This is a genomic window from Stenotrophomonas sp. INTA L402-1 (assembly GCF_059295135.1).
On the sequence record NZ_JCAFWP010000012.1, the window covers coordinates 56,477 to 101,544 of the forward strand.

Below are 45,068 nucleotides of genomic sequence, written 5' to 3' on the forward strand. Positions count from 1 at the left end.
TGCGGAGGTGGTTGGCCTGGGCTTGGGTTAAGTTCGGCTTGAGTGGTTTGGCTGATCGCCCCCTCGCACGATTACCGGTCACACCCATGGCTCACCCCTTACGGCAAGCGCAGGGCGCGAAATTCTCGCCCACCGAGTGACCTCACCAGCGATCCCGTAGACCTCCCATTGCTCGTCGCTGCCAGTCCAGAAGGTGCCTATGCCGAACCCCTGCCAGCCTTCCTCCGACCCAACTCTCTTCGCGTGCGCGCTTCCAGCTGCCATTACTACGTGCACGACCACCGTCTCTTCGTCGTCGGGTAGGCCATCCGCAACTTCGACCCAATCCAAGCCGTCCATCAGGCCACCTCCCGGCGTTCTTCTAGCGTTTCAGCCCAGCCTGGGAAGAAGCTCAGCCCGCGTGCCTCTCGGATCCCTTCGTCGCAGTCCCAGCCGTCATAGCTGCCAAACGTCTCCGTGTAGGGCCGGCGCTTGAACCAACACCAGCGGCCATCGCTGTCCATCGCCCGGTAGTTGTAGCCGTTCGGGGCCTCGGCCCAACTGGGCGCCGGTGGGTTCGGGACATTGGTGCCGATGCCGTGCGCGCGCTCTGCCGCACGGATCGCCCAGGTGCCGTAGACCTCCGGCGTCCAGCCATCCTGCATGATCGGCAGCAGATCGGTCACGGTGGTAGCCGGCAGCGGCGCGCGCTGCAGTACAGCGATGGTCTGGGCCGCCCGTTCGAGCAGCTCGGCGCTGATCCGGTCGGTGGTCGTGCCACCAGGCAGGCGGAGTGTGGCAGCGGCGGACCGCAGTTCAGTGATCAGCTGCAGCGTCATTACGCACCTCCTTCGCGTGGCTGGCGTACTCGATCCAGAGCAGGGCGTCGGCCAGTTCTTCGATGCTCGAGGCAAACGACTCGCCAGGCATTGCGAGCCGGACATCATCCGGCCAAGTCTGGCCGTTGCCATCGCAAGCGCTCTCCGCCTCTTTGGCCTTCTGGACTTGCACCAGCGCGTGGAGTCCGAACGTGATCGCCCGGCGAATACAGCGCACACCCTTGGCGTCAATCAGGAAGTCTGGCTCCTGCTCCGCGTGAGTCATATCCAGTAGATCATCGAACATGCTCATGCTTCGGCTCCAGCGGCCCGATACAGGCCGGTCACAATGTCGAGTAGGAAATCCATCGTCACGACGGTGTCGTAGCCGAAGGAAACGTCCTTCCCATCGGCCTGCCGCATGCCCTGCCAGAGCAGTTCCTGCACGTGGTCGGTGAGCAGCCTTGCCTTGCTCAATGCCAGGTCGAGGTCACAGCCAGCGGCCACTACGAGCGGCGAGTTTGGAATTGCCACATCAGTAGTCTTCGGTGCTTCCACCGCGCCGCTCATCGGGCACCTCCCGCGTATCGCAGTGCTTTGTGCATTTCGAGGAGGTCAGCGAGAACGAACATGTCGTCGTCAGTGATCCTGTCGCTTTCCAGGTTGCTCAGTTGGCGCTGGACGTAGTCGAAGTAGATGCTGGCCTTCAGCTCGGAGTGAGCGGTGTCGATCCCGGCGCAGACCTTGAACAGCGGTGCATTGTTTTGCACCGGAATCACGCTGAACGCTTCTTCCTTGGTCACGGTCGTCTCAGACACGGCCGGCCTCCTTCTTCAGGGGGTGGACGCACACGCCTTTTTGGTTCTCCCGGACGTAGTCGAGCAAGGCTTCGGTTTCGTCCAGCAGGCTCTCAATTGCCAGCATCAGCCCATCCACGATGTGTTCACTCAGCTTGTCGTGAAGAACCGGCTCGTCCTCCGGGCAGGTGTCCCGGGCATCCTGACTTGCCGTGAAGTCGCGGCGCAGGACCGACAGGATTGCGACAGATGCCTTGGTGTTACGGTCGACCCTCACGAGCCTATTGGTCAGGAAATCGGAGAGCGGGTTGTCGCGCCACATGGAGGTGAGGTAGTGCTCACCGTCTGCGAGGCGTGGGGCTTCGGCAGGCGCTGCCGGGGGTACACTGTTCTTCGCCATGTTTGCTTCCTTGATCTGGTCGATTGCGGGGCGGCGTGGCTGACGGCTCGGGCGTTGACGCGCTCGGGCCGTCACTGTTTTGGTGCGGTGATTTCCAGATGGCGAGGCGCCTGGATGCCGATACGGGTTTTCCCGTCGCGCGCTGCGAGAACCACAAGGTGGATGCTGTCGCCGATGTGGATTTCACCTTCCTCGTATTGCTTGATCACGCGGCAACCCGGGATAGGGCGATCGCTGCTATGAATCTCTGTCAGGGATTTCCTACTCACTTTTCAGGTTTCCTTGGTTCTGGTTGACGTGAGAAACTGCAAAAGTCGGGCGAGATGCGTCACTCGCTGCAGTGACACAAAAAATGGCGTTGGGATGGTTCGCTGCGACAATCTCTGCGATTCGCAGGGGTACGACGATCAAGGCAGTGAGGGCGACAATCACCCAACCGACCCGGATCAGCGTAGAGCGATTCCGGTTCGATCCGTGGCCGTAACTGGCGTGAATGCAGCGGCAGTTGGACTTCATGCCGGCACCCTCGAGCCCGTTCCAAGGCGATAGCCGAATCCACCTCGCAAGCACCGGAGACGATGCTCAACCGGGAGTTGCAGGGGATCGATTTCAGGGAATGCGACCAGGACAGTCGCCTGGTCGGCATGATCTAGAAGGCTGAAACCTCGGTTCGGAAGGCGGCTCTCATAGCGCTTCCGAAGGGTGTTCAGTTGGCGCACCAGCCTGTGCTTATGGCGCCAGGCGTCCCTTGTTGCGTGCATCTCTGTGGCTCCCATCAACCGCGGGTTGCGGCGACAGGGCTAGATTAGGCATTGCTAATCGTGGATGCAATAGGGGTTGCTAATTTACTTTGACTAATTTTCTAACTGCGTTCAGGAATCCACATTAGGCGATCTGACGCGCGCTGTACTGGACCACCGCCTTGCCAGCGATGAACAAGTCATCTGGCGCCACGTAGGGCGGGAAGAGCGGGTTGGCGCTAACGATGTAAACGCCGTCGGACCGGCGCTGCAGCCCCTTGATCTGAGTCTCGCCGCCGATGTTGATCACGTAGATGGCATCGCCGTCGAAGTAGTCGACGGCGGTGTCGACCATTACCACGTCGCCGTTGTTGATGATCGGCGCCATCGACGGGCCTCGGCCAGTGATGAGCTTGAGCCGGCCTGGCTTCGGCAGATAGCCCAGGCGTTGCCGGATATCCCACTCGGCGTAATCCATGCTCCGAATCACTTCCGGGAATTCCTCATTCACGACTCCTGCGCCCATGCCTGCTGCTCCATCAAGTAGCTCGAGGCGAAGGTATCCGGGTGGTGTCTCACGGACGGAGAGCGGCGGCGCATCGGGAGCGTCGTCGATAGACCCTTCGCCCGTGGCAAGCCACAGGGCTGGAACCCCAAGGACGCGCGCAGCCTTCACCAAGGCATCCCCCCTGATCGACTGCGATTTCCCGCTCAGCCAGCCGCTCACACTTGGGGCGGAAACCCCAACGGCCTTAGCCAGTTCAAGTTGAGAGACGCCTGCGCGCGCCAGCGCGGTGCGAAGCCGGGTTGAGAGATCCATGGTTAGGTTCTGTGAATAGGATTAGGCAATGTTACGCACGAAGTCGTTGTAAAGTAAATTAGGAACTGCTAATTTCTTGGCCCATGACTACGACTTCCACCGTTTCTGCGATCAACGACCCCGTTCAGGCGTCGATGCTGATCGATTCCCTTGGGGGCACGAAGCGAGTCGCTGCCCTCTGCTCCGTGCGCGCCCCTTCCATTAGCCAGTGGCGCCGCCGAGGCATTCCCCGGCCGTGGGCGCTGTACTTCCAGGCGAGGTATCCGGACAGGTTCGACGCTGATGGCAATGTCATTTGCCGAGCCGAACTGCCGAAGGCCGACTAGAGCCACCCTGCTGAGGTCGAAGGAACGGCCCGGGCGCAGTGAAGGAAAGCGTTCATCCCAAGCGCGGTAGTGGCCGCTCGGGTGTCTGGCGCGAGAACCCAACGTCCAGATACGACGAAGCCCCCGCTGTCGGGCAGACAGTTGCGGAGGCTTCGTTCAGAGCGAGGCCACTATGCCACACGACACTGATCGGGGAAACCCGAACTCCGGCCCGCGCCACATCAGCGCGGTCATGAACGATGCCCTCAAGATGATCAAGGAGCGCCAGGCAAGGCCATTGGTCCGCCTGCAGGAGCGCCTCCCCGATGGACGCATCGCAGTCGAGATCTACGACCGCAGCCGGCCGGGCGACGAGCCTACCTACGATTTCTACTGCTCCGGCCCGCAGCAGGCGCTGGAGTGGATCCAGCAAATGTCCAGCAAGCGATGGATCACCGCTGAGCACCTCGGCGCTTTCGCGACGCTGATGCTCACGGCGTTCCCTGAAGTTTCCGGGGCGTCGGCATGAGCTTCGAGGCGATGGCCTGGGCAGTGAAATGGAAGCTGCCCGCTCAGCAGAAGCTGGTGCTGATTATGCTCGCGAATCGAACGAACGCGGATACAGGTCGCTGCGATCCGGCACACAAGAAGCTGGCCACCGACTGCGGCATGAGTGCGGACAGCATCAAGCGGGCTATCTCGGCACTAGAAGCCGCAGGCTTGCTCGGTGTAGTTCGGCGCACGCACGAGGGAGTGAATCTTCCAAACCAGTACGACCTGTATTTGGAGCGAGTGGGAATTGGAAAGGCTGGAGAGTGGGTGCCGGAAGTGCGGGGGGTGGGGGCTGACTGCTTCGAGGGGTCGGGGCACACAGCACCGAGGGTGGGGGCTGACAGCACTACAAACCAGGAATCAAACCAGGAAGGGGAAACAGGTTCGTCACCTGCCGGTGACGAAGACGCCATTGATGAAGCGGATGAGCAGGCAGATCTGCTAGGCGGCAAGGCCGCTGTTGGCTGCCCCCATGAAGCAATCATTGCGGCTTACCACAAGGAGTTGCCGAACTGTCCTGTCGTCCATGGCTGGAGTGACGCTCGCCAGAAGCATCTGCGCGCGCGCTGGAAGGCTGACCCGTCGCGCCAGACGCTCGAGTGGTGGCGTGGTCTGTTCAAGTGGATGCGGGACAGCGACTACCTCATGGGCAAGGTGAACAGCTTCCAGGTGTCATTGCCGTGGTTGATAAAGTCCGAGGAGAACCTGCTGAAGGTCGTCGAAGGCACTTACCACAACAACCGCAATGGGGGGCAAGGCTGATGCGCTTTGACCCCAATCTGCCGCCGCATAGCGTTGAGGCGGAGCAGGCTGTCCTGGGAGGCTTGATGCTGGCGCCGGAAGCCTGGCCGCTCGTGTCGGACACACTTTCCGCCGAGGACTTCTACCGTCACGATCACCAGCTGATCTTCGAGTCGATCCGCACGCTGGCGGAGAAGCAGCGCCCGTTCGACGCGGTCACCATCGGCGAGTGGTTTGAATCGCGCGGGAAGCTAGAGCTGGTGGGCGATGGCACGTACATAACGGAGCTGGCCAGCACGACGCCGTCGGCTGCAAACGTGGCTGCGTACGCCGAAATTGTGGTGCAGTACGCCGGGCGCCGCCGGTTGGCTGACGTCGGTCGCAAGGCGGTGGAGTCTGCTTGGCAGCAGGATGGCCGCGAATTCCCCGAGCTCCTGGCGGAGCTGACGCAGGACATTGCCGGCCTGCAGCCGGCCCAGCGCGGAGGGCTTCGGCTTGCAGGGGAGACCATGTACGGGTGGTACAAGCGTTGGGAGGACCGATATCACTCCGGTGGTGGCCTGACCGGGCTGGAAACCCCGTGGGCCGAATTCAACCGCGTAACGCACGGCCTTCAGCCGTCCACCGCCTACCTAGTCGCTGGCCGGCCGAGTATGGGCAAGAGCATCGCGGCGCTGAACGTAGCCGTCTACTGCGCGCTCAATGGGATAACTGTCGGGTTGTTCAGCCTCGAGATGAGCATCGACGACTGCCATGATCGAAACGTCGCGTCGGTTGGCCACATTCCTCACGAGTGGGTTGCCAGGCCAAGGCATTCCGGCGAGGACAGCGAGATCTACCAAAGCCGCATGACGCCGACCATCCGCGACCTTAAATCCGCGCCTTTGTACATCGATGACACCGCCTCCCTGAACGTGCGGCAGTTCGAGGCCCGCGCCCGGCGCATGCACCAGCGCAAGCCGCTGCAGCTACTGGTGATTGACCACATTCACGACTTCGACGTGGATCCGCGCATGGCCCGCTTCGAGTACGGGCGCATCCTACAGAAGGGCAAGGACCTAGCGAAGGAGTGGAAGATTCCGCTGGTGGCATTGGCTCAGCTGAATCGGAGCGTCACTGGGCGCACTGACAGACGCCCGACCCTTTCCGACCTGCGCGAGTCTGGAGAGCTCGAGCAAAAGGCCGACGTTGTCGTGCTGCTGCATCGCGAGGACTACTACGACACGCCCGAGCAGAAGACCCATCTGCAGGGCGTAGTGGAGATGCACTTTGCGAAGGGGCGCAATATCCGCGCCGGCGAGAGGATCAGCCTACAGAATCGCTTCGACCAGATGCGCATCGACAACTGGGACGGGCCGCTGCCGCGAAAGCCGGAGGCTGCAAACGATGACCAGCCGTCGCGCCGGACGAGCTATGGCCCGGGCCGCAGATCCTACGGGGGGATTGGTCGATGACCTTCATCCCGACAGGTTCCCAGGCGCTCAAGCATTTCGCCGACACCCTCGACCAGCAGGCGGAGAGATTGGACCGCCTCCTTTGGCGCGATCGCGGTCAGCGCTCAACCACTGCCGAGGCATACCGAACGTCGGCATCGCTTGCCCGGCAGCAGGCATCGCGGCTGGAGCAGATAGAGGCGCTGGCAGCTGCGCGTGCTGGGGGGCGGAAATGACCCTCTCGCTGAAGGAGCAGTTGAAGCACTGGGGCCATTACCAAGAGCATCGGTTCTGCGCTCCGCTTGCCCCGGAGGAGGCGTCAAGCAGGGACGAACACCCGCTTGCGCGCGCTCAGCAGTTCGCCCAGGGCACGAAGCGAGAGCGTCCGCCGTTGCTGCGTGACGGCCACGCCCGCCGAATGTTGCTGGGGGCCGGAGCTGGACGGGTTAATCGCAACGGGGCCGTGCTGCCCGTCGCGCCATGGGCGGTTGATCCGATCCCATGCGCTGAGACCCGCACCATGGTCTCCCGATCAGTCACCGCCGCCGTGATGGTCGGTTCGCCGGATGAGTACCGGTGGATCGACCGCGCGCTGTCCGACCTGTACCGGCAGAACATGGTGCGCGCGCTGGTGGTGCTGGAGGAGTTCACCGGGCGGGGTAGCCAGGCGCAGCGAGCGTCCGCCGTCGCCAAGAAGCTCGGGGCCGCGTTCACGAAGTGGCAGTACCGAAAGGAGCTGGACAAGGGCATGGCGTTCATGGAGGCGCGGCGCGCATGAGAAATCTGACATTGGCACAGGCCGCTCGCGATGCGGTGTATCTGTGCGTAGCCTGCGGCGCCGACGGGATCGTTCGAATTAGCGTCACCCGAAACCCCGAGGGCAGCATCCGCCGCCGGCCCAACCTGGTTGCGGCCCAATGGGGTTGGGTGGGTAGCGAATCGAGAGCAAATCTGCTCGTGCGCCGGCTCCGCCGCCAGTGGAGTGAACGCTACGTTCTCGGAGAGGGCTACCGCTTCGACTACGCCTTCGAGGGTTCTGCGTTCCGGGACGGGCTCAACCAAGCATTCCTCGACGTGGCTCGCGGTCCCGCCCGATGGGAGAAGCTCGGGCCGGTCGCGCTTCGGGTACTGCGGGCAACCGCTGCTGCTCGCTGACCCGCTCCAGTCGTAGAATGGCGCCCGCACCGCCAGGAGGGCGCCAGTGACCAACGACCAGCAGCTCGAGCAGATGAGGCGCCTTACCGGGGGAAATGGGTGGCGAACCGTCGTCGCCCGTGCACTGAAGGATAGGGCGCCTCAGTTCGACAAGGCGGCATTCGACACCTACTGGATAGAAGGTGGCCACCGGATACGAGAGCAGGTTGGGGATGATCACCAGCTGGCCGCGTTCCTCTGGCTGAGCCTGCCGCGCTACAAGGCAGAGGCAGGCGCTCGGTTGGAACTGTACAGGGGCGAGAATACCGATCGGCTCCGGCTCGGCCAGCTCGGGTTCGCATGGACGCCGGATAGGGAAACTGCAGAGATGTTTGCCAGCGGGTTGAATGCCTGCGGCAGCGGTGGGGTACTGCTACGCGCGGTGGTTGGGGCGGAAGTGATTGCCGGGCCTGGGGCGCACAGCATGTACCTGGGCGAGCACCAGTACACCGTGGACCCAACCGCGGGGTTTCCGCTTGAGCGGGTCGCGGAGTTCCCGCCGTTCGTGTGACGATTGAATTTCAGACCAACAGGAGTTCGACATGCCTGCCTCACCCCGCCCAATCGAAGACCACTGCGAGCAGTTGCCGGAGTCATGTCGGCAGCGCTGGGCTGAGTTGCTTGCGGAGCGCAGGACGGCTAGGCGCGAGGACGACAGGGAAGAAGCGGTGCGCCTCATGGGATTCGGCCTCGGTTTCGTGAAGGCGCTTTACCTGACCGGACAGATCAGCATCACCGCGCGGGACGATCTACAAGCGGCCCTGATATCGGCATAGCCATAGGGTAGGTTTGCTTCCATCACCTCTTGACCGTTGCCAACGAACTGGTACAGTTCTCGGCAAGGTGGGGAGAGTCCCATCCACGCGGCTCGCCAATCGGCGGGCCGTTCGCGTATCTGGCCCTTTATTTCGGTGATTCCCGGAGTTGAGAGGCGGACATACCGCCGTCAGCAACGCCAATTCCGAAACAAACAGGGCGACGCCCCGATGCCTGCAAGCACCGGAGCGCCGCCGCCGTACACGCGTTTCAGCCGCGTGCCATTGGCTCAAGCCCTGCCGCTCTCCGGAGAGCCAGTGAAGCTTGCTTAACTAATGTCGCAAGAGCTGAGATTTGAAAACCAAGACGCTGTTCCCATGGCCGGGCGGTAAGACACGCCTAGCAAAGCACCTACTGCCGCTGATCAATGAGCGGCCCCACACCTGCTACGTCGAAGCCTTCGCCGGAAGCGCGGCAATGCTGTTTGAGCGTGCGCCCGCCAAGGTTGAAGTACTCAACGACATGCACGGCGAGCTGGTCAGGCTCTACCGGGTGGTCGCGAATCACCTGGACGAGTTCGTGAGGCATTTCCGGTGGTCACTGACCAGCCGAGAAATGTATCGCTGGGCGCAGCTGCAGCACGTCGACACGCTGACCGATATCCAGCGCGCCGCGCGGTTCTACTACCTGCAGAAGCTCAGCTTCGGCGGCAAGGTAGAAGGCCAGACGCTGGGGGTTGGCCCGACGTCGACCAAGCGCATCAACCTGCTGCGACTGGAACAGGATCTGAGTGATGCCCACCTTCGGCTGCAGGGAGTGGTGATCGAGCAATTGGCTTGGCAGCGCTGCATCGAGAAGTACGATCGGCCGGAAACGCTGTTCCTCCTGGATCCTCCCTATTGGGAGACCACGGGCTATGGAAGCGAGTTCGGCATGGATCAATACGACCAGCTCGCCGAGGTCATGGCCCAGCTCAAAGGCCGGGCAATCCTGACCATCAACGACCATCCCGCCATGCGCGCGCTGTTCGATCGCTTCGACCGGGTCTCCGTCCCCATCCGCTACACGGTCGGCGGCGGCGCGGGCGTTGCGCGGAGCGAGCTGATCTACACAACCTAGCCGGCATTGGCTCCGGCTGGGATTACGCGCCCCGTCATATGCGGCGGGGTTGAATCTCTGCAGGAACCGAAATGACGCAGATCACACCCCAACAGGCTGGCGGCGTGAACGTCGCGGCCTTCCTCGACATGCTGGCCTGGTCCGAAGGTACGGACAACGGCAAGCAGGCCACCAAGGACCGCGGCTATGACGTGATCGTCGGCGGGCAGTTGTTCAAGAGCTACGCCGACCATCCGCGCGTGCTGGTGGATCTGCCGAAGCTGAAGATTCAGTCCACGGCAGCCGGCCGATACCAGCTGCTGCGCCGCTACTACGACGCGTACAAGAAGACGCTGGGCCTGAAGGACTTCGCGCCCTTGAGCCAGGACTTGATCGCGCTGCAGCAGATCCGGGAGCGCCGCGCGCTGCCGCTGATCCAGGCGGGCAAGATCCCGGAGGCCATCAAGGCGGTCAGAAACATCTGGGCGAGCCTGCCGGGTGCTGGTTACGGCCAACACGAACATGCGCTTGCCGACCTGTTGGCCGTGTACCGCCAGGCCGGCGGGACGGTGGCGCCATGATCGGGGTGGATGTGGATTGGCAAGCGATCGGCACGGCAATCGGCGGCCTGATGGTCGGCGCCGGCGGCGTTGCGCTCTGGTGGCGCAAGCAGTTCGTAGAGACAGCCAGGGAAGGGGCCGAGGTCAACGTGATCCAGTTGATGCGCGAGGAAGTGACCCGGCTGGGTGAGCGGGTTGGCCGCATGGAGGCCAGGGAGTTGCGGCTCATCCGCCACATTTACCGGCTTGAAGGGTTGATGCGCGCGGCCGGCCTCGAACCGCCGCCATTCGATCCGGACAGCGACACGATCAGGGCAGGAGGATCGGAGTGAACCGCTTAGTCATCGCAGGCGCCGCCTTCGTCCTGTGGTCCGGTGCCATGGTCGGAGTTGGCTGGGCCTGGCGCGATGATCGCGCTGAGGGCGCCGAAGCTCGTCAGCAGGCCAGTACCAGCTCCGCTCAGGTGCAGCAGGTCAACCAGACCCGTGCCACCGAGCAGGCCCAGGCTGAGACATTGGCCACCATTGGAGCAAAGCATGAAGAAGACCGAACTGCGGCCGCGACCGTCCCTGCTGCTGTTGTGGCTGACCTGCGCTCTGGGCGTCTCCAGCTGCGCGACGACCTCGCCACCTGCAGCACCAGCCTCCTGTCCCAAGCCGTCGCCGGCGCCGTCGAACGTGATGCGCACGCCGAACTACGAGCAGAGGTTGCGGGAGCTGCTGTTCAAATCGGCCGGGACGCCGACGACCACGTCCGCGCCAGCCAAGAAGTGATCGTGGCTGACCGGCAACCGGTGACGCCATGAACCGCCGGATGCTGGCCCTGGGCCGGTTGAAGGCCGGCGAGATGAACAAGACTGAGGCTGCGTATGCAGAGCGGCTGCGCGCGCTGCAGGCAGCTGGTGAGATCCAGTGGCACCGGTTCGAGGGCCTGAAGCTGCGCCTGGCAGACAACACGTTCTACACCCCGGACTTTGCCGTCATGGCCGCCGATGGCGTCATGGAGTGCCACGAGGTAAAGGGTCACTGGCAGGACGATGCCAGGGCCAAGATCAAGATCGCTGCGGCCATGTACCCGTTCCGCTTCATCGCGGTGAAGGTGAGGCCCAAGCGGGACGGCGGCGGCTGGGCAGTGGAGGGGTTCTGATGGCTGCGACAGTGCGCGCGGCAGTACGTATGCGGTGGTGGCTTCGTTGCTACCTCGCCGTAGTGATGTGGTTCACCCGGGCAACCGGGATCGAGCCGGACTGGGACCGGGTGGACCGTTGGATACGCCGAGGCCTGGTGCTGCAAACAACGAGGGTTACTGATGGACGTTGCACGGATTGAAGCGCTGGCCACTGAGCTGGCCACCGAGCAGGCTGCGCGCGTTGCTGCTGATGCCGCCTTGGTAGCGCGCATTGACGGTAGCGCTGACGCTCGCATCGATCGCCTGGTCGGGATCATTGAGCAGCAGGGCAAGCAGATCGCCGAGCTGGCAACGCACGTGGGGTTGCTGGTGCAGGCCGTGGCACAGCTGCTGGGTGAGGAAGCTGGCGCACCGGTGCAAGACGAAGGTCCCGGGCCTGAACGAGTCGACTTGGACGGGAAGCCCTACTGATGAGCGCTCGTGGGCTGGCAGGCAACCGGCAGGCCAAGCGCGCCATGCCGACGAACAGCCGAGCTTGGCGCGCGCTGCGGGAGACCATTCTGGTTCGGGACCTGTATCGATGCCAGGAGCAAGGCTGCGGTGTTCTCTGCAGCGGGCGAGGCCAAGCCCACGTCGACCACGTGGACGGTGACCCCAACAACAACGCCCCGGAGAACCTGCGGACGATGTGCATCAGCTGCCATAGCCGGAAGACGGCGCGCGAGGACGGCGGCTTTGGGAACGCCCAGCACGTGGTTGTGGGGTGCGACGCCGACGGGTGGCCGATCAAGTAGGCCAACAGCCACGGCGCGGAGTTATCCACAGAAAGCTGAATGAAAAGGGGAGGGGGGCTCAAAAGTTTGGGCCGATCGCCCGGCGATACGTGCGCCCCCCTTTCTTCGCGCATCCACAGTTGGAAAGACGACCCCCCGACCGGGGCAGAAAATGGCAAATCCAAGGACACCAGCCGCAAAAGCGGCAGTTTCTGGCGCAGCGGCCAAGAACCCAAAACGGCACAAAGACCGCAAGACGCCGAAAAAGGCCAAGGCGGTCGGGCCTCCCTACAAGGGGATGACCAAACCGCAGATCGCGGTATGGCGTGAGCAGGTCGAAAACATGCCGTGGCTGCATGCCGGCCACCGGTTGTTGCTGCGCCAGGTCTGCATCTTGGCGGCTCGGATGGAGACCGACCCCGAGATGGGGGTTTCGGCCCTTCAGGCGCTGGGATCCCTGCTTTCCAAGCTCGGCGCAACGCCGGTTGACGAGACAAAAGTGAATCATGGCGGCGAAGAGGACGAAGACCCGGACGACAAGCACTTCTAACTGCCGGACCGGCGAGTACCCGCTGGCGGTGGTTGAAGGGCGAATTGTGGCGGGCCCCCACGTGCGCAATGCCTGCCGGCGACACCTGAAAGACCTGGAGGACGGCCACGAGCGCGGCTTGTACTTCGACCGGGAAGCCGCCGACAAGAAGATCGCCTTCTTCGAAGAAGTGTTGCGTCTGAGCGAGGGCCAGTTCGAGGGCAAACCTTTCAAGCTGCACCCCAGCCAGGCATTCAAGATCGGCAGTCTGTTCGGCTGGAAGCAGGCGGACGGCACCCGGCGCTTCCGCCGCGCATACATCGAGGAGGGCAAGGGAAACGGCAAGTCGCCGATGGCTGGCGGAATCGCGCTCATCGGGCTCTGTGCCGATCAGGAGGCTGGCGCCCAGGTGTACGCGGTGGCCTCGCACAAGGATCAGGCCGGCATTCTGTTCCGGGACGCCGTCAAGATGGTGAAGGCGTCACCGGCGCTGAAGAAGCGGCTGGAGTTCTCGGGCGGTGAGGGCAAGGAATACAACATCGCCCACCACAAGTCGCAGAGCTACTTCCGGCCGGCGTCTCGTGACGTTGGCAAGACTGGATCGGGCTACCGGCCGCACTTCGTCCTGGCCGACGAAGTGCACGAGATGGCGGACGGCAAGATCATCGAAATGATGGAGAACGGCTTCAAGTTCCGCCGTTCCCCATTGCTGTTCATGATCACCAACTCGGGCAGCGACCGTAACAGCGTTGCCTGGGCAGAGCATGAGCATGCGGTCAAGGTGGCTGCTGGCCACCACGAGGCCGTGAACGATCCGACCTTCGTCGGAGACGTCATTGATGACCGTACGTTCTCGTTCGTGTGCGGGCTTGATGAGGGCGACGAGCCGCTCGAGGATCCGGCCTGCTGGGTGAAAGCAAACCCGATGCTGGGTATCACCATCACGGATGAATACCTGCAGGGCCGGGTCGACCTGGCCAAACAGATCCCGAGCAAACTCAACGAGATCCTGCGACTCAACTTCTGCATGTGGACCGACGCCGACCAGGCGTGGATGAGTCGCGAAATTGTCGAGCCTGCGATGCAGTCGTTCGACAGGGCGCAGCACCATGGCAAGCGCCTCCATCTCGGGCTGGACCTGTCGCAGAACCGCGACATTACGGCTCTTGGTGCGGTAGTGGAGACCGGATCGAAGGAGGTCCTGGTAGAGGTTGAGGGCAAGAAAACCCTGGTCAACAAGCCAACGTTTGATGCGTGGGTTGAGGCGTGGACGCCGGGAGATACGGTCAAGGCTCGCGAACTGCGCGACAAGCTTCCCTACAGCACGTGGATTGCAAAGGGTCACTTGCACGCCCCGAAGGGGCAGACGATCAGCTACCGGCACGTCGCGCAGACGGTGGCCGAGTACGACCGGGACTTCGAAGTTGTCCAAGTGGCTTACGACCGGTACGCGTTCCGACAGTTCGAAGAGGAAGTGAAAGAGCTGGGGCTTTCCGTCTCGTTCGTTGAGCACCCGCAGGGTGGCCTGAAGAAGGGCAAGCCCACGGAGGCTGCAGTAAAGGCAGCTGCCGCAGCCGGCAAGCCGCCGCCGGAAGGCCTCTGGATGCCCGGATCGCTCCGGTTGTTCGAAGAAGCCCTTCTGGAAGGACGCGTCCGCTTGCTCGGAAACCCTGTGCTGGTGTCCGCAATCATGTCGGCCGTCATCGAGAGCGACAAATGGGAGAACCGCTGGCTGTCCAAGGCGCGTTCAGTCAACAAGATCGACGCCGCGGTGGCGGTAGTGATGGCCTTCGGCTCCGCACATTCATCGGTCGCGCCCGCCTCTGTCTATGAGCAGCGGGGCATCCGATTCTTATAGGAAACGCAATGTCCAGGTTCAACGAAGAAGACCTTAAGTCGCTGGACCGGCTCTGGAATCCACCGCCGGCGGCGCCACCAAGTGCACGCGCTGAGGCCGGCCAGTTCGCGGGAATGAATGATCCGGCACTGCTGGAGTTCATTCGATCACAGGGCGGCCACGGTGGCGGTGGCTACCAGTTGCGCAACATGGCAGTGCTCCGCTGCCTGTCTCTGATCTGCGGGACCATCGGCATGCTGCCGCTGAACCTGGTTGAGTCGGGTGGGAAGAAGCGGATAGCCACCGAGCATCCCGCGCACCGCCTGCTGAAGATCAAGCCGAATCCATGGCAGACGCCGCTGGAGTTCAAGCGGCAGATGGAGCTGGCCCGGCAGCGGCACGGGGATGCCTACGCGCGGATCGTGTGGTCAGCAGGCCGGCCAATCCACCTTATCCCGTTGGATTCCCCAGCGGTGCGGGCGGAGCTGGGCGACGACTGGCGCATGCTCTACCGGTTCAACAGCAAGAAGCGTGGCGAGGTCATCCTCAAGCAGGAGGAAGTGCTGCACATCCGCGACCTATCCGTGGACGGCGTGACGAGCCTGTCCAGGATGAAGCTGGCAGATCGGGCTATTCGCCTGGCGCTGGATGCGGAACAGGCAGCAAGCCGGATCTTTGAGACCGGCAACATGGCCGGCGGCGCCATTGAGGTGCCAAATGCGCTCAGCGAAAAGGCCTACGAGCGCATGCGCACGTCTCTCGACACCGAGTATGCCGGCGCCGCCGCGGCACAGCGCTGGATGTTGCTGGAGGAGAACGCCAAGGCGAACAAGTTCGGCAGCACCGCCCAAGAGGCCCAGCACGTCGAGAACCGCAGCGCACAGGTGGAGGAGGTGGCCAGGCTTTACGGCGTCCCCCGACCGCTCCTGTTCCTAAGCGACACCAGCTGGGGCACTGGCATCGAGCAGCTGGGGATCTTCTTCCTGCAGTACACGATGTTGGAGCACTTCACCAACTGGGAGCAGGCGGTCGCGCGATCGCTGATCGACGAGCGGGACCTGGAGCGCTACCAGCCCAAGTTCAACGTGCGGGCGCTGATGCGCGGCACGCTCAAGGATCAGGCCGACTTCTTCAAGGCCGCCCTCGGTTCCGGCGGTACGGCGCCGTTCCACACGCAGAACGAGGTCCGCGACCTGCTGGATTATCCGGAATCGGACCAGCCCGGGGCCAATGACCTGATCAACCCCATGACACAGAAGGGAAAGAGCAATGAGCCTCCGGCAGCTGCCTGAAATCCGTGCCGAGCGACGGCTCGGCGCCGCCCAGTTCGACATGCGCCCCGACGCGCTCGAACGCTGGGAGCCCGAAGTACGCGCCGCCGGGAACGACGCGAACAGCATCTCGATCTATGACTCGATCGGCGAAAACTGGGAGGGCACTGGCGTCACCGCCAAACGGATCAGCGCCGCCCTACGCGCCATCGGCGAGAAAGACGTGGTGGTGAACATCAACTCGCCCGGCGGTGACTTCTTCGAAGGTGTCGCGATTTACAACCTGCTGCGCGAGCATCAGGGCAGGGTGACTGTCCAGGTCATGGGCCTGGCCGCGTCGGCGGCGTCGGTGATCGCGATGGCCGGCGACGAGATCCTGATGGGCGACGGATCGTTCCTGATGATCCACAACGCTTGGGCGGTGGCCATCGGCAATCGGCACGATATGGCCGACGCGGCAAGGCTGCTGGAGCCCTTCGACACGGCCATGGCCAAGGTCTACGCGGCCCGCTCGGGCGTCACCGAGGCCGAGGCGGCTCGGATGATGGACGAGGAGACCTGGATCGGCGCCGCCCAGGCGGTGGAAGACGGCTTTGCCGATGGTCTGCTCGATGGAGCTGCCGCCACCAAGGATGCCAAGCAGGCATCGGGTGGGCGCAAGGCTCTGGCTTTGGTCGAAGCGGCGATGGCCAAGGCCGGCCACTCTCGATCCATGCGACGCGACACCCTGAAATCGCTGTTCAACGGCAAGCCGAGCGCTGCCGGGTCCGCTACGCCGAGCGCTGGCGGCAACGAAACCTCGGCCCTGCTGCAGGGCCTTCTCGACAACATCAAAGCCTAAGAGGCCAACACATGACCAAGATGACCCACGGCCGCGTCCCGCGCGGCCTCGTTTCCGTGCACGCCGATGGCGGCAGCCAGCCTGACGTGAAGGCGCTGGTGGAGTCGCTGAACAAGGCATTCGCCGAGTTCAAGGCCGAGCACACCAAGCAGCTCGAAGAGATCAAGAAGGGCAGCGCCGACGCACTGCAGGCCCTGAAGGTCGACAACATCAACGCCGATATCACCCGGTTGCAAGCCGCGGTCGACCAGGCCAACACCCAGATGGCCGCGTTCCAGATGGGTGGCGGCAGCGCCGGCAGCGGCGTCGCCGATGCTGAGTACACCGATTCCTTCCGTGCCCACTTCCGAAAGGGTGAAGTGCAGGCGGCCCTGAACAAGGGCGCGGCCGATGAAGGTGGATACCTGGCCCCGGTCGAATGGGATCGTTCGATCACCGACCGACTGGTCATCGTGTCGGATATGCGGCAGTTGGCCAACGTGCAGCCCTGCTCCGGTGCGGGCCTGACCAAGCTCTACAACACCGGCGGCACTTCGTCGGGCTGGGTGGGCGAAGAAGATGCCCGCCCGGAGACCGCAACGGCGAAGCTGCGTCCGCTCAGCTTCGGCTGGGGCGAGATCTACGCCAATCCGGCGGCGACCCAGCAGCTGCTGGACGATGCCGAGATTGACCTGGAGGCATGGCTGGCCGGCGAGGTCGAGCTGGAGTTCGCCAAGCAGGAGGGCGATGCGTTCTTCTCCGGCAATGGCGTCAACAAGCCGTTCGGCATCCTGACCTACGTGGACGGTGGCGCCAACGCGGCCAAGCACCCGTTTGGTGCGATCAAGGTGGTGAACAGCGGCGTGGCGGCCGGCATCAACGGTGACAGCATCCTGGACCTGGTCTATGACCTGCCGTCGGCATTCACCGCGGGCGCCAAGTTCGCGCTGAACCGAAAGACCCAGGGTGTGGTGCGCAAGCTGAAGGATGCGCAGGGCAACTACCTGTGGCAGCCGTCGCTGGTGGCCGGCCAGCCGTCGACACTGGCCGGCTTTGCGGTGCAGGACGTGGCCGCGATCCCGGATGTGGCAGCAAACGCCATCGCCGCGCTGTTCGGCGACTTCAAGCAGACCTACACCGTGTACGACCGCAAGGGCGTGCGCGTGCTGCGCGACCCGTACACCAACAAGCCCTACGTGATGTTCTACACCACCAAGCGCGTGGGCGGCGGCGTGCACAACCCGGAGCCGATGCGCGCCCTCAAGATCGCGGCTTCGGCCTGATCACCCACCCGTCGGGCGGCCTCGCGCCGCCCGGCATCCACCCTGTGATCGAGGAGCCGTAATGGCAAAGTTCATCAAGCCCTTCCGTGGAGTGCCGGAAGGCGAGATCTATCCCGTCCAGTTCGTTGCCGGCGATGACTGCCCGCCCGAGCTGGAGGCCGGCGCACTCTCCGTCGGTGCGCTCAGCCTGATGGCAGACACACCGCCCCCGTTCCTTTTGGGACCCAGTGTTCAGAATGTTCATCCGACGAGCTTCGAGCTTCCTGATGGCTCTGTGCTGACGTTGAGTGACGTGATCGGCAAGGCGCACGAGGCCTCGGGGCTGTCGGTGGAGGACTGGAACGCGCTCGATAGCAACGCACGCGAGGCGCTGATCGCCGATACCGTCGACAAGCTGTCCAGCGAGGACGACAAGGGCCAAGTCGCTGCCGCAGACAAGCCAGCCTTGATTGCGCAGCTGGAAGCCGCAGCTATCCCGTTCGACAAGCGATGGGGCGCGGAGAAGCTGGCCGCTGCTCTGGCTGAAGGGAAGAAGGACTGATATGCCCATCGTCTCACTCGCACAAGCCCGCTCGCATGTGCGAGTTGAGGCCGATTATCCCGAGGAACAGTTGCAGGCCGCCATTGCCGGCGCGCAGGATGCAGCGCAGGCATACCTCAATCGGCGGATCTACAAGGACGCCGATGCCTTGGCTTTGGCAAGGAGCAGCTATCCAGCCGCAATGAAGGCCGCTGCACTTGCAAAAATCCAGGCGCAGGCAGACGCGATGTTCATTGAGGATGGGGACGAGCGCACTGCCGCGATACGGCTGGCAGATGTTGCCCATCGCGAGGCGACGGCAGAGGCGGAGGTCTGCATCCACGGCGTTGTTGCGAATCCCAGCATCTTCTCTGCCATCCTGCTGACGCTCGGTCACCTCTATGCGAACCGCACGGACGTGATTGTGGGCGCTCAGGCGGTAGAGCTTCCCAACGGCGCCAAGAGTCTTCTGCGTCCATACCGAAGGGTGATGATGCCATGACGCTTCTAGATGGCGACCTGCAGCACCGTATCCGCTTCGAGCGCAAGACAGACGCACGCGACCCACTGGGTGGCCCGGGTAAGCCGGTGTGGGTCGAGGTTGTGAGCGTGTGGGCCAAGACCACCAACAATCTAGCGGCAACGACGGAAGCGGTCGCCGCCGGTGCCGAACGCTACCGGGAGCAGGTTCGGTTCGATATCCGCCCCCGTGATGTTGATCCTCAGTGGCGGATCGTGTTCCGTGGCCGCACCTTCGATATCAAAAGCATCGCACCCAGCAACGACCGTAGCGAGATCGCGATCATTGCCGTAGCGGGGTTGATCAATGTCTGAGCAACTGTCAATTCAAAGGCTGGATGGCCTGCTGCGCTCGCTGCGGGAGGCCCCGAAGGCCATCCAAGGGAGGGCGGTCCAGGCCGGCATGCGCAAGGGCGGCAATGTCATCCGGGACGACGCCAGGCGCCGCGCACCGAAAGCATCGGGGTTCATGGCCTCGCAGATCGTCACGCGCCGGGCCAACGCAAAGGGCCGACAGCGCGCAGGTGTAGGCCAAGGCGGCGAGTACTTCACTGTAGGCGTCAAGAGCGGCCGTCGGCGCAAGTACGCCAACACCAAGCGCAATCAACAGCGTGGGAGGACCGGTAAGACCTACGTCGATCGAGGCTGGGCGTACTACTGGCGGTTCCTGGAGTTCGGCACCAAGAAGATGCGGGCCTCTCCATTCCTCACACCCGCCGGTGAGGCCAAGGGCCCAGAAGCGGCTCAGGTGGTCATCGATGAGACCTGGGCGGCGCTCGACAAGCAGCTGAAGAAGGATGGCTGGAGATGATGGTTCCCCTGATCCAATCCCTGCTGGAAGACGATGCGACCGTCCGGCAGGCCCTTGGCGACCCCGCCCGCCTTTTCCTGGGTAGCGCGCCCCAGGACACGCCGCTCCCCTACGCGACGTGGGAGGTGGTCAACGGCTTGCCAACCGCAATGCTGTCCGATCCGCCACCGGCCGATGGCTGGCGGGTCCGCATGACCGTATGGGGCGAGGTCCTCAGCCAAGCCAACGGCGTTGCCGTCGCCATCCGCGATGTGGTGGAGCGCGTGGGCAGCATCGAGTCGTACAACCCGACGCCCGACAGCGACGGCACGGATGCGATAGGCATTTCATTCGACGTGCGGCTCCTGCAGCTGCGCTGATCCACACAACGGCAGCCCACCGGCCCCGCAAGGGGCCTTTTTCATGCCCGGCGACGGGCACAACGCAAGGAAACCCCTATGGGACAGGTAATCAAGTCGAAGCACTCCCAGTTGTTCGTCGCCACCGGTGCGGCTGAGGTCACCAAGGTGACCCGACTCCGCTCGGTTGGCTTCCCCGATGGCCAGGCGTCGGAGATCGATATCTCCGACTACGACGACGACTGGGACCAGTTCGTCGCCGGGCGCAAGCAGACCGGCAGCACCAGCATCGAGATCATCTACGACAGCGAAGATCACGAGAAGCTGGAAGATCTCCACAAGACCGGCGCTGTCGTGAACTGGCTGGTGACCGCGCCGAAGTCGGAAACTGAAGGAGCGGCAAAGCCGGTCGCGGTCGCCGGGAAGATCACCCCGCCCACTGACGTGCTGTCCAAGCAGTTCGACGGCTTCGTCCAGAACTTCGCGGTGACCAGCCAGGACAACGACGTCTGGAAGGCCACGATCACCATCCGCGGCTCCGGCGCCGTGACCACGCACCGCCCGACGCCGTAAGGCTGCGGCAACGGCGCACACCCAGGCCCGCTCCGGCGGGCCATCTCTCTGACAGGGCGCGCGGATCCTCCGCGTGTTAGCCGTGCGCGGCCCGCGCGCCCTGTCGCCATTCAAGGAAACGGCCAATGAGCAAGACCAACGAAACCACCGATACCCAGCCGCAGCAGCCCGTGAGCCTCCTGCAGTCATTCACCGACCTGGGCATGTTCGCCTCCAAGGACGTGCACGCTGACGCGATCACCCTGCCGAACGGCGACAAGGCACAGTTCCACGTGCGCGAGCTGCCGGATGCGGAGTTCCGCAAGCTGTGGGGCGAGGGTGACCGCGCCAAGCTGATCGCGGCAACCATCTGCGATGAGGATGGCAAGCCGGTCATGAACGCGGCGCAGGCCGCCCAGCTCAAGCCGCTGGTGGCTGCGGAGCTGCAGCGCGTGGCCATGAAGCACTCCGGTTTCGGCGACGACGCCGCCCAGGCGCAGGCCGACGCGGGAAACGGCTAAGGCAGCGTGGCGAGGACTGGTTCTGGAAGGTCCTCGCCGGTCACCTGCACCGGCCGGTTTCGGAGTTGCGGGCCACCATGTCACGGCGCGAGTTCCTGGAATGGTGGGAGTTCCACAAGCGGAACCCCATCGACCCCGTGAGCCTGCACATCAAGCCCGCTGCCTTCGCCGCGTACATCACCGCCTCGCACAGCCAGGGCGGGACCAAGCGCTCCTTTCAGCACTACCTCGACGCCCTCGTGCCACGGTCCGATGAGGACGAGGCGCAGGACTGGTTCGACGGACTGGGATGACCATGACCGACACATTCGGGCGGTTCGCCGCCACGCCCATTGGCCCGGTACTCGCTGCGCGAGATGGCGGGCTCACCCTGGCCACCACCGGCGCCACCACGCTGGCCAGTCACGCGCGTTCCGACTTCAGCCTTGATGCCGGGACGGTGGGCGTGGAGTTTGCTGTATGGGGTGATGACGCCGTTGCAGCACTCGTAGGATTCGCCACCGGCCCGGCAGCGCTGAACAAGGCGCTGGGTGCAGACCTCGCCAGTATCGGCTGGGACCTCGCCGCCGGGCGGCTGCTGCAGGCAGGCGGTGCGATCGCAACGGGCCTTCCGACAGTGGCCCATGGCGACATTGTCGGGCTGCAGGTGGTGTTCTCGACCCCTCGCCAGCTGCGGCTCTATCTCAACGGCGCGCAGATCCTGGTGCGCGAGCTGCAATTGTCCGGTCCGCTGTTCTTCGCCGCTTCGCTGGGCGCTTCGAAGGCTGGCGGGCTCTGCCTGGCTGTCAATGCCGGGCAGTGGGGGCCGCGAAGCGAGGCGGCGGCCGCTGGCTGGCGGTTGCCCACTGCGTCCGTCAGTCCGACCCGGCTGGCCGACGTGGACTGGCTGTCCGCGCCCGGCGACAGCCCGGCCAATGCCCGTTACGAGGGGTTGGTGGCCGAGGGCGTCAGCCTGATTCAGGAGCTTGCGTTCTGGCCGTGGGGCGGTGATCCGGTGTCCCAGGCAGCGGCCGCCGAGTGCGTCGTGGTGGACGCGGAAGGCTTGCTGGACGGGATGGCGGGCACTGGTGCCTCTGGCAGTTCGGTGCAGATCCTGCTGGCACCCGAGAGCGGCATGCGGGCCGACGCGGTCCCAGCCTTCCGTTGCGCGATCGAGCAGATCGAGATCAACGACGATGGCACCAAGACGCTGCACCTGCGCGATGCGCACGACTACCTGGACGAGACGATCAACCGGGGCGTGTTCCTGCCGAATGTCGCGTCACTGGCGTGGAAGCCCCAGCCGGTGGTGATTGGCGCGGTGGCCAGCATCCCGGCCATGGGCGCCAATTCGGACGCAACATCGATGTTCGTCGCTGACAGCCGCGTCTACGTCAATGCGGTGATGGACCGCGGCGACCTGATGGAGATCAACACCTACAACGAGGCGCCGGACGGGCAACAGCTGCTGCTGAAGTCGCCACCGGTGACGCCGGTGGTGGTAGACGCCTCCAGCATCGGTGCGGGCATGATGCCGGCGCGGCTGGAGCAGGCGGTGGGTGATGTGATGGCCCGGTTGGGCCGAGCGGCGTGGTCGGCCAGCGACTGCGCGGTGATCGACCAAGCCACGGGCTACATGGGGATCGGCTACTACGCGGGCACAGCCATCACCGGCCGCGCGGCGCTGAATTCCCTCCTGCCCAGCTACGGCGCCGGCTGCTATCAGGATCCTGCTGGCGTGTTGCGCTTTGTCCGCGTGACCGCGCCCGAGACACATGCCGGTGCGTTCGCCTTCGACCTGTCGGAGGATGATCTGGCGGCTGATCTGATCATGGTGCCCGACGATGCGCCAAACCTGACCCGACGCATGGCCTACCGGCCCAACGGCCAGGCGCTGGGCGCATCGGACCTGGTCACCGACGTTGTCGACGTGCCCCAGTCCCGACGCGATGAACTGACCGGCCTCTACCGGGGGCAGGTGTATGGTGCGGGTCCGCTGCATGCCCACTACCAGCGGGCAGAGGCTGCCGACCCGGTCATCTCGTTGTTCTGGCACGCGGCCGATGCGCAGCAGGAGATTGAGCGCGTCCTGGCCATGTACCAGGTGCAGCGCCACTTCTACCAGCTCGCGGTCCGTGGTGATCAGGATCTGGCGCCACTGCCCGGGCAGATCGGCCGGCTTACCTACGGTCGATACGGCCTTGAGGACGGCAAGCCGGTGCTGGTGCGTCGGGTAGAACGCAACCCTGCCACGGGGGACGTGGTGCTGACGGTGTGGGGCTAAGCTCCCTCCCTGATCATGTCCTCCAGCTGGCTTGCCAGATAGGCAATGTCGACCGATGGGTTGTATAGCCCACTGGCCCACTGGGACGGTGGTGCGTTCGTCCGCAGCGAGAAGTTGGCGGATGCCTTCCTAACCGCTGGTTCGTAGAACGCGTCTTCCAGCCTGGTGAGCCGACGCTTGGAGCCATCGATCGTCCCTGTGGATGCGCGTTGCTTGAGGTGGGCTTTCAGCTCAATCAGGGGCTGCCGGTACTGATCGAGTTCATCCGCACTCAATGCTCGGTGGCGATCGCCTGCGTCAGCCAGTTCCTCAAACTCTGCATGCACTCGCTGCAGCTCGGCCAGCAAGCGCTGCGCCTCTTGGAGATTAAAAGTGTCCATTCAATTCGATCCTGAAAGCGGCCTCGTCCGTGTTGAAATCAGTGTGCGCGGAGGGGAGGCCGACGATCTCAACCGGCACTTGGCCTCCGGCGCGCTGCACACGCTGGAGTCTATTGCCGGATTGGATCAGGGACCTGTGAGACGACGGCTGATCGACTGCTTGGTGCGGCAGGTTCGGTCGCTGAAGCGAAACGAGGATGAAGTTCGCGCAGCGAAGAAGGCAGGGGCCCCGTGCTGATCGGATACGGCATGCCGGCCGTTGCGACGGTCACCCTCACGGGAGCCACGTGGCTCAGCGCGGATCAGGGCTCGGCACTCTTCGACGGCAAGCCCGGCAGGGCCTCGCGGATCCGGCGAACAAGCTCGCTGGCGATCACGATTACCCTGGCCGACGCTGTCGTCCCGGGGATCATCGCGGTTCTCGGCCTGAACATTCCGCCGGGCGTGCAGGTCAGCGCTGCCGGCGCGACCGGCACCACGGTGCGTCTGCCGGACGGCAGCGTCTGCGCCTGGTTGTTCCCGCAGGCCAGCACCCTGGTCTCGGTGGTGTCCGTGGAGATCGCCACCACCGCCACCAACGTGGACGTGGGCGAGATTGCGATCTTCCGGGCGGTGGACGTTGGTATCAGGGACGGCTGGGCCGTGGCCACTATCGACTCCAGCGTTCATGCCCGGACCAAGGGGGGCCAGGTCAACACGGTTCCCGGGGCGCTGTACCGCCGCCTGACCTGCACGCTGTCGGGCCGCTCCACGACGGTTGTGCGCGGCAACGGTCTCAGCGGCATGGATTGGGAGACGATCGGGGCCGCGCTCTCGGGCCGGCGGCGCTCCTGTGTCGTGCCCCAGTACCGGGATATGGTCACGAAGGCGTTTGATCCAGCACTGGCGGTGCGATCCGCGCTCTATGGCTTCCCGACCCAGCTGCCCAGTGCCGAGAACATCAGCCGACAGTACTTCTCTGGATACATGGAGTTTGAGGAAATCCCTGCGTAGCTGGCATGATCCCGACAAAATTCGGGAGGTTCTATGAAACATGCAATCAGGTTCGCGTTGGCACTGCTGCTATCGACGGTGGTGGGCTGCACGACCGCAAAGGACGACGGTGCGAAACAGGCCCTGCTGAACTGCATGAGTGCGATCCAGGCTGCATCAGCGGACCCGAGAAGCGCCAAGGTCCCCTTTGTGAAAGACATGGGATCGGCGGGCGAGCACTACTTCGCCTGGCCATTAGGATCGGGCCTGCTTCTCCCTACAACCGATGGTTCCGCGAAGCCTGCTTCTGCGTCCTGCATCACCAACGCAATGGGGATCGTGACAGCTTTGACCATCAACGGATCGGAGATCCCGATCCGCTGAAACTCCCCTCCATAAGCCTCAAAGCCCGCCATGTGCGGGCTTTTTTTTTGGAAGCGCGATGAGCCTTTACACCCTTACCGTTGACCTGCTGCTGAAGTCGGGCTCGTTCGAGCGCGACAGCGGAAAGGCCGCGCGCGTTGTTCAGCGCGATATGGCAGCTATTCAATCGTCCATGTCGGACGCGGCCAGGCGCGGAGCCGATGAGGTTGCGGCAGGATTCCGTCGCGTTGCGTTCGAAGCTGTGGGCCTTACCTCTGCCCTGGTGGCCGTCAAAGCCGCAGTTGGCAAGGCCGACGAATGGACGAACCTCAACAACCGGTTGCGCCTGGTCACTCAGGGGCAGGCGCAGTTTGCCGCGGCGCAGGCTGACGTGATCCGGATAGCCGGTGCTGCGCGACAGCCTCTGGGCGCCACCGCGGAGCTGTACCAGCGCATCGCCATGAATCAGGAGGCGCTCGGTCTGTCTGGTCGTGATCTGGCACGCGTTGTCGAGACGATCAGCAAGACGATGGTGATCAGCGGCACGTCCGCCGCTGGCGCAGATGCTGCGCTTGTGCAGCTGGGGCAGGCGTTTGCCTCGGGCACCCTTCGTGGTGAAGAGCTGAACTCGGTACTTGAGCAAGCGCCGGCCCTGGCCCAGGCCATCGCCAAGGGTCTGAACGTTCCAATCGGGAAGCTGCGTGAACTGGGTGCCGCGGGCAAGCTGTCGTCGGAACAAGTGATCAACGCCCTGCAGAGCCAGGCGGGGGCGGTGGACGACGCATTCGGCAAGATGGATTCTACCGTTGGGCAGGCAATGACGCTGTTCAACAACAACCTTCAGGTCATGATCGGCCGTGCCGACGAGGCGACCGGCGCATCCAAGTTGCTTGCAGCTGGCATCGGCGCCCTCGGCAGCAACCTGGAGGCGGTGGCGGTCGCTGGAGCTGCAGTCGCTTCCGGTCCTCTGCTGAAAGCCCTCCTGGCGAGGGTCGCTGCTGCCAACGCAGGAGTGGCGGCTGATCGGGCTGCAGCGGCGCAGAATTTGGCTGCTGCACAGCAGCTCGAGCTACGGACTCGCGCCGCGATGCTCGATGCTGAAGCGGAGGTACGCCGCTCGGCTGCAATCGGAGGTAGCGTATCGGTGAGCAGCAAGGCCGCCGCAGCGACTCTGGAGCACCGCCAGGCGACACTGCTGCTGGCTCAGGCGCAAACGCAGGCTGCAGCTGCCAATGCCGGATGGCTGGCGCGTGCTGGGTCCTCGACTCTCGCCATGCTGGGCGGTCCGGCAGGCATTGTCACGATGCTGGCTACCGCTGCAGCCGGCTGGTTGATCTTCCGGGACAACACCAAGGTCGCATCAGCTGCCCTGGTCGACTTCGGTGGTGCAGCTGACACCGCCATCGAGAAGTTCAAGACCCTCAACGCCCAGATGCAGGCCGGTGAAATTCTGCGCCTGCAGAAGGAGATCGATGAGAACTATCGGACCATCACAGGTTCGATCACTGAGATGGTGGCGGCGGCGACGAACTTCGCTACAGCGAGCCAGGCATCCGAGTTCATTCAAGAAACCCAACGGCTCGATGCTGCCTTCAAGGCTGGAAAGATTGGCGCCGATGAATTCTCCAGCGGATTGGAGGCAGCATGGCGGGCGATGATTGCTGGCTCGCCCGCTGCCGCTACGGTGGCCAAGAGCCTCACGGAAGAGACCGCCGCCGCTGCGACTGCTGGTCGAGAGGTCGATCGCAAGCGGGCGATCTTGGATGCGTTCACTGGCAGCAGCACTCAGGCGAAGGGTGCCACCGACGCGCTGTCGGGCTCGTTCAATGTCCTGGGCGACTCGGCCGGCGCTGCTGGGAAGCGGATCGCGTCGGCGATGCAGTCGCTGCCTGGCCAGCTGGCGCGCGTCGGCAAGAGCGCGGCAGAGGTGGCAAAGCTGGACGTGGGCGACTGGTTCAAGGAGGCCCAAGCCAGCGGCGTCGACTTCTCCAAGCGCGACGACCCGAAGGTCAAGCAGTACCTTGAACAGGGCGCCCAGTACATCCGGCTGCAGACCGAGCTGGCCGCGGCGCAGAAGAACTTCACCGAATCGCGCAAGGCTTCGTCGGCCGCAGAGCGTGCGGGAGCGAAGGACCGCAAAGCCGACGCGGAGGCAATCAAGCGCTACGGCGAGCAGGCGGCGATGGCTGCCGCGACCATGGCTGGCCCGCTGGCTGAGGCCACCGAGCGCCAGAAGCAGCTCGAGGACAAGCTGAAGGAAGCGCTCAAGGAAGGGCGCATCGAGCGTGCCGCGTACAACACGCTCGTGCTGGAGTCGCAGAAGGCGTTGGAGCAGTCCAGCGCTGAGATCAAGAAGGCCCTGGCCAGTCCAGAATCGCTGCTGGCGACTATGGACGCCGAGGTGGCCATGCTCGGCAAGGTCGGGCGTGCGCGAGAGCTGTCGCGCCGGCAGATGATGAACGAGCGCGACATGCGGCAGGAGCTGCAGAGGGCCGTGGAGGCGGCAGGCAGCAAGGAGGAGCTGGCCAGGAGGAAGGGCGTTGCCTCCTATGAGGCGTATGAGCAGTCCATGCTTGCTGCGGCTCGCGCCTCGGCCGATCTGTCGCTGCGGGTGGAAGAGGCTGCAGCGAACGTAGAAGCATGGGCCAACGTGCTGGTGTACGGCGTTGGCGATGCCGCCGATGCTATGGCCGACTTCGTTGCTGGCGGCATGCGCGACTTCGACAACCTGTGGGACGACCTGAAGGACGCCGCCAAGCGCGGCCTGCGCGATCTCGCTCGCGAGTTCCTGCAGCAGAAGCTGGTGATCCCGATTCAGACGCAGATCCTCAACGGGATGAGCGGTCAGGGCGGTGGGCTGAACCTGCAGAGCTTGATGGGGTTGTTCGGCGGCAACGGCTCGGCGGCGGGAGGTCAGAACCTGAGTACGGTGGCCGGCCTGCTCTCCAAGGGGCAGGGCCTGTTCGGCTTCGGTCGTTCGGCAGGTGCCGCGGCGGGAAGCCTGACAGGCTTCGGCGACGTGACCAGCATGGCCGGGATGACCGGTTCCAGCTTCTCGGGGCTGATCGGCGGCGGGAGCGCCGGCGCTGGTGCCGGTGCAGGAGCTGGTGCGGCCGGCTCGGCAGCTGCGGCGGTGCCGATCATCGGCTGGATCGTGGCCGGCATGATGAAGAACGCCCAGCTGTTCGATCAAGGCTGGAACATCGCCAATGGGGAGAGCTGGGCCGGCAAGATCGCCACCGCCGGGGCTGTCGGCTTGGCCGACAAGGGGTTCCGTGCCCTGGGCTTCAACGACAAGGTCGCGTCGATCCTGTCTGGCTCCAGCATCCACGCCAAGCTGTTCGGCCGACAGGCGCCCAAGGTCACAGGCCAAGGCATCACCGGCAGCTATGGCTTCGGCGGCTTCGACGGCCAGAGCTATGCGGATATCAAGGCCAAGGGCGGCCTGTTCCGCAGCGACAAGAAGTGGACGCAGTTCGGCGCACTAGATCCGGGCATCGATCGCACGTTCGATATGGCGGCGCGGCAGGTGCGTGGCGCGGCGACCGATCTGGCCAAGCAGTTGGGTGTGGACCTTACCCAGAAGCTCGGCAGCGTGCGAGTAGACCTGGGCAAGCTCCAGTTGTCGGCGGACTCCACCGAGGCCAAGGCGCAGCTGGAGGCTTACCTCGCCGATATGACCAATCGGTTGTATACCGAGGCGGTCAAGGCGGCGGGGTTCGGTGGCCAGCTCGACGGCTACTTCGAGTCGGCGGACGTGTTCACCGCGCTCAGTGCGTCGATCGCGCTGGCAGTGGGCAATGCCGATGAGCTGGGCCGAGCACTCAACGGGCTGGAAGTCGACAAGGTCAACAAGGCGGTCGACTACTTCCAGGACCTGGCCGGCGTCGCCGGCACGGACTTGGCCACCCAGGTGCAGAAGGTGACCGGGCTACTCGGCAACTACGCCAGCCTCATGGCCGACGTGAGCACCCAACTGCTGACGGCCAACCTGACGCAGTACCAGTCGCAGGCGTTGTCGATCGAGCGCACGTATCGCCAGCAGGTGAAGTCGGCCAATGACTACGCCAAGGCGCTGGGCTTGTCCGGCGCCCGTGCGGAGGACCTGGCCAAGATCGAGGCGCTGCGTGCCACCAACATGGGCAAGCTGCAGGCACAGATCGACAAGGACAAGAAGGCCATGCAGTACGGCCTGTCGATCAGTGATCTTTCGCCGCTGACGGACCAGGAGAAGCTGGGCGAGGCGATGAAGGAGCTGGAGCGGGCGGTATCCGGAGGCGACACCAGCGCTGCACAGGCGGCCGCTCAGGCCGCCCTGGGCTTTGGCCGGAACCTCTACGCCAGCGGGCAGGACTACAGCAGCCTATACGGCCGCGTGACTGGCCTCATCGATGGCATGAAGGTTGGTGACCTCAATCAGCAGGACGGCACCAGCATGGGGGCGCTGGCAGACGCCATCGAGGCGCTGCCGGATAACTTCAGCCGGGCCGTGTTCGACCTGGTCGTGAACAACGACGCTCAGACGCAAACCACTGCCGCAGTACAGCAGAGCAACGCTCTGCTCGCCGAGCAGAACCAGCTGCTCCGCCAACTCGTGTCTACCACTACCCAGGGCGTACGCAACGCCAGCAGTTCAGCGCTGCGCGAAGCACTCAACGCGAGGTAATCAGCAATGCAAGCAAGGAAACTCACGCTGGTGGAAATCGGCGTGGGCGGGCTGCCGTCCGCGTCTCCGGTGGCACCGCGCTTTTCCACGTGGTTTCCGGTGCCCTTCAAGGCGCCGGACGTGCCGCCGGCGAACGGGGTTACCCCCACGCCGGTGGCCGACGGCGTCGTGCTCGAATGGGACGCCGTCAATCTGGAGGGCGTGGTCTACGTCATCTCGCGCAGCGAGAGCCAGGATGGCCCGTGGACGGAGATCCACCGCACCACCGAGACGCGGTACGTCTACAGCGACGGCAGCGGCAAGACGTGGTGGTTCCAGATCACCCCGACCGTGCGCGGCAAGACAGGCACCGGAACCGTGGTGGGTGTTGTTCCGCCCACGACCTCCAAGGACCTGGCCGAGCAGCAGGCCAAGCTGGCGGCGGAGATCAGCGCCCGGATCCAAGCGATCGCAGACGAGGCGGCGGCACGCGCTGCCGGCCTGGCGCAGGCTGCACAGGACCTGGCCGCCGAGGCACTGCTGCGGCAGCAGGGCGTGACCGAGGCCCTGCAGGCGGTCAGTGCAGAGGCCCAGGCGCGAATCGATGCGCTCCTGAATGAGAAGCTGGAGCGCGAGGCGGCGATCAGCCATGAGCAGCAACTGCGGCAGAGCGCCGATGAATCGCTGGCGCGCGCAGTGTCAGAGGTTGCGGCCGGCAGCGGCACGCAGTTCGACAGCATCAAGCTCTGGCCGTTCAACCAGACCACCGAAGGGTGGACCGGCAACGGTGCCCCCACGCTTGTGGATGGCTGGCTGCGGCCCGCAAACCACGCCACGGCGCCGTGGGTACAGTCGCCGGTGGCGCTGGCCGTGGACGGAAGCGCATATCGTTTCGTGAAGCTGCGCGTGAAGCGCGTGGGCTCGCCGACGTGGAGCGGGTTCCTGCAGTGGATCACCGCCACCGACCAGGCGTGGAACACGCAGAAACGTGCGGCCATCTCGGAACCGGCGTGGGACGTGAATGGCGTGGCCACAGTCGACGTGCAGGACATTGCTTGGTGGCCGGCCACGGTTGATGCGATTCGCCTGCAGCTGGGGGCGGCGCAGACCGTCGCCAACTACTACCTGATCGACTACATCGCCGTCGGGCGTCCGCAGCCGGGCGCGTCGGTCGCGTTGGTGCAGGAGGAAACCCAAGCCCGGATCACGGCAGACGCGGCGGAGGCCACCCAGCGCACCGCACTGGCCGTGCAGGTGCGCGGGAACTACACCGGGACGGATCCGCTGCAGCTGACCGCTGGCCTGGCCTACGAGGAGCTGAAAGCCCGAGTGGCTGCGGACTCGGCGCAGGTGCAGCGCATCAGCACGATGGAAGCCCGCATGCCGGTCGGCACCGGTTCGCTTGCAACCGCGGCATCAGTGACGGCGCTGCAGGAGGCCACCGCGACCACGACGAGCGCGCTGGCGCAGTCGATCACGACGATCAACGCCACATTGCCCGCGATGATTTCGCAGGGCAGCAGCATGGTCCTCAATGGCTCATGGCAGTCCGGCAAGGACGTTGGCTGGACCTACGACCCGGGTGCCACCGGCACGAGCTGGCCGGCGACGGAGGGGCGTGCAGGAGGCATGTGTGTGCGCTTCGACCCGGGGACCATCCGGCAGAAGGCCGCGTACGCCAATGGCCGCACCACAATGCCGACGAGCCCGGGCAAGAAGTACCGTTATGGCTGCTGGTATCGCAGCAGCCCGGACTTCAACGGCACTTCCGGCAACAGCAAGATGCGATTGGCGAATCAGAACGGAGAGCTGATTGGCGGGGCGACGTTCTTCGTGGCTGACAAGGCCAGTTGGACGTACCTGAGCGCCGTTTACACGATCCCGGATAGCACTTCGATCACCGGGTTGCAGCTGAGCATCCTGGCCGACAACACCGCCGGCACGTTGTGGGTCGACGACGTTGCGCTGGAGGAAGTGACCGAACTTCTCGCGAACGCACAAGCGATTTCGGACCTCAGCACCAGCGTGACGCAGTTGGGCAATACGGTCACGTCGCAGGCTGGACAGCTGACGGCGCTTCGCAGCGACCTGACCGGCGTTTCCGGGAAGACCGATGCCAACACCGCGGCGCTCACGCAGCTGAGCTCGCGCACCACCGCGGTGGAGGGCAAGGTGGAGACGATGGGCACCAGCGTGACGAAGCTGGAAGGCCAGATCCAATCCGTCGGCGGCGACAACCTGCTGTGGAACAGCAGCATGGAAGATGCCCCGGTAGCCACCGCGGCCCCAACCGGGTGGAACCTGGAGCGTATCCGTAGCGACGTGGGCGGGACCTTCTCCTACGTCGATTCGCCGCTATCCGGTGGTGGCAAGGCTGTGCGCCTCGAATGGACGGCTATCAACGCCAAGGATTGGGTGGGCCTGAACCGAGCCGGCCCTGGCTCCAACTACGTGAAGGTGGATCCGAACACCGACTACACCTTGTCCTCTTGGGTGCGCGGCACGGCGGGAACGAAAGCCCAGATCTACGTCCAGTGGATGAACGCTTCGGGCGGAACAGTGCTGGGAACCGTGACCTTGCCGGAAGTGGTCATGACCAGTCAGTGGCAGCGGCTGATTCTGCCCGCTCGTTCCCGCGGTGACGCTGTGCTTGCTCGCGTGTACGTGGGGCGACAGTTCGCAGACCAGCCCGGCGCGTACGCCATCGAGATCGACAACGTGCAGTTCCAGCGTGGGTTGGTAGCCACTGAGTACCGCCCGAGCGGTCAGGAGGCGATCAACGTCACGACGCAGAACGTGTCCGCCGTTTCCGGCCTGACGACCCGCATGACCAACGCCGAGAACAAGGCGACGGCTCAGGCGGACCAGCTCACCGTTCTGTCCAGCACCCTCAATGCGTCGTTTAACCGTGGCGAGAACCTCAACGTCAATGCGATGTTCGACGGTGATATGGCGCCCTTCGTCAAGGGGAACACCAACCAGCAGAACGGCGATGTGACCTGGATCTATGGTGGTGGGCAGCAGGGCAGCGCAATCCAGATGGTGCACAAGGCCGGCGCAGCCGCTTCACCTTTCGTCTACGCAAACGGCGGTCGTTGGGTTCCACTGAAGACGGGGCGCAGTGGTCGCAAGCTGCGAACTGTGATCGTTGCCAAGGTGATGGCTGGTGATGCAACGCTGACCGCGCGCTGCCGGGTTCGCCATAGTGCCGGCGAGGGCAACAACGATCAGACCACGCCGAACCTCACGAGTGCCTGGCAGCGGTTCGTGCTGGAGCATCCCGTGGGGGACGACCGCACCGAGGCCATGAGCCAGGTGTGGATCACCAATCGTGGATCTGGTGACGCAACGGTCCTTGTCGATCGCATCGAGTTCTACGACGTGACCGACGAGCTGCTGATCAGCGCCAACGCATCGGCAACGGCCGGGCTCACCACGGCGGTGAACCAGCAGGGCACCAAGCTGGACGCGACTGCGCAGGACCTCACACAACTGAAGACGCAGGTTGGAGATGTCAACGCCACGGCCTTCAACCAGATGAAGACCCAGGTGCAGCAGGACGGGCAGAACATCGCCGCGAATGCTGAGGCGATCCGGGGTGTGCAGGCCAGCGTGGACGGTAAGGCGGACGCATCCATTGTCGAGACCATGCAGGTGAAGGTCGGCAACCTGGGCGCAGGTGCGAACCTGATTCCCAACAGCACGTTCCCGGGCTGGAGCGCCGCGGGCTGGACCGTCCCCAGTGGCTTCGCCATCGCCAATCACGCAGGGACCAACTACATACCATTCGGCTACCAGTCTGCCTATTGCGGCATGCGGCCTGCTACTGGGGCCGTGGGCGACCGTTACTGGACCAGCGCCGGGCCCATGCCCGTCACCCCAGGTAAGCGTTACGCGCTAGCGGTCCGGGCTAACCTGCACCGCTGTCGTGCCGCCTTCTACATTGAGTGGTACGACTCGGCGGGGGGTGTGATCGGGAACACGGCGGCGTCGGCCCCTTGGGTTAACCCGATTGGCGCGAACGGCCAGCACACGCCACTGCGCGTGGACCAGTACCCGCGAGGGTACGTCATGGCGGTGGCCCCGGCAGGCGCAGTCACCGCAAGGGTAGTCATGATGATTGAGCGCATCGCCGACGCAGTCCCGTCTCAGTATTTCTGGGTTTTCGACCCGATTTTCTGCGAGGTGCCTGCAGACGCGACGGAGGTTCCGGCATATCGGCCGGGCGGGCTGGAGGCATCGGCTCGCTGGGGTATCGACGTGACCGCAGACGGCAAGGTGGCGGGTATCGGGCTGGCAGCTACTGGGCAGTCGTCGTCGTTCGACGTTTACGCAGATGTGTTCCGTGTGTCTGCGCGTGCTGGTGGCCGACGCACCGAGTACAGCGATGGCCACTGGCGCGCTTATGACGAGGCTGGGCGTTTGCGGTCCAAATGGGGTTCTTGGGTCTAAATGGGATCTTGACGAAATGGATGGGCGACCTCCGGGTCGCCCGTTTTTTCTGGCATGAGGAGCAAGCTATGCCCGCAGGTTTTCAGGCATGGGATGAGAACGGGGTGTTGATCTGCGACCTGTCGACTGCGTTTGGACAGGTCCACAACATCCGTCAACTTCCGCAGTACCCCCCGGGGCAAGCGCCCGCTTCTGGACGCTTCACCGTGCCGTGGCCAGATCTGCCTGGCACGCGGTGGTACTTCTACAACCAACCGATCCTCAACGTCCGCACATCGAGGTTTGAGCCGTGGATACCACTGGCTCCGCGTATTTGGCTGGAGGGCAACGATATCTGCTGGGACTGGCCGATGTACGACCGTTGGACCCGGAACTACGACGGTGGGGACGGTCAGAACGTGCACCGCTACGCGATCCTGGGCGGCGGCTGGGTGTGCTGGGGGGTGCGCTGATGCCGGCGGGTATTCAGATCTATAACGACGCCGGCGCAATCCAGATCACCGACGAACAGGCGCACCTCTGCCTACGGCGCGCAGGCGTGGTTTCCGACGCTAACTTCACCGTACTCAACCCTGGCGCGGACTATCAGACAACGAAATTCGTGGTCATTGACCTTGGGCAACTCACGGCGCCAATGCTGTTCCTCCGGGCTGGCAATGACAGTAGTCGCTGTGCTGGCTACCTTGCCCAAGAGGCGAACGGGAACTGGTACGCCTACATTGGCGTGTGGTGGAATTTGCCGGTTGCGCAGATCAATTGGTGGGTGTTCGACTTGTGGGACCCGCCTCGCCCGAATGCGGGTCTGGAGGTGTATCAAGTCGATGGGCGCATTGCCTTTCACTGTGGCATGAGGCCCCTTCGTATCTTGGGGGCGCCAATGGTGCCTGGCGACCAGCCGCCCATGTCAATGAACGATCCGAACGCATGGTTCGACGGTGGAACCTATGGAGGCTCACCTGCAATGGGGGCCACTGTGCCGCGCAGCCAGCTCTATATCGGCGGGACAATTGCGGCTCCTACGTTCATCGGTGGCTATTTCAATGGCGGCCAGCTTCGCTTGAGCCAGGTGAACATCGATATCGGGGACAACTACAAGGTCGATCCAGCCGGCCTGTATAGGCAGAACTATGCCGTACCTGTGTTGGTTGCGGATATGGCCGGCTACCCGGAATGGATGTAGGCAATCACGCTGCCATAAGGCGTGCTGCGGCCAGACTTCGCCCATGTGCTACTCCGCCCAGATCACCGCCGCCTACCAGAAGCTGGTCAGGATGACCGGCGCCACGCTGTCGCTGCAGGAATTCGCCGCGCTCTATGCTCACGACCCGGGCAAGAAGCGGCCCAAGACCCCGAAGGCGATGGACGACGCCTTCCGCGCCGGCTCCAGCCCGGAGGAGCTGGCAGTGTGGGCTGAGGTGGAGCAGTGGAACCGGGCCGAGGCCGCGGTGCTTGAGCAGGAGCTGTTCGCCAACCGCAAGCGCCTGGCCGATGCCGAGCGGGCGCTGCAGGTGAAGGAGACCAAGAAGGCCCGGGAAGATGTGCGGATCGCCGGCAACAAGATCGATCGCGCCCTGGCCAAGCTGGCCGACCTGAAGCGTACCGACCCCAAGGACCGGGATAGCCGGATCTTCCCCGGCGTCTATGCCCCAGTGATCGTCTCGGAGGGCGGCAAACTGGTGATCAGGCCAATGCGCTACCAGTGCCGCCTGGTCGGGAAGCCGGCCAACTACGACCAGCGCTACCCGGGCACCTACAACGCCCGCCGCGACAGTCTGGAGAAGTTCTGGGCGCCGGCCTTCGGCCACACACATGGCCTTCTGGTGGTCGATACCTTCTACGAGAACGTGGAGGGGCCGGACGGCAAGAACCAGGTGGTGCAGTTCACGCCGCGCACCGGTGAACCGATGCTGGTGGCGTGCCTGTGGTCGCACTGGAAGGATCCGGCCGGCAAGGAGCCTGATCTGCTTTCGTTCGCCGCCATCACCGATGACCCGGAGCCCGAGGTGGCCGCCGCCGGCCACGACCGGACCATCATCAACATCAAACCCGAGCACGTGGATGCCTGGCTCAACCCGGATCCGGCAGACCTATCCGCGCTGTACCGGATCTTTGATGACAAGCGGCACCCGTTCTATGAGCACCGATTGGCAGCGTAGGTGACCGCCGGGTAGATCGGCGGTGTCCCCGTCAGCGAATGTAGCGCTTGCGCGAGCCGTTCGACCGAAGGCGGGCGGCCAGGTTGTTCGAGACCATCACTCTCGCTGCTTCCCGGAACATGTCTTGCCAGTCATTGAACGCGGTGCTAGTGCGGACCATGGAATCTAGCTGCTCCTGGCCAGAAGCAATGCTCAGGCCGTGTTCGTCGAGCATGTGTTGTAAAGAAGGAAAGCGGCTGTGGTGACGAATGAAGTCTGGGGACAAGGCTTCGAGACCGACGGGGATGGCATTCATGATTGCTTCCTCTGCGCCCCGCAGACCGTGGCGGTCAGCTTCAAGGTGCGGCGGGATTAGAACCGGCCTGCGTCCGAATGTCCAGATAAAAAACGTTATAAATCAGGAGCATAACAGTTATGTTCGGTCGGCGTTATTGAGTTGTTTGCCTTTTGTCTCAGTCAGTGCGACGTCCTGCCGTATCCTCCCGGCCATGCCGCTCCCCGCCGACTTCTACTGGACGACTAGGTTGGCCAGCCACCCGAATGACACCCCGACTGTGATCGCCTGCCATGGGGTGTGGGTGGTGGCCATGGCTGAACGGGTGAACGATGGCATCTGGATTGCCTCGCTGGACCGGCACCGGCACGGCCCGGGAGGACCGTTCCGCTGGTGCAGCAGCTACGCGCAGGGCCGGGCCGGCGCCGAACAATGGGTGGTCAGGCACGAGGCGAGGTTGCGCGAGGACGTGGCCTTGATCCGGGCCTGGCAGGAAAAGGTTCGGGGCAACCGGCTGGCCAAGGCCGACCAGGATCCGCCATTCGGATGGATGGGGTAGGCGCCACCTACCTTGGGTGGGTAATAGACGGACTTCCCGTCCTACACTGCCGGTCTTCGATGCTCATGGTTCGGTAGGCCTTGGGAACAGGTGGCTTGGCGGATGCACTCCGTCGATTACCCACCCGCCTGGCTTAACGTCCGTCTATTACCCACCGCCCGCCAAATCTCAAGCGGTGCGATTGGGCCGGAGCACGATCAAGGTTCTTTCACAGCCCAGGCGGCTTCATGAGAATTCCCGTGTTGCGCTCTCCGCGCTCGACTTCCTCTATTGCAGAGGACTTGCTGGATCATGGGATTGTGGTGGTTGACACAATGAGGACGCATGCCCAGCGCCTGGCCCACGAGCTGCGAGAGGAGCTTGGGATAGGACCCGTGGATTCCGAACGGGAGGATGCCGAGTTCCTGCTTCACCTGTCCTGTGACGTAGAGCCCCTGAACGACTATGGCTGGGTCGACTATTACGTCCACAGCGGGACCTGCCCGGTGGATGCCATGGACGCGAAGGAGCTGGTGCGTACAGCCGTTCTCCAGTGGGGCATGGCCAGGAAGCCCGATTACTTCGTCGCCCGGGTGGCCTCCGATCGGTAGCATTGGGGCACAGCCGGAAGTAGGCTTGCCGACGCAATGTGTTGGTACGCAGCGCCATGAATAGTTGGTACTGGTGTTGGTACGGAAGGCACTAAGCCAAATAGACCTCCTTTAAGAACAATAGGTTACTGTGACTTTTCGCATCATCAGTTTCAACGCCAATGGCATCCGCTCCGCAGCAACCAAGGGCTTCCTCGACTGGTTCCGGTCCCAGGACGCCGACGTCCTGTGCATCCAGGAGACCAAGGCCCAGGAAGACCAGCTGACCGACCCGATGTTCCGCCCGGACGGCCACCACTGCTTCTACCGTGACGCCATCACCAAGAAGGGCTACAGCGGCGTGGCGATCTACAGCAAGCGCGAGCCGGACCAGGTGATCACCTCGCTCGGCTGGGCCCCGTTCGACGACGAAGGCCGCTACATCGAGGCGCGCTACGGCAACCTCAGCGTGGTCTCCTTCTATATCCCGTCGGGCAGCTCGGGCGACCTGCGCCAGGGCTTCAAGTTCGAAGTGATGGAATGGCTGCGGCCGATCCTCGAGGAATGGGCGCGCAGCGGCCGCGACTACGTGCTGTGCGGCGACTGGAACATCGTGCGTTCGGCGCTGGACATCAAGAACTGGAAGTCCAACCAGAAGAACTCCGGCTGCCTGCCGGAAGAGCGCGACTGGCTCAATGCCCTGTGCGCCGACCATGGCCAGGCCACCGATGTCGCCGCCGGACGTGGCTGGGCCGATGCCTACCGCCTGCTCAACCCCACCGGCGAGGACTACACCTGGTGGAGCAACCGTGGCGCGGCCCGTGCCAACAATGTCGGTTGGCGCATCGACTACCAGTTCATCACCCCGGGCCTGCGTGACCGCCTGCGCAGCTGCTCGATCTACCGCGACGAGCGCTTCTCCGACCACGCGCCGTTCATCGTGGACTACGACCTGTGACCGAGGCGGCCACGCCGGTCAGCTACAAGGGCTGGGCAGGAATCAAGCGTGCCTTCGGTACCCCGTCGGCGCTGACCATGGCCATGCTTGGCTTCGGTAGCGGCCTGCCGTTCCTGCTGATCGCTTCGCAGACCCTGTCCACGCGCCTGCGCGACGTCGGCCTGGACCTGGGCAGCATCGGCCTGATCAGCCTGGCCAGCTTCTTCTACCTGCTCAAGTTCCTGTGGGCACCGTTGCTGGACCGCTATGCGTTCCCGTTGCTGGGCGGGCTTGGACGCCGCCGCTCATGGTTGCTGGTATCGCAGGTCGTTGTGCTGGTGGCCCTGGTTGCGTTGGCCTTCGTGCGGCCCGAGCAAGGGGTCTGGCCGTTGGTGATGTGGGTACTGGTGGCCTCCTTCGCCGGTGCCACCCAGGATTCCGCGGTCGATGCCTATCGCATCGAGATCGCGCCGCAGTCTGCGCAGGCCGCGCTGGCCGCAACCTATACGCTGGGTTACCGGATCGGCCTGATTCTGGCCGGCGCTGGTGCGCTGTACCTGGCTCAGTTCGAAGGTTGGATCGTCGCCTACCTGGCGATGGCCGCGCTGATGCTGCTGCCGATCGTCACCACCCTGCTGTGTGCCGAACCAGAGCGCCCGGCCACCGCGATGCAGCGCCGCATCGACATTGCCGAAGCCTTCGTCCAACCCATTTCCAGCTTCTTTACCCGCAATGGTGTGGCACTGGCGCTGGCGCTGCTCGCATTTGTCGGGTTCTTCAAGTTCCCCGATCAGGTCATTGGTGTGATGGCCGGTCCGTTCTATCTTGATTCGGGGTTTGACAAGGCCGACATCGCCACCGTCTCCAAGCTGTTCGGCGTGTGGATGGGAATCGGCGGTGCTTTCCTGGGCGGTATCGCAGTGGCCGCGTTCGGTTTCCGCCGCATGCTGCTGGTGGCCGCACTGGGCGTGGCGCTGTCCAACCTGGCCTTCCTGCTGATGGCGCACAACCCAGGCAAGCTGTGGGCATTCTATGCCGCGCTCAGTGCCGACAACCTGTTCCAGGGCTTTGCCGGCACCGTGCTGGTGGCCTTCATGTCGTCGCTGACCGACCGCAACTTCACCGCAACCCAGTACGCGCTGCTGGTCTCGCTGGCCAACCTGCCCGGCAAGTTCGTCGGCGGTGTCTCCGGCTACATCGTCGAAGCCACGTCCTACAGCACGTTCTTCATTCTCAGCTCGGTCACCGTGGTGCCGACCCTGCTGCTGCTGGCCTGGCTGTGGCCGCGCATCGCCGACCGCGGGCCACCGCCGGTCGCCTGATTGCCTGCCCGCCCGGTCTGCGGGATCATCGCCCCCGACGCGCCGAGGGGGCGGTGCCTTGCGAACGGGGAAGTGAGCATGGCCGACGTTGTGCTGCGGGACCTGGACCCGCTGCTGCTGGAACGTATCCGACGTGTCGCGGTTGCCCGCGGCTGGACCCACGAACAGACCTGCACCGCCTTGCTGGAGCAGGGCCTGTTCAGCAGTGAACTGGAGGTCCGCTCCGGCTTCGGCGATCCCGAAGTGGACGCGCTCTCCGATGCCATCGCCGCCCTGCAGGCCCTGCCCGCAGGGCAGGGCTTCGATTAACGCCCTTGTAGCGTCGAGCTATGCTCGACCGCCGTTCCCGGTAGATCCACGCCATGCGTGGATGACCACCTCACGCCAGGTGGATCGCCCCCAGGATCCGCGGCCCCGTCGCCCCGGTCACGCCCGGTAGGTTGCCGGCCAGCCCGTCCATCGTCCGCTGCGCCAGCCAGGCGAAGCCCATCGCTTCCACGTACTCCGGGTCCAGCCCATGCACCGCGCTGGACTCCACCTGCACCCCCGGCAGCCGTGCAGCCAGCCGCTTCATCAGCTGCCGGTTGCGCACCCCGCCGCCGCAGACCAGCAGGCGCCGGGTCTGTGGCTGCTGCGCCAGCAGCGCATCGGCCACCGTCGCCACAGTCAGCTCCAGCAGGGTGGCCTGCACATCGGCGGCAGCGTACTGGCCTTCGCCCATGTGGGCCTCGGCCCAGGCCAGGTGGAACTGTTCGCGGCCGGTGCTCTTCGGCGGCGGCAGCGCGAACCACGGCTCCGAACGCCAACCCGCCAGCAGGCTCTCGTCCACCGCGCCACTGGCGGCATACGCGCCGTCGGCATCAAAGGTGCGGCCGGTGTGGCGCTGGCACCAGGCATCCATCAGCGCGTTGGCCGGGCCGGTATCGAAGCCACGCACCGCGCCTTCGCGCGGGATCAGGGTCAGGTTGGCGATCCCGCCCAGGTTGAGCACGGCGCGGTCTTCATCAGCCGTGCCCAGCATGCCGAGGTGGAAGGCTGGCATCAGCGGCGCACCATGGCCTCCGGCTGCCACGTCGCGGCGGCGGAAATCACACACCGTGGTGATCCCGGTCAGTTCGGCGATGCGGTTGCCGTCGCCCAGCTGTACGGTGAAGGCGGGGTTGGCCAGCGGACGATGGCGCACGGTCTGGCCGTGCGAGCCGATCGCGCGGACCTGGCTGCGGTCCACACCGGCCTCGGCCAGCAGTTGATTGGCGGCTTCAGCGAAGCTGATCGCGATCCGCGCGTCCAGTTCGCCCAGCTCCTCCAGCGAGTCCAGCGGGCCCCCTTCGCCCAGTGCCACCAGCCGCGCCCGCAGCACCGGCTCCCAGCGGGCGGTCAGGCCATGCACGAAGCGGCAGCCAGCGCCGCTGGGGAACTGCACCAGCGCGGCATCGATGCCATCGGCGCTGGTGCCCGACATCAGGCCAAGGTACAGGGGGGCGTCAGCGTCGACAGTTGTGTTCATGGCAGGCATAAAAAAAGGACGCGGCAAGCTTGGGCTGCCGCGTCCTTCTTCGTCAACGCAGGGGCTCAGCCGCGCTTGCGGCCGGTTGCCTGTTTGTCCTTGGCGCTGGCAACCTCGGGGGCGGCCTCGTCGCGGCTGGTCGGTGCCGGGCTGGCGTCGGCGTAGATCAGCTTCTCCATGCCCTGGATGCGCGCCATCGCCGGTGCGGTCTGCGCGCGGAAGGCGACCAGCTCGGCGCCCTTCAGCGGCTCCGGCGGCGGCATGGTCACGGTCAGCGGGTTACGGTGCTCGCCGTTGACGCGGAATTCGTAGTGCAGGTGCGGACCGGTCGCCAGGCCGGTCGAGCCGACATAGCCGATCACCGTGCCCTGGGCCACACGCTGGCCGGTCTTGATGTTCGCAAAGCGCGACATGTGGCCGTACAGGGTGGTGTGGCCGCGGCCGTGGTCGAGGATCACCACGTTGCCGTAGCCGCGCTGCACCCCGGCGAACTGCACGCGGGCGTCGCCGGCGGCCATGATCGGGGTGCCGGTGCGCGCGGCGTAGTCCACGCCCTTGTGCATGCGCATCTTGCCCAGCACCGGGTGCTTGCGCGCGCCAAAGGTCGAGCTCAGCCGTGCGAACGGGATCGGCATGCGTATGAAGCTCTTCTTCAGCGAACGGCCGTTGATGTCGTAGTACTCGGACTTGCCGTTGCGGTCGAAGCGGAAGCCGGAATAGGTCTTGCCACCGGTGGTGAAGGTCGCCGCCAGGATCTTGCTGGTGTCCACCTTCTCGCCTTCGCGCCAGGTTTCATCCATCACCACGCTGAAGCGGTCGCCCGGCTGCAGGTCCTTCGAGAAGTCGATGTCGTACTTGAAGATGTCGTCGGTCATCGTCGCGATCGCCGACGGCGACAGCCCGGCGCGCCTGGCCGCGGCATACAGCGAGCTGGTGATCTCGCCGCTGGTGACCACCGTGCGTGTGGAGGTCTCGCGTTTGGTCACCTTCTCCTTGATGTCATCGCCGGCCAGGCTCAGTTCCACCCGGTTTTCGGCATCGCGGTCGAAGCGGATGCTGCGCAGGTCACCGGACAGCGGCATGTCGAAGGCGATCTCGGCACCCGGGCGCAGCTTGGTCAGCGCCTCACGCGCACCTGGGTGGTCCAGTACCCGGTGCAGGGTGGTGGCCGGAATGCCGGCCTTGTCGAACAGGTCGCTCAGGGTCTGGCCGCGCTGCACCCGCAGCACCTGCCAGCTGTCTCCGGGCACCTGCTGCTGGCGGGCCATGGTCAGCGGCGGCAACGGCAGCGCCAGGCTGGTGTGGCTGTCGGCGAAGGGCGCGTCGATGGTGTGCGAGAAACCCGGGACGATGGTCGCCACCAGGGCGCCGATGGTCGCGAACAGGCTGGCATGCATCCAATGACGGCGGGTCCAGCGCTCATTGAAGGCGGCGGGAAGATGTTGCCTGAGCTTCCGATGCAGGGCGTTGTCGTGCAGGACGTGGAGGCGTTCCTGGAAGCGCTGCTTGCGTGCGCGCCCTTGTTCGGAATTGTGCATCGGCGGTTTTTTCCTGGCAGCCCGGGAGCGCGGGCCTGATCGCCGGTTACCATAGACACCTGAGAAAACCGCGTCAAACCCTTGTGCCCATTGGCTTTTGTGAAGCCAATCGGGTTAACTTTGCTTTAACACCCCACACAAGAATCGGCGTTGCCGGGAGTAGTCACGTGTCCTCGATTGAAGAAGCCCTTGCCCTGATCGGCCGTGGTGCCGACGAGATCCTCAAGCTCGAGGATCTGCGTGCGCGCCTGCAGGAAGGCCGCCCGCTGCGGATCAAGGCCGGCTTCGACCCCACCGCGCCCGACCTGCACCTGGGCCATACGGTGCTGCTGAACAAGATGCGCCAGTTCCAGGACCTCGGCCACCAGGTCATTTTCCTGATCGGCGACTTCACCGGCATGATCGGCGACCCGTCCGGCAAGAGCCTGACCCGCAAGCCGCTCAGCAAGGACGACGTGCTGGCCAATGCCCGTACCTATGAAGAGCAGGTATTCAAGGTGCTGGACCGCAACCGTACCGAAGTCCGCTTCAACTCGGAGTGGTTCGGCAAGATGGGCGCCGCCGACATGATCCGCCTGGCCGGCCAGCACACCGTGGCGCGCATGCTCGAGCGCGACGACTTCGCCAAGCGCTATGCCGCCCAGCAGTCCATCGCCATCCACGAGTTCCTGTACCCGCTGGTGCAGGGCTACGACTCGGTGGCCTTGGAAGCGGACGTCGAGCTCGGCGGTACCGACCAGAAGTTCAACCTGCTGATGGGCCGTGGCCTGCAGGAACACCACGGCCAGAAGCCGCAGGTGGTGCTGACCATGCCGTTGCTGGAAGGCCTGGACGGCGTCAACAAGATGTCCAAGTCGCTGGGCAACTACATTGGTATCAGCGAACCGGCCATCGACATCGTCACCAAGACCATGAAGGTGGACGACACCCTGATGTGGCGCTGGATCGAGCTGCTGTCCTTCGACATCAGCCAGGCCGAAGCCGTACAGCTGCGCGAGCAGGTGGCCAATGGCGGCCTGAACCCGCGCGTGGTCAAGCTGCGCCTGGCACGTGAACTGGCGACCCGTTTCCACGACGCCGCGGCGGCCGAGCAGGCCATTGCCGGCTGGGAAGCGGCGGTGACCGGGCAGGGCGACATCACCCAGCTGCCGCTGCAGGACGTGGCGATCCCGGCCGAAGGCCTGCGTATCGCCGCACTGCTGACCGCGGCCGGCCTGACCCCGAGCAACTCCGAAGCCAACCGCAAGCTCAAGGAGCGCGCGGTGAAGGTGGACGGCGAAGTCGTGGAAGATGGCCAGCAGGTGCTGCAGCCGGGCTTCGAAGGCCTGCTGCAGGTCGGCAAGCGCACCTTCGCCCGCGTGCGCCTGGTCGCTGCCTGACACCAGGGAAGGGCCGGCGCAGCCGGCCCTTCCTTATGTAGAGTCGAAGGCAACGGCAGGAGCCGTTGCCAACGTCGCTTGCGACGGCCCGGAGGGGGCCGGGCAGGACGCCCGGCATAGCCATGCTCGACTACTGTTGTTCTTCGCAGGATCCATCCGGAGGCCGTGCTTCCAGCGCGATGGATGAACGGATGCAACATCCGTTAAAAAAAATCGCCACACCCCCTTCACAAATGATGCAAATGGGGACATACTTCTCCTCCCCCGTCGCAGGGGTCGCCACCAAGGGGCTTCAGCGACAACAGGGCGCCCACCACCGCCGAACGAGATGATCGAACGAAGGTGTTGACGGACTGAAAAAGTCTGGCATAATGGGCGGCTCGCTACGGAGGAAACTTCGCAGCACACGGAAACGGCGCTGAGGCCACTTCCCCGGATCTTTGAAAGTATGCGCAGGTATCTTGTGAAGGCGCCTGCAGGAAGGATGATTGTCCATCTTGCAGACGTTTGATCAAGCAACTATTAATCGCTTTAAAGCAAGCGATACGTTGCCAGAATCAATCATCTGCAGCTTTAAATTTTGATCTTCGGATCATGTCGTTTTAAGTGAAGAGTTTGATCCTGGCTCAGAGTGAACGCTGGCGGTAGGCCTAACAC

The 45,068-nt window shown here is 64.3% G+C and carries 54 protein-coding genes; 42 read left to right on the top strand and 12 right to left on the bottom strand.

What is annotated here, in order from left to right; genetic code table 11:
• Nucleotides 1–338: 338 nt before the first annotated feature.
• The 7 genes from AC5O77_RS09190 to AC5O77_RS09220 all read right to left on the bottom strand — a co-directional run bounded on the left by AC5O77_RS09190 (nt 339) and on the right by AC5O77_RS09220 (nt 3,554).
• Complete coding sequence (locus AC5O77_RS09190; protein ID WP_494506692.1) at nt 339–818, bottom strand: hypothetical protein; 480 nt, start codon at nt 816–818, stop codon at nt 339–341.
• Nucleotides 796–1,110 (bottom strand): hypothetical protein, encoded by a 315-nt coding sequence (locus AC5O77_RS09195; protein ID WP_494506693.1) that lies wholly within the window; start codon nt 1,108–1,110, stop codon nt 796–798. The genes AC5O77_RS09190 and AC5O77_RS09195 overlap by 23 nt, the downstream gene beginning before the upstream one ends.
• The gene (locus AC5O77_RS09200; protein WP_494506694.1) at nt 1,107–1,367 is read right to left on the bottom strand and encodes a hypothetical protein; all 261 of its coding nucleotides are present in this window, start codon (nt 1,365–1,367) and stop codon (nt 1,107–1,109) included. Before AC5O77_RS09200 ends, AC5O77_RS09195 begins: the two co-directional genes overlap by 4 nt.
• The gene (locus AC5O77_RS09205; protein ID WP_494506695.1) at nt 1,364–1,615 is read right to left on the bottom strand and encodes a hypothetical protein; all 252 of its coding nucleotides are present in this window, start codon (nt 1,613–1,615) and stop codon (nt 1,364–1,366) included. Before AC5O77_RS09205 ends, AC5O77_RS09200 begins: the two co-directional genes overlap by 4 nt.
• Nucleotides 1,608–1,994 carry a hypothetical protein gene (locus tag AC5O77_RS09210; protein WP_494506696.1) on the bottom strand — a complete coding sequence of 129 codons (387 nt, stop codon included), beginning with the start codon at nt 1,992–1,994 and terminating at the stop codon, nt 1,608–1,610. Before AC5O77_RS09210 ends, AC5O77_RS09205 begins: the two co-directional genes overlap by 8 nt.
• 71 nt (nt 1,995–2,065) lie before the next feature.
• Nucleotides 2,066–2,203, bottom strand: coding sequence for a carbon storage regulator (locus AC5O77_RS09215; protein ID WP_494506697.1), 138 nt, complete (start codon nt 2,201–2,203; stop codon nt 2,066–2,068).
• A 676-nt stretch (nt 2,204–2,879) separates the two neighbouring features.
• Entirely contained in the window at nt 2,880–3,554 is a 675-nt protein-coding gene (locus AC5O77_RS09220; protein ID WP_494506698.1) for a LexA family transcriptional regulator, read from the bottom strand.
• A 558-nt stretch (nt 3,555–4,112) separates the two neighbouring features.
• Between AC5O77_RS09220 and AC5O77_RS09225 the strand changes: the two genes are divergently transcribed.
• From AC5O77_RS09225 to AC5O77_RS09285, 13 genes are all read left to right on the top strand, one after another.
• Complete coding sequence (locus tag AC5O77_RS09225) at nt 4,113–4,388, top strand: hypothetical protein (RefSeq protein ID WP_040006583.1); 276 nt, start codon at nt 4,113–4,115, stop codon at nt 4,386–4,388.
• Nucleotides 4,385–5,173: a helix-turn-helix domain-containing protein gene (locus tag AC5O77_RS09230; RefSeq protein ID WP_494506699.1), complete on the top strand. Its 789-nt coding sequence runs from the start codon at nt 4,385–4,387 to the stop codon at nt 5,171–5,173. The genes AC5O77_RS09225 and AC5O77_RS09230 overlap by 4 nt, the downstream gene beginning before the upstream one ends.
• Nucleotides 5,173–6,606 carry a replicative DNA helicase gene (locus tag AC5O77_RS09235; RefSeq protein ID WP_494506700.1) on the top strand — a complete coding sequence of 478 codons (1,434 nt, stop codon included), beginning with the start codon at nt 5,173–5,175 and terminating at the stop codon, nt 6,604–6,606. Before AC5O77_RS09230 ends, AC5O77_RS09235 begins: the two co-directional genes overlap by 1 nt.
• On the top strand, nt 6,603–6,821 hold the full coding sequence (locus AC5O77_RS09240; protein ID WP_494506701.1) for a hypothetical protein: 219 nt from the start codon (nt 6,603–6,605) through the stop codon (nt 6,819–6,821). Before AC5O77_RS09235 ends, AC5O77_RS09240 begins: the two co-directional genes overlap by 4 nt.
• Entirely contained in the window at nt 6,818–7,363 is a 546-nt protein-coding gene (locus tag AC5O77_RS09245; RefSeq protein ID WP_494506702.1) for a hypothetical protein, read from the top strand. Before AC5O77_RS09240 ends, AC5O77_RS09245 begins: the two co-directional genes overlap by 4 nt.
• On the top strand, nt 7,360–7,740 hold the full coding sequence (locus tag AC5O77_RS09250) for a hypothetical protein (protein ID WP_494506703.1): 381 nt from the start codon (nt 7,360–7,362) through the stop codon (nt 7,738–7,740). The genes AC5O77_RS09245 and AC5O77_RS09250 overlap by 4 nt, the downstream gene beginning before the upstream one ends.
• A gap of 46 nt (nt 7,741–7,786) precedes the next feature.
• Nucleotides 7,787–8,290, top strand: coding sequence for a hypothetical protein (locus AC5O77_RS09255; protein WP_050413319.1), 504 nt, complete (start codon nt 7,787–7,789; stop codon nt 8,288–8,290).
• A gap of 31 nt (nt 8,291–8,321) precedes the next feature.
• Entirely contained in the window at nt 8,322–8,555 is a 234-nt protein-coding gene (locus AC5O77_RS09260) for a hypothetical protein (protein ID WP_040006577.1), read from the top strand.
• 334 nt (nt 8,556–8,889) lie between these two features.
• Nucleotides 8,890–9,654 carry a DNA adenine methylase gene (locus AC5O77_RS09265; RefSeq protein WP_494506704.1) on the top strand — a complete coding sequence of 255 codons (765 nt, stop codon included), beginning with the start codon at nt 8,890–8,892 and terminating at the stop codon, nt 9,652–9,654.
• A 71-nt stretch (nt 9,655–9,725) separates the two neighbouring features.
• Nucleotides 9,726–10,214, top strand: a complete 489-nt coding sequence (locus AC5O77_RS09270; protein WP_494506705.1) for a glycoside hydrolase family 24 protein — start codon at nt 9,726–9,728, stop codon at nt 10,212–10,214.
• The gene (locus AC5O77_RS09275; protein ID WP_369352862.1) at nt 10,211–10,525 is read left to right on the top strand and encodes a hypothetical protein; all 315 of its coding nucleotides are present in this window, start codon (nt 10,211–10,213) and stop codon (nt 10,523–10,525) included. Before AC5O77_RS09270 ends, AC5O77_RS09275 begins: the two co-directional genes overlap by 4 nt.
• Nucleotides 10,522–10,998, top strand: coding sequence for a lysis system i-spanin subunit Rz (locus AC5O77_RS09280; RefSeq protein ID WP_494506706.1), 477 nt, complete (start codon nt 10,522–10,524; stop codon nt 10,996–10,998). The genes AC5O77_RS09275 and AC5O77_RS09280 overlap by 4 nt, the downstream gene beginning before the upstream one ends.
• Complete coding sequence (locus tag AC5O77_RS09285) at nt 10,995–11,339, top strand: DUF1064 domain-containing protein (protein WP_494506707.1); 345 nt, start codon at nt 10,995–10,997, stop codon at nt 11,337–11,339. The genes AC5O77_RS09280 and AC5O77_RS09285 overlap by 4 nt, the downstream gene beginning before the upstream one ends.
• A gap of 156 nt (nt 11,340–11,495) precedes the next feature.
• Here the strand turns inward: AC5O77_RS09285 and AC5O77_RS09290 are convergent, their stop codons facing one another.
• Nucleotides 11,496–11,741 carry a hypothetical protein gene (locus tag AC5O77_RS09290; protein WP_494506708.1) on the bottom strand — a complete coding sequence of 82 codons (246 nt, stop codon included), beginning with the start codon at nt 11,739–11,741 and terminating at the stop codon, nt 11,496–11,498.
• 95 nt (nt 11,742–11,836) lie between these two features.
• Here AC5O77_RS09290 and AC5O77_RS09295 point away from each other — a divergent pair, with 95 nt between their 5' ends.
• The 15 genes from AC5O77_RS09295 to AC5O77_RS09365 all read left to right on the top strand — a co-directional run bounded on the left by AC5O77_RS09295 (nt 11,837) and on the right by AC5O77_RS09365 (nt 23,358).
• Nucleotides 11,837–12,115, top strand: a complete 279-nt coding sequence (locus AC5O77_RS09295; protein ID WP_446832543.1) for an HNH endonuclease — start codon at nt 11,837–11,839, stop codon at nt 12,113–12,115.
• A gap of 151 nt (nt 12,116–12,266) precedes the next feature.
• The gene (locus AC5O77_RS09300) at nt 12,267–12,644 is read left to right on the top strand and encodes a hypothetical protein (RefSeq protein ID WP_235202906.1); all 378 of its coding nucleotides are present in this window, start codon (nt 12,267–12,269) and stop codon (nt 12,642–12,644) included.
• Nucleotides 12,601–14,481, top strand: a complete 1,881-nt coding sequence (locus AC5O77_RS09305; RefSeq protein ID WP_494506709.1) for a terminase large subunit — start codon at nt 12,601–12,603, stop codon at nt 14,479–14,481. The genes AC5O77_RS09300 and AC5O77_RS09305 overlap by 44 nt, the downstream gene beginning before the upstream one ends.
• Nucleotides 14,482–14,489: 8 nt before the next feature.
• The gene (locus AC5O77_RS09310; protein ID WP_494506710.1) at nt 14,490–15,752 is read left to right on the top strand and encodes a phage portal protein; all 1,263 of its coding nucleotides are present in this window, start codon (nt 14,490–14,492) and stop codon (nt 15,750–15,752) included.
• On the top strand, nt 15,730–16,572 hold the full coding sequence (locus AC5O77_RS09315) for a head maturation protease, ClpP-related (protein WP_032129826.1): 843 nt from the start codon (nt 15,730–15,732) through the stop codon (nt 16,570–16,572). The genes AC5O77_RS09310 and AC5O77_RS09315 overlap by 23 nt, the downstream gene beginning before the upstream one ends.
• Nucleotides 16,573–16,583: 11 nt before the next feature.
• Nucleotides 16,584–17,834: a phage major capsid protein gene (locus tag AC5O77_RS09320; protein WP_121504516.1), complete on the top strand. Its 1,251-nt coding sequence runs from the start codon at nt 16,584–16,586 to the stop codon at nt 17,832–17,834.
• Between the two features lie 61 nt (nt 17,835–17,895).
• Entirely contained in the window at nt 17,896–18,375 is a 480-nt protein-coding gene (locus tag AC5O77_RS09325) for a hypothetical protein (RefSeq protein ID WP_494506711.1), read from the top strand.
• A 1-nt stretch (nt 18,376) separates the two neighbouring features.
• Nucleotides 18,377–18,856 carry a head-tail connector protein gene (locus AC5O77_RS09330; RefSeq protein ID WP_494506712.1) on the top strand — a complete coding sequence of 160 codons (480 nt, stop codon included), beginning with the start codon at nt 18,377–18,379 and terminating at the stop codon, nt 18,854–18,856.
• Nucleotides 18,853–19,188 carry a phage head closure protein gene (locus AC5O77_RS09335; protein ID WP_494506713.1) on the top strand — a complete coding sequence of 112 codons (336 nt, stop codon included), beginning with the start codon at nt 18,853–18,855 and terminating at the stop codon, nt 19,186–19,188. Before AC5O77_RS09330 ends, AC5O77_RS09335 begins: the two co-directional genes overlap by 4 nt.
• The gene (locus AC5O77_RS09340) at nt 19,181–19,684 is read left to right on the top strand and encodes an HK97-gp10 family putative phage morphogenesis protein (protein ID WP_494506714.1); all 504 of its coding nucleotides are present in this window, start codon (nt 19,181–19,183) and stop codon (nt 19,682–19,684) included. The genes AC5O77_RS09335 and AC5O77_RS09340 overlap by 8 nt, the downstream gene beginning before the upstream one ends.
• Complete coding sequence (gene gp17, locus AC5O77_RS09345; protein WP_494506715.1) at nt 19,681–20,043, top strand: tail completion protein gp17; 363 nt, start codon at nt 19,681–19,683, stop codon at nt 20,041–20,043. Before AC5O77_RS09340 ends, gp17 begins: the two co-directional genes overlap by 4 nt.
• Before the next feature lie 78 nt (nt 20,044–20,121).
• Nucleotides 20,122–20,595 carry a phage tail tube protein gene (locus AC5O77_RS09350; protein ID WP_494506716.1) on the top strand — a complete coding sequence of 158 codons (474 nt, stop codon included), beginning with the start codon at nt 20,122–20,124 and terminating at the stop codon, nt 20,593–20,595.
• Between the two features lie 125 nt (nt 20,596–20,720).
• Nucleotides 20,721–21,095: a hypothetical protein gene (locus AC5O77_RS09355; protein ID WP_494506717.1), complete on the top strand. Its 375-nt coding sequence runs from the start codon at nt 20,721–20,723 to the stop codon at nt 21,093–21,095.
• A gap of 77 nt (nt 21,096–21,172) precedes the next feature.
• Complete coding sequence (locus tag AC5O77_RS09360; protein WP_012511474.1) at nt 21,173–21,388, top strand: hypothetical protein; 216 nt, start codon at nt 21,173–21,175, stop codon at nt 21,386–21,388.
• 2 nt (nt 21,389–21,390) lie between these two features.
• Nucleotides 21,391–23,358, top strand: a complete 1,968-nt coding sequence (locus tag AC5O77_RS09365) for a hypothetical protein (protein ID WP_494506718.1) — start codon at nt 21,391–21,393, stop codon at nt 23,356–23,358.
• Here the strand turns inward: AC5O77_RS09365 and AC5O77_RS09370 are convergent.
• Nucleotides 23,355–23,738 carry a hypothetical protein gene (locus AC5O77_RS09370; protein WP_494506719.1) on the bottom strand — a complete coding sequence of 128 codons (384 nt, stop codon included), beginning with the start codon at nt 23,736–23,738 and terminating at the stop codon, nt 23,355–23,357. The two genes, AC5O77_RS09365 and AC5O77_RS09370, sit on opposite strands and share 4 nt — an antisense overlap.
• Between AC5O77_RS09370 and AC5O77_RS09375 the strand changes: the two genes are divergently transcribed.
• Genes AC5O77_RS09375 through AC5O77_RS09410 form a run of 8 tightly spaced genes read left to right on the top strand, consistent with a single transcriptional unit; the run spans nt 23,731 to nt 36,326 of the window.
• Complete coding sequence (locus tag AC5O77_RS09375) at nt 23,731–23,976, top strand: hypothetical protein (protein WP_494506720.1); 246 nt, start codon at nt 23,731–23,733, stop codon at nt 23,974–23,976. The genes AC5O77_RS09370 and AC5O77_RS09375 overlap by 8 nt on opposite strands.
• The gene (locus AC5O77_RS09380) at nt 23,970–24,731 is read left to right on the top strand and encodes a hypothetical protein (protein WP_494506721.1); all 762 of its coding nucleotides are present in this window, start codon (nt 23,970–23,972) and stop codon (nt 24,729–24,731) included. The genes AC5O77_RS09375 and AC5O77_RS09380 overlap by 7 nt, the downstream gene beginning before the upstream one ends.
• 33 nt (nt 24,732–24,764) lie before the next feature.
• Nucleotides 24,765–25,094: a hypothetical protein gene (locus AC5O77_RS09385; protein WP_494506722.1), complete on the top strand. Its 330-nt coding sequence runs from the start codon at nt 24,765–24,767 to the stop codon at nt 25,092–25,094.
• Between the two features lie 58 nt (nt 25,095–25,152).
• Nucleotides 25,153–29,739, top strand: coding sequence for a tape measure protein (locus AC5O77_RS09390; protein ID WP_494506723.1), 4,587 nt, complete (start codon nt 25,153–25,155; stop codon nt 29,737–29,739).
• Between the two features lie 30 nt (nt 29,740–29,769).
• Nucleotides 29,770–34,170: a hypothetical protein gene (locus tag AC5O77_RS09395; protein ID WP_494506724.1), complete on the top strand. Its 4,401-nt coding sequence runs from the start codon at nt 29,770–29,772 to the stop codon at nt 34,168–34,170.
• Between the two features lie 20 nt (nt 34,171–34,190).
• Nucleotides 34,191–34,622, top strand: coding sequence for a hypothetical protein (locus AC5O77_RS09400; protein ID WP_494506725.1), 432 nt, complete (start codon nt 34,191–34,193; stop codon nt 34,620–34,622).
• Nucleotides 34,622–35,350, top strand: a complete 729-nt coding sequence (locus AC5O77_RS09405; RefSeq protein ID WP_494506726.1) for a hypothetical protein — start codon at nt 34,622–34,624, stop codon at nt 35,348–35,350. Before AC5O77_RS09400 ends, AC5O77_RS09405 begins: the two co-directional genes overlap by 1 nt.
• Before the next feature lie 43 nt (nt 35,351–35,393).
• Nucleotides 35,394–36,326, top strand: a complete 933-nt coding sequence (locus tag AC5O77_RS09410; protein WP_494506727.1) for an SOS response-associated peptidase family protein — start codon at nt 35,394–35,396, stop codon at nt 36,324–36,326.
• Nucleotides 36,327–36,357: 31 nt separating this feature from the next.
• Here AC5O77_RS09410 and AC5O77_RS09415 read toward each other — a convergent pair whose 3' ends face one another.
• Entirely contained in the window at nt 36,358–36,621 is a 264-nt protein-coding gene (locus AC5O77_RS09415) for a hypothetical protein (RefSeq protein WP_248853820.1), read from the bottom strand.
• A 193-nt stretch (nt 36,622–36,814) separates the two neighbouring features.
• Between AC5O77_RS09415 and AC5O77_RS09420 the strand changes: the two genes are divergently transcribed.
• The 5 genes from AC5O77_RS09420 to AC5O77_RS09440 all read left to right on the top strand — a co-directional run bounded on the left by AC5O77_RS09420 (nt 36,815) and on the right by AC5O77_RS09440 (nt 40,296).
• A complete protein-coding gene (locus AC5O77_RS09420) occupies nt 36,815–37,159 on the top strand; it encodes a hypothetical protein (RefSeq protein WP_494506728.1) in 345 nt (114 codons plus the stop codon).
• Between the two features lie 227 nt (nt 37,160–37,386).
• Complete coding sequence (locus tag AC5O77_RS09425; protein ID WP_494506729.1) at nt 37,387–37,749, top strand: hypothetical protein; 363 nt, start codon at nt 37,387–37,389, stop codon at nt 37,747–37,749.
• A 130-nt stretch (nt 37,750–37,879) separates the two neighbouring features.
• A complete protein-coding gene (locus AC5O77_RS09430; RefSeq protein ID WP_189720461.1) occupies nt 37,880–38,686 on the top strand; it encodes an exodeoxyribonuclease III in 807 nt (268 codons plus the stop codon).
• Complete coding sequence (locus AC5O77_RS09435; RefSeq protein WP_478058376.1) at nt 38,683–39,987, top strand: AmpG family muropeptide MFS transporter; 1,305 nt, start codon at nt 38,683–38,685, stop codon at nt 39,985–39,987. Before AC5O77_RS09430 ends, AC5O77_RS09435 begins: the two co-directional genes overlap by 4 nt.
• A 78-nt stretch (nt 39,988–40,065) precedes the next feature.
• Nucleotides 40,066–40,296 carry a hypothetical protein gene (locus tag AC5O77_RS09440; RefSeq protein WP_088023589.1) on the top strand — a complete coding sequence of 77 codons (231 nt, stop codon included), beginning with the start codon at nt 40,066–40,068 and terminating at the stop codon, nt 40,294–40,296.
• 70 nt (nt 40,297–40,366) lie between these two features.
• On the opposite strand, the gene AC5O77_RS09445 is transcribed toward AC5O77_RS09440, so the two are convergent.
• Together AC5O77_RS09445 and AC5O77_RS09450 are read right to left on the bottom strand one after the other, a co-directional pair.
• Entirely contained in the window at nt 40,367–41,494 is a 1,128-nt protein-coding gene (locus tag AC5O77_RS09445) for an anhydro-N-acetylmuramic acid kinase (protein WP_180838592.1), read from the bottom strand.
• Between the two features lie 65 nt (nt 41,495–41,559).
• On the bottom strand, nt 41,560–43,032 hold the full coding sequence (locus AC5O77_RS09450) for a M23 family metallopeptidase (RefSeq protein ID WP_478058377.1): 1,473 nt from the start codon (nt 43,030–43,032) through the stop codon (nt 41,560–41,562).
• A 167-nt stretch (nt 43,033–43,199) separates the two neighbouring features.
• Between AC5O77_RS09450 and tyrS the strand changes: the two genes are divergently transcribed.
• Complete coding sequence (gene tyrS, locus AC5O77_RS09455; RefSeq protein ID WP_134951770.1) at nt 43,200–44,411, top strand: tyrosine--tRNA ligase; 1,212 nt, start codon at nt 43,200–43,202, stop codon at nt 44,409–44,411.
• The last annotated feature ends 657 nt before the right edge of the window (nt 44,412–45,068 follow it).

What these genes read in the sequence shown, in the direction of transcription:
- AC5O77_RS09440 (WP_088023589.1), top strand. Translation starts at nt 40,066, where the DNA reads ATGGCCGACGTTGTGCTGCGGGACCTGGACCCGCTGCTGCTGGAACGT.
- AC5O77_RS09245 (WP_494506702.1), top strand. Translation starts at nt 6,818, where the DNA reads ATGACCCTCTCGCTGAAGGAGCAGTTGAAGCACTGGGGCCATTACCAA.
- AC5O77_RS09235 (WP_494506700.1), top strand. Translation starts at nt 5,173, where the DNA reads ATGCGCTTTGACCCCAATCTGCCGCCGCATAGCGTTGAGGCGGAGCAG.
- AC5O77_RS09335 (WP_494506713.1), top strand. Translation starts at nt 18,853, where the DNA reads ATGACGCTTCTAGATGGCGACCTGCAGCACCGTATCCGCTTCGAGCGC.
- AC5O77_RS09200 (WP_494506694.1), bottom strand. Translation starts at nt 1,367, where the DNA reads ATGAGCGGCGCGGTGGAAGCACCGAAGACTACTGATGTGGCAATTCCA.
- AC5O77_RS09370 (WP_494506719.1), bottom strand. Translation starts at nt 23,738, where the DNA reads ATGGACACTTTTAATCTCCAAGAGGCGCAGCGCTTGCTGGCCGAGCTG.
- AC5O77_RS09410 (WP_494506727.1), top strand. Translation starts at nt 35,394, where the DNA reads ATGTGCTACTCCGCCCAGATCACCGCCGCCTACCAGAAGCTGGTCAGG.
- AC5O77_RS09355 (WP_494506717.1), top strand. Translation starts at nt 20,721, where the DNA reads ATGAGCAAGACCAACGAAACCACCGATACCCAGCCGCAGCAGCCCGTG.
- AC5O77_RS09445 (WP_180838592.1), bottom strand. Translation starts at nt 41,494, where the DNA reads ATGAACACAACTGTCGACGCTGACGCCCCCCTGTACCTTGGCCTGATG.
- AC5O77_RS09260 (WP_040006577.1), top strand. Translation starts at nt 8,322, where the DNA reads ATGCCTGCCTCACCCCGCCCAATCGAAGACCACTGCGAGCAGTTGCCG.
- AC5O77_RS09425 (WP_494506729.1), top strand. Translation starts at nt 37,387, where the DNA reads ATGAGAATTCCCGTGTTGCGCTCTCCGCGCTCGACTTCCTCTATTGCA.
- AC5O77_RS09450 (WP_478058377.1), bottom strand. Translation starts at nt 43,032, where the DNA reads ATGCACAATTCCGAACAAGGGCGCGCACGCAAGCAGCGCTTCCAGGAA.
- AC5O77_RS09350 (WP_494506716.1), top strand. Translation starts at nt 20,122, where the DNA reads ATGGGACAGGTAATCAAGTCGAAGCACTCCCAGTTGTTCGTCGCCACC.
- AC5O77_RS09275 (WP_369352862.1), top strand. Translation starts at nt 10,211, where the DNA reads ATGATCGGGGTGGATGTGGATTGGCAAGCGATCGGCACGGCAATCGGC.
- AC5O77_RS09285 (WP_494506707.1), top strand. Translation starts at nt 10,995, where the DNA reads ATGAACCGCCGGATGCTGGCCCTGGGCCGGTTGAAGGCCGGCGAGATG.
- AC5O77_RS09240 (WP_494506701.1), top strand. Translation starts at nt 6,603, where the DNA reads ATGACCTTCATCCCGACAGGTTCCCAGGCGCTCAAGCATTTCGCCGAC.
- AC5O77_RS09295 (WP_446832543.1), top strand. Translation starts at nt 11,837, where the DNA reads ATGCCGACGAACAGCCGAGCTTGGCGCGCGCTGCGGGAGACCATTCTG.
- AC5O77_RS09320 (WP_121504516.1), top strand. Translation starts at nt 16,584, where the DNA reads ATGACCAAGATGACCCACGGCCGCGTCCCGCGCGGCCTCGTTTCCGTG.
- AC5O77_RS09220 (WP_494506698.1), bottom strand. Translation starts at nt 3,554, where the DNA reads ATGGATCTCTCAACCCGGCTTCGCACCGCGCTGGCGCGCGCAGGCGTC.
- AC5O77_RS09225 (WP_040006583.1), top strand. Translation starts at nt 4,113, where the DNA reads ATGAACGATGCCCTCAAGATGATCAAGGAGCGCCAGGCAAGGCCATTG.
- gp17 (WP_494506715.1), top strand. Translation starts at nt 19,681, where the DNA reads ATGATGGTTCCCCTGATCCAATCCCTGCTGGAAGACGATGCGACCGTC.
- AC5O77_RS09365 (WP_494506718.1), top strand. Translation starts at nt 21,391, where the DNA reads ATGACCGACACATTCGGGCGGTTCGCCGCCACGCCCATTGGCCCGGTA.
- AC5O77_RS09405 (WP_494506726.1), top strand. Translation starts at nt 34,622, where the DNA reads ATGCCGGCGGGTATTCAGATCTATAACGACGCCGGCGCAATCCAGATC.
- AC5O77_RS09305 (WP_494506709.1), top strand. Translation starts at nt 12,601, where the DNA reads ATGGCGGCGAAGAGGACGAAGACCCGGACGACAAGCACTTCTAACTGC.
- AC5O77_RS09340 (WP_494506714.1), top strand. Translation starts at nt 19,181, where the DNA reads ATGTCTGAGCAACTGTCAATTCAAAGGCTGGATGGCCTGCTGCGCTCG.
- AC5O77_RS09315 (WP_032129826.1), top strand. Translation starts at nt 15,730, where the DNA reads ATGAGCCTCCGGCAGCTGCCTGAAATCCGTGCCGAGCGACGGCTCGGC.
- AC5O77_RS09390 (WP_494506723.1), top strand. Translation starts at nt 25,153, where the DNA reads ATGAGCCTTTACACCCTTACCGTTGACCTGCTGCTGAAGTCGGGCTCG.
- AC5O77_RS09270 (WP_494506705.1), top strand. Translation starts at nt 9,726, where the DNA reads ATGACGCAGATCACACCCCAACAGGCTGGCGGCGTGAACGTCGCGGCC.
- AC5O77_RS09230 (WP_494506699.1), top strand. Translation starts at nt 4,385, where the DNA reads ATGAGCTTCGAGGCGATGGCCTGGGCAGTGAAATGGAAGCTGCCCGCT.
- AC5O77_RS09210 (WP_494506696.1), bottom strand. Translation starts at nt 1,994, where the DNA reads ATGGCGAAGAACAGTGTACCCCCGGCAGCGCCTGCCGAAGCCCCACGC.
- AC5O77_RS09415 (WP_248853820.1), bottom strand. Translation starts at nt 36,621, where the DNA reads ATGAATGCCATCCCCGTCGGTCTCGAAGCCTTGTCCCCAGACTTCATT.
- AC5O77_RS09385 (WP_494506722.1), top strand. Translation starts at nt 24,765, where the DNA reads ATGAAACATGCAATCAGGTTCGCGTTGGCACTGCTGCTATCGACGGTG.
- AC5O77_RS09330 (WP_494506712.1), top strand. Translation starts at nt 18,377, where the DNA reads ATGCCCATCGTCTCACTCGCACAAGCCCGCTCGCATGTGCGAGTTGAG.
- AC5O77_RS09325 (WP_494506711.1), top strand. Translation starts at nt 17,896, where the DNA reads ATGGCAAAGTTCATCAAGCCCTTCCGTGGAGTGCCGGAAGGCGAGATC.
- AC5O77_RS09360 (WP_012511474.1), top strand. Translation starts at nt 21,173, where the DNA reads ATGTCACGGCGCGAGTTCCTGGAATGGTGGGAGTTCCACAAGCGGAAC.
- AC5O77_RS09420 (WP_494506728.1), top strand. Translation starts at nt 36,815, where the DNA reads ATGCCGCTCCCCGCCGACTTCTACTGGACGACTAGGTTGGCCAGCCAC.
- AC5O77_RS09310 (WP_494506710.1), top strand. Translation starts at nt 14,490, where the DNA reads ATGTCCAGGTTCAACGAAGAAGACCTTAAGTCGCTGGACCGGCTCTGG.
- AC5O77_RS09300 (WP_235202906.1), top strand. Translation starts at nt 12,267, where the DNA reads ATGGCAAATCCAAGGACACCAGCCGCAAAAGCGGCAGTTTCTGGCGCA.
- AC5O77_RS09190 (WP_494506692.1), bottom strand. Translation starts at nt 818, where the DNA reads ATGACGCTGCAGCTGATCACTGAACTGCGGTCCGCCGCTGCCACACTC.
- AC5O77_RS09195 (WP_494506693.1), bottom strand. Translation starts at nt 1,110, where the DNA reads ATGAGCATGTTCGATGATCTACTGGATATGACTCACGCGGAGCAGGAG.
- AC5O77_RS09250 (WP_494506703.1), top strand. Translation starts at nt 7,360, where the DNA reads ATGAGAAATCTGACATTGGCACAGGCCGCTCGCGATGCGGTGTATCTG.
- AC5O77_RS09400 (WP_494506725.1), top strand. Translation starts at nt 34,191, where the DNA reads ATGGGCGACCTCCGGGTCGCCCGTTTTTTCTGGCATGAGGAGCAAGCT.